At 70.5% G+C, this 56,079-nt stretch carries 50 protein-coding genes, 2 tRNA genes and 1 pseudogene (1 of these 53 only partly in view); 32 read left to right on the top strand and 21 right to left on the bottom strand.

Annotation, left to right across the window (positions count from 1 at the left end):
* Positions 1-95 precede the first annotated feature (95 nt).
* From clpS to rdgB, 7 genes are all read left to right on the top strand, one after another.
* The gene (clpS, locus tag AB0O44_RS04445) at positions 96-461 is read left to right on the top strand and encodes an ATP-dependent Clp protease adapter ClpS (protein WP_290257425.1); all 366 of its coding nucleotides are present in this window, start codon (positions 96-98) and stop codon (positions 459-461) included.
* Positions 454-1,014, top strand: coding sequence for a DUF2017 domain-containing protein (locus tag AB0O44_RS04450; RefSeq protein ID WP_364134780.1), 561 nt, complete (start codon positions 454-456; stop codon positions 1,012-1,014). Before clpS ends, AB0O44_RS04450 begins: the two co-directional genes overlap by 8 nt.
* A gap of 49 nt (positions 1,015-1,063) precedes the next feature.
* Complete coding sequence (locus AB0O44_RS04455; RefSeq protein WP_364134782.1) at positions 1,064-1,618, top strand: DUF2231 domain-containing protein; 555 nt, start codon at positions 1,064-1,066, stop codon at positions 1,616-1,618.
* A 71-nt stretch (positions 1,619-1,689) separates the two neighbouring features.
* Positions 1,690-2,679, top strand: coding sequence for a glutamate racemase (gene murI, locus AB0O44_RS04460; protein WP_364134785.1), 990 nt, complete (start codon positions 1,690-1,692; stop codon positions 2,677-2,679).
* On the top strand, positions 2,676-3,473 hold the full coding sequence (locus AB0O44_RS04465) for an MBL fold metallo-hydrolase (RefSeq protein WP_364134788.1): 798 nt from the start codon (positions 2,676-2,678) through the stop codon (positions 3,471-3,473). Before murI ends, AB0O44_RS04465 begins: the two co-directional genes overlap by 4 nt.
* Positions 3,474-3,506: 33 nt before the next feature.
* Complete coding sequence (gene rph, locus AB0O44_RS04470; RefSeq protein WP_290257430.1) at positions 3,507-4,265, top strand: ribonuclease PH; 759 nt, start codon at positions 3,507-3,509, stop codon at positions 4,263-4,265.
* A complete protein-coding gene (gene rdgB / locus AB0O44_RS04475) occupies positions 4,262-4,912 on the top strand; it encodes an RdgB/HAM1 family non-canonical purine NTP pyrophosphatase (RefSeq protein ID WP_364134790.1) in 651 nt (216 codons plus the stop codon). The genes rph and rdgB overlap by 4 nt, the downstream gene beginning before the upstream one ends.
* 89 nt (positions 4,913-5,001) lie before the next feature.
* Here the strand turns inward: rdgB and AB0O44_RS04480 are convergent, their stop codons facing one another.
* Complete coding sequence (locus tag AB0O44_RS04480) at positions 5,002-5,769, bottom strand: VTT domain-containing protein (protein ID WP_290257868.1); 768 nt, start codon at positions 5,767-5,769, stop codon at positions 5,002-5,004.
* 68 nt (positions 5,770-5,837) lie between these two features.
* Here AB0O44_RS04480 and AB0O44_RS04485 point away from each other — a divergent pair, with 68 nt between their 5' ends.
* Together AB0O44_RS04485 and AB0O44_RS04490 are read left to right on the top strand one after the other, a co-directional pair.
* The gene (locus AB0O44_RS04485; RefSeq protein WP_364134793.1) at positions 5,838-6,857 is read left to right on the top strand and encodes an exonuclease domain-containing protein; all 1,020 of its coding nucleotides are present in this window, start codon (positions 5,838-5,840) and stop codon (positions 6,855-6,857) included.
* Between the two features lie 76 nt (positions 6,858-6,933).
* Positions 6,934-7,524, top strand: coding sequence for a DUF4395 domain-containing protein (locus tag AB0O44_RS04490; protein WP_364134796.1), 591 nt, complete (start codon positions 6,934-6,936; stop codon positions 7,522-7,524).
* Here the strand turns inward: AB0O44_RS04490 and AB0O44_RS04495 are convergent.
* Positions 7,511-8,551 (bottom strand): ADP-ribosylglycohydrolase family protein, encoded by a 1,041-nt coding sequence (locus tag AB0O44_RS04495; protein ID WP_364134799.1) that lies wholly within the window; start codon positions 8,549-8,551, stop codon positions 7,511-7,513. The two genes, AB0O44_RS04490 and AB0O44_RS04495, sit on opposite strands and share 14 nt — an antisense overlap.
* A 162-nt stretch (positions 8,552-8,713) precedes the next feature.
* Here AB0O44_RS04495 and AB0O44_RS04500 point away from each other — a divergent pair, with 162 nt between their 5' ends.
* From AB0O44_RS04500 to AB0O44_RS04515, 4 genes are all read left to right on the top strand, one after another.
* A complete protein-coding gene (locus AB0O44_RS04500) occupies positions 8,714-9,721 on the top strand; it encodes an aquaporin (protein ID WP_364134802.1) in 1,008 nt (335 codons plus the stop codon).
* 77 nt (positions 9,722-9,798) lie between these two features.
* Positions 9,799-10,971 (top strand): exonuclease SbcCD subunit D, encoded by a 1,173-nt coding sequence (locus AB0O44_RS04505; RefSeq protein ID WP_364134805.1) that lies wholly within the window; start codon positions 9,799-9,801, stop codon positions 10,969-10,971.
* Positions 10,968-14,027 carry an SMC family ATPase gene (locus AB0O44_RS04510; RefSeq protein ID WP_364134808.1) on the top strand — a complete coding sequence of 1,020 codons (3,060 nt, stop codon included), beginning with the start codon at positions 10,968-10,970 and terminating at the stop codon, positions 14,025-14,027. Before AB0O44_RS04505 ends, AB0O44_RS04510 begins: the two co-directional genes overlap by 4 nt.
* A 136-nt stretch (positions 14,028-14,163) precedes the next feature.
* Positions 14,164-15,471, top strand: a complete 1,308-nt coding sequence (locus AB0O44_RS04515; RefSeq protein ID WP_364134811.1) for an MFS transporter — start codon at positions 14,164-14,166, stop codon at positions 15,469-15,471.
* 4 nt (positions 15,472-15,475) lie between these two features.
* Here AB0O44_RS04515 and AB0O44_RS04520 read toward each other — a convergent pair whose 3' ends face one another.
* Positions 15,476-16,189 (bottom strand): helix-turn-helix domain-containing protein, encoded by a 714-nt coding sequence (locus AB0O44_RS04520; RefSeq protein WP_364134813.1) that lies wholly within the window; start codon positions 16,187-16,189, stop codon positions 15,476-15,478.
* 340 nt (positions 16,190-16,529) lie between these two features.
* On the opposite strand from AB0O44_RS04520, the pseudogene AB0O44_RS04525 reads away from it, so the two are divergent.
* From AB0O44_RS04525 to AB0O44_RS04535, 3 genes and pseudogenes are all read left to right on the top strand, one after another.
* Positions 16,530-17,863: pseudogene (locus AB0O44_RS04525) on the top strand (MFS transporter).
* Between the two features lie 269 nt (positions 17,864-18,132).
* Positions 18,133-19,449 carry a WXG100 family type VII secretion target gene (locus AB0O44_RS04530; RefSeq protein ID WP_364134816.1) on the top strand — a complete coding sequence of 439 codons (1,317 nt, stop codon included), beginning with the start codon at positions 18,133-18,135 and terminating at the stop codon, positions 19,447-19,449.
* Positions 19,446-19,961: a hypothetical protein gene (locus AB0O44_RS04535; RefSeq protein ID WP_364134819.1), complete on the top strand. Its 516-nt coding sequence runs from the start codon at positions 19,446-19,448 to the stop codon at positions 19,959-19,961. Before AB0O44_RS04530 ends, AB0O44_RS04535 begins: the two co-directional genes overlap by 4 nt.
* A 13-nt stretch (positions 19,962-19,974) precedes the next feature.
* Here AB0O44_RS04535 and AB0O44_RS04540 read toward each other — a convergent pair whose 3' ends face one another.
* The 5 genes from AB0O44_RS04540 to AB0O44_RS04560 all read right to left on the bottom strand — a co-directional run bounded on the left by AB0O44_RS04540 (position 19,975) and on the right by AB0O44_RS04560 (position 24,693).
* Positions 19,975-20,802, bottom strand: coding sequence for an alpha/beta fold hydrolase (locus AB0O44_RS04540; RefSeq protein ID WP_364134822.1), 828 nt, complete (start codon positions 20,800-20,802; stop codon positions 19,975-19,977).
* A 4-nt stretch (positions 20,803-20,806) separates the two neighbouring features.
* On the bottom strand, positions 20,807-21,136 hold the full coding sequence (locus tag AB0O44_RS04545; protein ID WP_290257447.1) for a biotin/lipoyl-containing protein: 330 nt from the start codon (positions 21,134-21,136) through the stop codon (positions 20,807-20,809).
* Positions 21,129-22,157, bottom strand: a complete 1,029-nt coding sequence (locus AB0O44_RS04550) for an alpha-ketoacid dehydrogenase subunit beta (protein WP_364134825.1) — start codon at positions 22,155-22,157, stop codon at positions 21,129-21,131. Before AB0O44_RS04550 ends, AB0O44_RS04545 begins: the two co-directional genes overlap by 8 nt.
* Complete coding sequence (locus AB0O44_RS04555) at positions 22,150-23,187, bottom strand: thiamine pyrophosphate-dependent enzyme (protein ID WP_364134828.1); 1,038 nt, start codon at positions 23,185-23,187, stop codon at positions 22,150-22,152. Before AB0O44_RS04555 ends, AB0O44_RS04550 begins: the two co-directional genes overlap by 8 nt.
* A 126-nt stretch (positions 23,188-23,313) precedes the next feature.
* A complete protein-coding gene (locus AB0O44_RS04560; protein WP_364134830.1) occupies positions 23,314-24,693 on the bottom strand; it encodes an amino acid permease in 1,380 nt (459 codons plus the stop codon).
* A 172-nt stretch (positions 24,694-24,865) separates the two neighbouring features.
* Between AB0O44_RS04560 and AB0O44_RS04565 the strand changes: the two genes are divergently transcribed.
* The 6 genes from AB0O44_RS04565 to AB0O44_RS04590 all read left to right on the top strand — a co-directional run bounded on the left by AB0O44_RS04565 (position 24,866) and on the right by AB0O44_RS04590 (position 31,485).
* Positions 24,866-25,339 (top strand): Lrp/AsnC family transcriptional regulator, encoded by a 474-nt coding sequence (locus AB0O44_RS04565; RefSeq protein WP_364134833.1) that lies wholly within the window; start codon positions 24,866-24,868, stop codon positions 25,337-25,339.
* Positions 25,340-25,486: 147 nt separating this feature from the next.
* Positions 25,487-26,197 (top strand): NUDIX domain-containing protein, encoded by a 711-nt coding sequence (locus AB0O44_RS04570; protein ID WP_364134836.1) that lies wholly within the window; start codon positions 25,487-25,489, stop codon positions 26,195-26,197.
* Positions 26,194-27,495, top strand: a complete 1,302-nt coding sequence (gene nadA / locus AB0O44_RS04575) for a quinolinate synthase NadA (RefSeq protein ID WP_364134838.1) — start codon at positions 26,194-26,196, stop codon at positions 27,493-27,495. The genes AB0O44_RS04570 and nadA overlap by 4 nt, the downstream gene beginning before the upstream one ends.
* Positions 27,492-29,312: an FAD-binding protein gene (locus AB0O44_RS04580; RefSeq protein WP_364134841.1), complete on the top strand. Its 1,821-nt coding sequence runs from the start codon at positions 27,492-27,494 to the stop codon at positions 29,310-29,312. The genes nadA and AB0O44_RS04580 overlap by 4 nt, the downstream gene beginning before the upstream one ends.
* Positions 29,309-30,334: a carboxylating nicotinate-nucleotide diphosphorylase gene (gene nadC, locus AB0O44_RS04585; RefSeq protein WP_364134844.1), complete on the top strand. Its 1,026-nt coding sequence runs from the start codon at positions 29,309-29,311 to the stop codon at positions 30,332-30,334. Before AB0O44_RS04580 ends, nadC begins: the two co-directional genes overlap by 4 nt.
* Entirely contained in the window at positions 30,331-31,485 is a 1,155-nt protein-coding gene (locus AB0O44_RS04590; protein ID WP_364134846.1) for a cysteine desulfurase family protein, read from the top strand. The genes nadC and AB0O44_RS04590 overlap by 4 nt, the downstream gene beginning before the upstream one ends.
* A gap of 25 nt (positions 31,486-31,510) precedes the next feature.
* On the opposite strand, the gene AB0O44_RS04595 is transcribed toward AB0O44_RS04590, so the two are convergent.
* Both AB0O44_RS04595 and AB0O44_RS04600 read right to left on the bottom strand, forming a co-directional pair.
* Positions 31,511-31,996, bottom strand: coding sequence for a GtrA family protein (locus AB0O44_RS04595; protein ID WP_290257458.1), 486 nt, complete (start codon positions 31,994-31,996; stop codon positions 31,511-31,513).
* 4 nt (positions 31,997-32,000) lie between these two features.
* A complete protein-coding gene (locus tag AB0O44_RS04600) occupies positions 32,001-32,618 on the bottom strand; it encodes a DUF1684 domain-containing protein (protein WP_290257869.1) in 618 nt (205 codons plus the stop codon).
* A gap of 182 nt (positions 32,619-32,800) precedes the next feature.
* Here AB0O44_RS04600 and AB0O44_RS04605 point away from each other — a divergent pair, with 182 nt between their 5' ends.
* The 3 genes from AB0O44_RS04605 (at position 32,801) to AB0O44_RS04615 (ending at position 35,933) form a co-directional block, all read left to right on the top strand.
* The gene (locus tag AB0O44_RS04605; protein ID WP_364134848.1) at positions 32,801-34,189 is read left to right on the top strand and encodes a M20/M25/M40 family metallo-hydrolase; all 1,389 of its coding nucleotides are present in this window, start codon (positions 32,801-32,803) and stop codon (positions 34,187-34,189) included.
* Positions 34,190-34,219: 30 nt separating this feature from the next.
* Positions 34,220-35,047, top strand: coding sequence for a hypothetical protein (locus AB0O44_RS04610; RefSeq protein WP_364134851.1), 828 nt, complete (start codon positions 34,220-34,222; stop codon positions 35,045-35,047).
* Between the two features lie 79 nt (positions 35,048-35,126).
* Entirely contained in the window at positions 35,127-35,933 is an 807-nt protein-coding gene (locus AB0O44_RS04615) for a transglutaminase family protein (RefSeq protein ID WP_364134853.1), read from the top strand.
* Here the strand turns inward: AB0O44_RS04615 and AB0O44_RS04620 are convergent.
* Together AB0O44_RS04620 and AB0O44_RS04625 are read right to left on the bottom strand one after the other, a co-directional pair.
* Positions 35,930-36,436, bottom strand: coding sequence for a MarR family winged helix-turn-helix transcriptional regulator (locus AB0O44_RS04620; protein WP_364135773.1), 507 nt, complete (start codon positions 36,434-36,436; stop codon positions 35,930-35,932). The two genes, AB0O44_RS04615 and AB0O44_RS04620, sit on opposite strands and share 4 nt — an antisense overlap.
* Positions 36,436-37,539, bottom strand: coding sequence for an LLM class flavin-dependent oxidoreductase (locus AB0O44_RS04625; protein WP_364134855.1), 1,104 nt, complete (start codon positions 37,537-37,539; stop codon positions 36,436-36,438). Before AB0O44_RS04625 ends, AB0O44_RS04620 begins: the two co-directional genes overlap by 1 nt.
* Positions 37,540-37,736: 197 nt before the next feature.
* On the opposite strand from AB0O44_RS04625, the gene AB0O44_RS04630 reads away from it, so the two are divergent.
* Entirely contained in the window at positions 37,737-39,194 is a 1,458-nt protein-coding gene (locus AB0O44_RS04630) for an MFS transporter (protein WP_364134858.1), read from the top strand.
* Positions 39,195-39,287: 93 nt separating this feature from the next.
* Here AB0O44_RS04630 and AB0O44_RS04635 read toward each other — a convergent pair whose 3' ends face one another.
* The 7 genes from AB0O44_RS04635 to bcp all read right to left on the bottom strand — a co-directional run bounded on the left by AB0O44_RS04635 (position 39,288) and on the right by bcp (position 48,689).
* Entirely contained in the window at positions 39,288-40,226 is a 939-nt protein-coding gene (locus AB0O44_RS04635) for a hypothetical protein (RefSeq protein ID WP_364134861.1), read from the bottom strand.
* 148 nt (positions 40,227-40,374) lie between these two features.
* On the bottom strand, positions 40,375-43,611 hold the full coding sequence (locus tag AB0O44_RS04640) for an efflux RND transporter permease subunit (RefSeq protein ID WP_364134863.1): 3,237 nt from the start codon (positions 43,609-43,611) through the stop codon (positions 40,375-40,377).
* 80 nt (positions 43,612-43,691) lie between these two features.
* On the bottom strand, positions 43,692-45,194 hold the full coding sequence (locus tag AB0O44_RS04645) for a malate:quinone oxidoreductase (protein WP_364134866.1): 1,503 nt from the start codon (positions 45,192-45,194) through the stop codon (positions 43,692-43,694).
* Positions 45,195-45,272: 78 nt separating this feature from the next.
* Positions 45,273-46,919 (bottom strand): ABC transporter substrate-binding protein, encoded by a 1,647-nt coding sequence (locus AB0O44_RS04650; protein WP_364134869.1) that lies wholly within the window; start codon positions 46,917-46,919, stop codon positions 45,273-45,275.
* A gap of 264 nt (positions 46,920-47,183) precedes the next feature.
* Entirely contained in the window at positions 47,184-47,879 is a 696-nt protein-coding gene (locus AB0O44_RS04655; protein ID WP_364134872.1) for a fasciclin domain-containing protein, read from the bottom strand.
* 198 nt (positions 47,880-48,077) lie between these two features.
* Positions 48,078-48,159 (bottom strand) — tRNA-Leu (locus AB0O44_RS04660).
* Between the two features lie 56 nt (positions 48,160-48,215).
* On the bottom strand, positions 48,216-48,689 hold the full coding sequence (gene bcp / locus AB0O44_RS04665; protein ID WP_290257469.1) for a thioredoxin-dependent thiol peroxidase: 474 nt from the start codon (positions 48,687-48,689) through the stop codon (positions 48,216-48,218).
* A 109-nt stretch (positions 48,690-48,798) separates the two neighbouring features.
* Here bcp and AB0O44_RS04670 point away from each other — a divergent pair, with 109 nt between their 5' ends.
* From AB0O44_RS04670 to AB0O44_RS04680, 3 genes are all read left to right on the top strand, one after another.
* A complete protein-coding gene (locus AB0O44_RS04670; protein ID WP_290257470.1) occupies positions 48,799-49,293 on the top strand; it encodes a MarR family transcriptional regulator in 495 nt (164 codons plus the stop codon).
* Positions 49,294-49,406: 113 nt separating this feature from the next.
* Entirely contained in the window at positions 49,407-49,541 is a 135-nt protein-coding gene (locus tag AB0O44_RS04675) for a hypothetical protein (protein ID WP_364134875.1), read from the top strand.
* Positions 49,542-49,559: 18 nt separating this feature from the next.
* On the top strand, positions 49,560-50,129 hold the full coding sequence (locus AB0O44_RS04680) for a hypothetical protein (RefSeq protein ID WP_364134878.1): 570 nt from the start codon (positions 49,560-49,562) through the stop codon (positions 50,127-50,129).
* A 125-nt stretch (positions 50,130-50,254) separates the two neighbouring features.
* Here the strand turns inward: AB0O44_RS04680 and AB0O44_RS04685 are convergent.
* Positions 50,255-50,330, bottom strand: a tRNA-Lys gene (locus AB0O44_RS04685).
* Between the two features lie 259 nt (positions 50,331-50,589).
* Positions 50,590-51,423: a hypothetical protein gene (locus tag AB0O44_RS04690; RefSeq protein WP_364134880.1), complete on the bottom strand. Its 834-nt coding sequence runs from the start codon at positions 51,421-51,423 to the stop codon at positions 50,590-50,592.
* Between the two features lie 105 nt (positions 51,424-51,528).
* Here AB0O44_RS04690 and AB0O44_RS04695 point away from each other — a divergent pair, with 105 nt between their 5' ends.
* From AB0O44_RS04695 to AB0O44_RS04705, 3 genes are all read left to right on the top strand, one after another.
* Positions 51,529-52,497 carry a LysR family transcriptional regulator gene (locus AB0O44_RS04695; RefSeq protein ID WP_364134882.1) on the top strand — a complete coding sequence of 323 codons (969 nt, stop codon included), beginning with the start codon at positions 51,529-51,531 and terminating at the stop codon, positions 52,495-52,497.
* A gap of 99 nt (positions 52,498-52,596) precedes the next feature.
* A complete protein-coding gene (ilvD, locus tag AB0O44_RS04700; RefSeq protein WP_364134884.1) occupies positions 52,597-54,318 on the top strand; it encodes a dihydroxy-acid dehydratase in 1,722 nt (573 codons plus the stop codon).
* Positions 54,319-54,730: 412 nt separating this feature from the next.
* Positions 54,731-56,079, top strand: partial view of an acetolactate synthase large subunit gene (locus AB0O44_RS04705; protein ID WP_364134887.1) — the 5' portion only. The gene runs 553 nt beyond the window's last position; only the first 1,349 of its 1,902 coding nucleotides appear in the window; it begins with the start codon at positions 54,731-54,733; its stop codon lies off the right edge, out of view.

The raw sequence follows: 56,079 nt of genomic DNA on the forward strand, positions 1-56,079 counted from the left end.
CCCTCGCCGTCGGGGGCCCACCCACCGGCTCCCTCGTCGCGCTCCGCGGACTCGACCCGGGGCGGAGGCCATCTTCATCGCCATAGAATGGACCAATGACCCTCAGCGTTGCGCTTGGCCCCGATACCGAGGCCGGCACCCACACCGGAACGGCGACGTCCACCGACGTCCTGACGGCCCCGGACATCCCCTGGAACCTCGTGATCTGGAACGATCCCGTGAACCTGATGAGCTACGTCAGCTACGTTTTCCGCAGCTACTTCGGCTACTCCGAGGCCAAGGCGACCAAGCTCATGCTGGAGGTCCACAAGAAGGGCCGCTCCATCGTGGCGCACGGCAGCAAGGAACAGGTCGAACAGCACGCGGTGGCCATGCACGGCTACGGCCTCTGGGCCACCGTGGAGAAGGCCAGCGGCGGCCCCGGCAACGGATCGGGCAAGGGCAAGGGAAAACGTGGCTAAGGCATTCAAATACGGCCTCAAGGGCATCACCGGCTACCTCGAACCGGCCGAGCGCGACCTGCTGCGCAGCCTCTTCGACGACGTCATCTCCATGCTGGAGCCGCACGAACGCGCCAATGAGGATCCACTCGCGGCCCTCGTGGGGTTGGACACGGAGGCGCGTGAACCCTCCGACCGCGCCCTGCGCCGGCTGCTGCCCAACGTCTCCAAGAACGACGCCGAGGCCTCCCTGGAGTTCCGCCGGTACACGGAGCGCTCGCTGCGGGAGAGCAAGATCGGCGCCCTGAAGGCCGCCTCGCTGGGCCTCGACAAGGAGGAACTGGTGCTGACCCCCGCCGACGCCCGGCACTGGTCCACCGCGCTCAACGACGTCCGCCTGGTCCTCGCCGAGCGCCTCGACATCCGCGACGACGCCGACGCCGAACACGTGCACCGGATGCAGGACTGGTCCCAGGCCGAAGACGTCGAAAGCTATCTGGCCCTGGTCTACAACTTCACCACCTGGCTGCAGGAATCCCTCATCCAGGCGATGCTGGCGTCCCTCGAGGCCTAGGCCGCCCGGCCCTGTACACCCCCCAGCCAGCGGCGTAGCGTGATCCGCCGTGGACGGACTTTCCCGCGACGAGTTTTCCCTCCCGGAGCGCCTCACCGGGGCCCTGGGCCGCAGTGCCGCTGCCGGCCGGATCGGCGCCGCGCAGGAGGCGATCTACGGGCCGGTCATCGACTGGGCGCGGCGCACCCCGCTGCACAGCGGAACCCTCGGCCACTCGGTCCACCCGATGCTCACCGACGTCACCCTGGGTTGCTGGCTCAGCGCCGCGATCCTGGATATAACCGGCGGTCCTGCCTCCCGGCCTGCGGCCACGGTGCTGACCGCTGCGGGCCTCGCGGCGGCGGTTCCGACGGCGTTTGCCGGTGCCGCGGACTGGTCCGAGACGGAGGGGGAGGAGCACCGGATCGGCGCCGTCCACGCCCTCGGCACCGACGCCGCAACCTTTCTCTTCCTGGGCTCGCTGATCGCCCGGCTGCGCGGCCGGCACGCGGCCGGGGTCCGGCTGGGCCTGGCCGGTAATGCGGTGGCCGCGGCCGCGGGATTCCTCGGCGGCCACCTGGCGTTGAACCGCGGCACCGCCCGCCGTTCCGCCGCCGCCGTGTGATCCATTGCACACGAGTTGCTCGACACAATGTCATGGTCCCGCCCGGGGCGAAGCCCTATTCTCGTAGAACCATGACTTCAGCATCGAGCACGGACCCCGAGACCTCGGCACTGGCCGAACGCCCCATCGGCGTTTTCGACTCCGGCGTCGGCGGCCTCACGGTGGCACGCTCCATCATCGACCAGCTGCCCAACGAGTCCATCCTGTACGTCGGCGACACCGCGCACGGCCCCTACGGCCCGTTGCCGATCGCCGAGGTCCGCGCCAACGCCCTTGGCGTCATGGACGAACTGGTCGACTCCGGGGTCAAGCTCCTGACCATCGCCTGCAACTCCGCCTCCGCCGCCGTGCTCCGCGACGCCCGCGAACGCTACACCGCCCGCTACGGCATCCCCGTCATCGAGGTCATCCAGCCCGCGGTCCGCCGGGCCGTCTCCGCCACCCGCACCGGCCGCGTCGGCGTCATCGGCACCTCCGCTACGGTCGGCTCCCGCGCCTACGAGGACACCTTCGCCGCGGCGCCGGACCTGCAGATCACCTCCGCGGCGTGCCCGGCCTTCGTGCCCTACGTCGAGGCCGGCATCACCACCGGCCCCGAGCTGCTGGCCGTGGCCCGCGAATACCTCGCCCCGCTGATCGCCGCCAAGGTGGACACCGTGGTGCTCGGCTGTACGCACTACCCGCTGCTGACCGGCGTGATCTCCTTCGTCATGGGCGAGGACGTCACGCTCGTCTCCAGCGCCGAGGAAACCGCCAAGGACGTCTACCGGGCCCTGGCCTCCCGCGGGCTGGAACGCGCCGGCAGCACCGCCCCGGAACACAACTTCATCGCCACCGGGGACGCCGCGCAGTTCGAACACCTGGCGCGCCGCTTCCTGGGCCCGGAGGTGCTCAGCGTCCGGCACGTGGACCACGTCGCGGCGCAGTACCCCACCGGCAGCCTGGCCCGCATCACCCCGGAGATGATCGCCGCCGCCCAGGCCGCCGTCGGCCGGCCCCGGATCTCCAACTTCGTCTCCTCCGCCGCGCAGATCTCCCCGCCGCGGACCAGCGGCCTGTGAAGCTCACCATCGTCGGGTGCACCGGCTCGTTCCCCGGCCCCGGCTCGCCGGCGTCGTGCTACCTGCTGACCGCCGACGACGGCGAGCGGCGCTGGAAGGTGGTGCTGGACCTCGGCAGCGGGGCGCTCGGAGCGATCCAGCGTTACACCGACCTCGAGGACATCGACGGCATCTTCCTCACCCACCTCCACCCGGACCACTGCATGGACCTCTGCGGCCTGCACGTGGCGGTGCGCTGGAAGCCGGGCGGTTGGGGCCGCGGGCGGATCCCCGTCTGGGGGCCGGCCGCGACGGCGGACCGGATGGCCACGGCCTACGGGCTGGACCTCGACCCGGGGATGCACGAGGAATTCGACTTCAGCAACTGGGCCGAACGGAGCCCGGTGACGATGGGGCCCTTTACCATCACCCCGTACGCGGTTAACCACCCCGTCGAGGAGGCCTACGCCCTGCGTGTGGAGGTCACCGAGCCGGACAAGGACGGCAACCCGGTGACCCGGGTGCTCAGCTACTCCGGTGACACCGACTCCTGCACCGGGCTTGAGGATGCCGCACGGGACGCGGACCTGTTCCTCTGCGAGGCGGCCTTCGAGGAGGGCCGCGACGACGGCATCAAGGACGTGCACCTGACCGGCAGGCGCGCCGGCGAGGCCGCCGTCGCCGCCGGCGCCCGCCGGCTGCTGCTCACGCACATCCCGGTCTGGACCTCGCACACGACCGTGATGGCGGAGGCGAAGGAGGTCTTCGGACCGCACGTCGCCGTCGCCGTCGCCGGGGTGCACTACACCGTCTGACCGGGCCGCCCGGCTGTCGATAAGCTAGGGGGCATGACTTCCGAAGCTCCCACTGCCCCCGTTCTCCGCGCCGACGGCCGGACCCCGGACCAGCTCCGCCCCATCAGCATCACCCGCGGCTGGTCCAACCAGGCCGAAGGCTCCGCGCTGATCGAATTCGGCAACACCCGGGTGCTGTGCACCGCCTCGCTGACCGAGGGCGTGCCCCGCTGGCTCAAAGGCGAGGGCCGCGGCTGGGTCACCGCCGAGTACGCCATGCTGCCCCGGGCCACGAACACCCGCTCCGCCCGCGAATCCGTCAAGGGCAAGATCGGCGGCCGCACCCACGAGATCTCCCGCCTGATCGGCCGCTCCCTCCGCTCCATCATCGACACCAAGGCCCTGGGCGAGAACACCATCGTGCTGGACTGCGACGTGCTCCAGGCCGACGGCGGTACCCGCACCGCGGCGATCACCGGCGCCTACGTCGCCCTCGCCGAGGCGATCCGCTACGCCCGGGAGAACAAGCTGATCGCCCGCAACGCCGAGCCGCTGACTGACACCATCGCCGCCGTCTCGGTGGGCATCATCGACGGCATTCCGATGCTGGATCTGCCCTACGTCGAGGACGTCCGCGCCGAGACCGACATGAACGTGGTGGTGACCGGCTCCGGCAAGTTCGTCGAGGTCCAGGGCACCGCCGAGGGCGCCCCGTTCGACCGGGACGAGCTGAACAAGCTGCTGGACCTGGCCCTGCTGGGCACCGAACAGCTCGCCGCGATCCAGCGCGAGACCCTGGCCGAGGCCCCGTGAGCGGCGAGGCAGCCGCACCTGTCCTCGTTCTCGCCACCCACAACCAGGGTAAGCTCCGGGAGCTCCGGGAGCTGCTCCGGGGGCAGATCCCGGGCCTGGACGTGGACACGCAGGTGGTGGACGCCGGCGCCGTGGGGGCTCCCGACGTCGTCGAATCCGGCGTGACTTTCGCCGAGAACTCGCTGCTGAAGGCCCGCGCCGTGGCGGAGGCCACCGGGCTGGTGTCGATTGCGGACGACTCCGGCCTGGCCGTGGACGTGCTCGGCGGGGCGCCGGGGATCTTCTCCGCCCGCTGGGCCGGCCGGCACGGCGACGACGCCGCGAACCTCGAACTGCTGCTGAACCAGCTCTCCGACGTCCCGGACGGCTTCCGCGGCGCCGCGTTCGTCTGCGCCGCCGCGCTGGCCGTTCCCGCGTCGGCGGCGGGGGAGGGACGTGAGGTAGTGGAGTACGGCCAGCTGGAGGGCACCCTGCTGCGCGAGCCGCGCGGCGCCGGCGGCTTCGGCTACGATCCGGTGCTGCAGCCGAGCGGGCTGGACCGCAGCTGCGCCGAGCTCAGCCCGGAGGAGAAGAACGCCATCAGCCACCGCGGGCACGCCTTCCGCGCGCTGCTGCCGGCGATCGTGGAGGCACTGGCCGGACGGTAACCGCGTTTAGCACTGCAAAAAAGGATGGCGCCCCACCTCGGTGGGACGCCATCCTTTGTGCGTTGTGACGGTTCAGGCCGCGGCGGGGGTCAGGGCGTCTTGCGCTCTTCTTCGGGCTCGTGTTCCTCGATGAATTCATCGACGACGTCGGTGCCGTACTTCGCGGCCTGGCGCTTGGCGATCATGCCGCGGATGACCTCAATGGCGATCGGCACCACGGAGACCAGGACGATCACGATGAAGATGATGTCCAGGTTGTCGCGGACCCACGGCACGGTGTCGCCCAGCAGGTAGCCCAGCAGCGTCACGCCGCCGCCCCACAGCGCCGCGCCGATGACGTTGTAGAGGAAGAACTTGCGCTTGCTCATCTGCGCGACGCCTACGATCACCGGCACGAAGGTGCGGATAATCGGGACGAAGCGGGCCAGGATCAGGGCTTTGCCGCCGTGCTTCTCGAAGAACGCGTGGGCGCTCTCGACGTTCTCGCGCTTGAAGAGCTTGGAGTCGGGCTTGTTGAAGATCGCGGGGCCGGCCTTGGAGCCGATCAGGTAGCCGGCCTGGTTGCCGATGATCGCGGAGACCACGATCAGGGCGGCGAACGCCCAGATGTTGAACTGGATGGTGCCCGTGGCGACCAGCAGGCCCGCGGTGAACAGCATGGAATCACCCGGCAGGAAGAAACCGACCAGCAGGCCGGTCTCGGCGAAGATGATGCCGCAGACCAGCAGGACGACCCAGGGGGCCAGGGCGGGATCGGCCAGGAAGACTTGGGGGTTGAGCCAATCGGGCAGGAACGAGGCCATGTGCGGCTGGACCGGGCCGGCGCCGCCGAGGGTGGACACGGCGAGGTCGTGCAGGGTATTTGGGTTCACCCTCCAAGCGTACTGGAGAAGGGCCTGCCGGTTCCGGCGGTAAAGTATGGGGCGTGGCTTTGGACTTTACGGCGATCGACTTCGAGACGGCGAACGGGTTCCGGGGCTCCGCATGCTCGGTCGGCCTGAGCAAGGTCCGCAACGGCGTCGTGGTGGAGGAGGCGTCCTGGCTGATGCGTCCTCCCGCCGGCCACGACATCTTCGACCACCACAACGTGCGCATCCACGGCATCCGGCCCGAGCACGTCGCCGGCCGGCCCCGCTTCGGTGAGCTCTTCCCGGAGATCGGCGCATTCATCGGCGAGGACATCCTGGCCGCCCACAACGCGGCCTTCGACCTGGGCGTCATCCGGTCCGGCCTCGAGGTCTCCGGCCTGCCGGGGCCGGCCTACGACTACGTCTGCACCGTGATGCTCTCCCGCCGCTGCTATTCGCTGGTCTCCAACTCCCTGCCCTACGCGGCGGAAGAGGCGGGCGTGCCGCTGGTCAACCACCACGACGCAGCCGAGGATGCCCGTGCCTGCGCCGGGATCCTGATCGATATCGCGGCCCGCAACGGCGCCGCCAGCATCGCCGAACTCTACCTGTCACTGGGGATCACCGTGTCCCGTCAGCCGGCCTTCGACCCGCGGCGCGACCCGCTGTCCAAGGCCAGCCAGTCGGCGCTGGAGGCGCTCGCCGCCGGACAGGGCCCGGCGGTGATCCGCCCGTACCGCGCCGGTTGGCCGGAGGAGGGTGAAAACCCGCCGCCCAACCCGCTGGCCGAACCGGGGCACCCGCTCTTCGGCCAGACGGTGGTCTTCACCGGCGAACTGGCCATCCCTAGGCAGGAGGCCAAGGTGCGCTCGGCCGAGCTGGGCGCAGCGCCGGAGAGCCGGGTGACCGGGCGGACCACGGTCCTGGTGGTGGGCGACGGCTTCGTCGCGGCGGACCTGCGTTCCGGCCGGCTGACGGGCAAGGCCCGGCGCGTGCTGGAGCTGCATCAGCGCGGGCAGCGCATCGAGGTCCTGTCAGAGGGTGAATTCCTGCAGATGGTGGGCGGCCACTCCGCCCCCGCGGCCCGGGCGGTCTGAGGCCGACGGTTTCGGCCGGCTTCACATGACGCAACATTCATTTCGGCCCCGCGCCCGGGGCTTTTAGCTTTAAATGATGAGCAAACTGATCTCTTCACCTGCCCGCCCGGCCTCCCGGGGCCCGGTCAGCTTCGACACTGCTCAGGCCAACCTCGTCACCGTGCCGCCCGCCCGCGGCGGAGTGGATTGGGGCAGGGTCTTCGCCTTCCCCAATCCGGTGAACGAATACTCCGCCCGCATCACGGCGGCGCTCGTGGTGCTGCTGTCCGTGGCGACCCTGCTCACGGGCTCCGGCTGGGGCCTGGCCGTCATCGCCGTCGGCTTCTGGCTGCGGGTGCTCTTCGGGCCGCGGATCTCGCCCTTCGGCATCCTCTCGGTCAAGGTGCTCACGCCGGCGCTTGGCCGGAAGCGGCTGGTCCCTGGGCCGCCCAAGCGCTTCGCCCAGGGCATCGGCGCCGCCCTCTCGACGACGGCGGCCATTCTCTTCGCCACGGGCGTGGCGCCCGCCGCCTGGGTCCTCCTGGGCCTGCTGATCGTGGCGGCCTCGCTCGAGGCGTTGGCCGGCTTCTGCCTGGGCTGCGCCATCTTCGGCCTGCTACAGCGCCGGGGACTCATCCCGGCCGACGTCTGCGAGGCCTGCAACAACGTCTCGTTCAGGCGCCGGTAACCGCCGCCAGCCGCTCGGCCATGCCCTTCACCAGTGCCACGGCCTCCGGTTCCGGGGCTTCCAGTTCCGCCAGCCAGTCCGCCGGGAGGGCCGCCGCTCCGTAGTGGGCGCCCAGGAGGTAACCGGCGAGGGCGGCCGCGCCGGCGGCATCGTCCGCCCGCTCAGCCGCCGCGGTGACGGCCGCCCGGAAGTGGGTCCGGCCCGTCTCCGGGTCGTTGCCGTCGTGCGTGGCGTCCGGCTCCGTCTTCAAAACCGCCGACAGTGCGACGGCGAGGAGGCCCGCGGCGTCCGCGCCGCCGGCGGAGGCGGCATAGATTTCCGGTGCCCGGAGTACCGCGGTGAGCGTTTCCAGCACGCCGGTGTCGGCGTCCTCGCCGCGGGGGAGCGGGGCCCCTGCCAGATGGGTGACCGCCTCGCCGGCGGCCTCCGCCAGGCCCGCGCCCAGGGCCAGGGCCCGGATGGTGAGGCTCAGGACCCCGGCGCTCTGCCGGGCGGAGGGGTGCCCGTGCGTGAGTGCCGCCGCGTCAGCGCTGAGCTTGTAGACGGCAGCGGCGTCCAGGTGGGGCACTAGGCCGAAAGGCGCCGAGCGGAGCAGGGCGCCGCCGCCGCGTGAGTCCGGGTTCAGCGGCCGCTGCACCGTCCCCATCTCGCCGGTGACCAGGGCGGCGACGGAATCCGGGTCGGGGGAGCGGGACTCCCGCGGCAGGCCGTGACCGTCAATCCAACGCGGCGGCTGGAACGGGGCCGCCTCCGGCAGCGACACCCCCTGGGTGCCCAGCCAGCGCAGGTAGGCCAACCAGAGGCAGGCGTTCGCGTCCGCTGCCATCCCCGAATTGGCCCACTCCAGTGCCTCCAGCAGGCCGTCCACCGTATAGAGGGTCATCCGGGTGCGGCCGGAGAGGACGCCGGTTCCGTCCGTTCCGGCGGCGCTGCCGCCGGAGGCGCCCAGCGCGTCACCGAGGGCACCGCCCAGCAGGCAGCCGTGGATGCGGGATTCGTGCGACGGGACCGGGGGCTGCTCGTTCATGGTTTCAAATTTACCGTCCCGGACCCACGGGCCTGACGCGGTTGCCGCGTTTGCCGTGGCCGTCGAACGAGGCCGGTCGTGCGGCCCGGATCCAGCGAACGTCCAGACTTCGCTGGAAGACTGCTGGCGGCACCCGACCCGAAGCGAAGGAAACCCCACGAGATGACACACCCCGCGCCCGATGCCCGGCCCGCCGCCGTTCCGCCCTCCGACCAGGCACCGGCTGCTGTTCAGCCCGCCGTCGGACGGCCCGGGCTGCTGGCCCGGTTGTCCGCCGAGGGCCTGGGGACGCTGCTGGCGGTCGTGATCGGACTCGGCGTCCCGATGTTCGCGGTGCCGCAGTACAACCCGCTTCCGGCCCCGCTGGCCGCCGGCCTGGGCCTTACCGCCGCCATGCTTGCCTTCGGGTACCTCAGTGGCGGCCACTTCAACCCCGCCGTCACGGTGGGCCACATAATTGCCGGCCGGACCCGGCTGGTTGAGGGTGCCGCGTACGTGGCGGCGCAGTTGGTGGGTGCCCTGCTCGGTGCCCTGGCCCTCTTCGGCGTGCTGCGCACGTTGCCCAAGCTCAACGGCACCCAAAGCGCCTTCGACACGGTTGCCGCCGGCTTCGACTCACGCTCGATCATCCAGGCCCCGATGCCCGGCGTCCTCCTGGTGGAGGTGCTCGGCGCGGCCCTGCTGGTGGCGGTCTTCCTCGGCACCAGCGCCGGCCGCAACCCCGCCCGCACCGCTGCGCCCTACGCCGTGGGCTTGAGCTACGCCGGCCTGCTGCAGCTGGGACAAAGCATCGGCAACACCCCCTTCAACCCGGCCCGTGCCACCGCCTCCGCGATCTTTAGCAGCCCGGATGCCCTGGGCCAGCTCTGGCTCTTCTGGGTGGCCCCGCTGGTGGGCGCGGCCGTTGCCGGCCTGGTCTTCCGCGGATTCTCCCAGGCTGCCGTCGTCGCCCCCGACGCCGTGGCCGCCGATTCCACTGCCGTGGCCGGGGACCCAAACATCGTGGACCCGGAGGTTGAGGATCGGCAGGTAGCGGGCGTGGATGCCGCCGATCCGGAAGCCGAGGGTAGCGACGTCGACGTCGTGGAGACCGCACCCACAGCCCCGGCGAAGGCTGCCCCTGCCCTCGCCGACGAGGCCCGCGACTTCTTCGACAAGCGCACCCCGTAAGCGTTCTCACACACCGATACATGGCCTCGACGCCGGGCCTGCGCTTGAGTGTCAGTGCCAGCCGTTAGCGTAGTTATATGCGGTTATTGCACACCTCGGACTGGCATCTGGGCCGGTCGTTCCACGGCGTCGGAATGCTTGAAGCGCAGCGGTCCTTTGTCGACCAGCTGGTCGCCTTCGTCCGCGACGAAAAGGTCGACGTCGTCCTCATCGCGGGCGACGTATACGACCGTGCGCTGCCCGGCGTCGACGTCGTCGGTCTCCTGGACGACGCCCTGGTGCGGCTGACCGACGCCGGCGCCGCGGTGGTGCTGACCAGCGGCAACCACGACTCCGCCATCCGGCTCGGCTTCGCTTCCCGGCTGCTGGAACGCGGCGGCGTGCACCTGCGGACCAGGCTCGACGACCTCGCCACGCCCCTGCTGCTGCCCCTCAACGGCGACGACGCCGGCCCGCAGCTTGCGATCTACGGCATCCCCTGGCTGGAACCCCGGCTGGTCGCCGGCGCCCTCGGCGTGGACACGGCCAGCCACTTCGAGGTCACCCGTGCCGCCACGACCCTGGTCCGCGCCGACCTCGCCGCCCGGTCCGCCGGGCGCACGGTCCACTCCGTTGTGCTGGCCCACACCTTCGCCAGCGGCGGGATCAGCTCCGACAGTGAGCGCGACCTGAGCATCGGCGGCGTCGGTGCGGTGCCGCTGGATCTGTTCGACGGGTTCTCCTACGTGGCACTCGGCCACCTGCACGGCCGGCAGGAACTGTCCCCGGCGGTCCGCTACTCCGGATCGCCCCTGGCCTACTCCTTCTCCGAGGCCCGTCACCGCAAGGGCGGCTGGCTGGTGGACATCACGGCCGATGGTGTGGACAGCGTCACGGAGGTGCACTGGGAAGCCCCGCGAGAACTGGCGGTGCTCCGCGGGACGCTCGAGGAGCTGCTCGCCGACGACGGGCTGGTGTGGGCCGAGGCGGCGTACTGCCAGGTGACGCTGACGGACGCCCAACGCCCCGCCCAGGCCATGGAACGGCTGCGCGCCCGCTTCCCGGATACCCTCGTGCTCGGCTTCGACCCCGAGGGTGCCAAGGACGCGCCCAAGACCAGCTACAGCAGCCGGCTCGCCTCCGCCGTCGACGACCTCTCCGTCTGCTGCGGCTTCCTGGAACACGTCCGCGGCCGGAGCGCGGCCGAGGCCGAGGCGGCCGTCCTTGCCGAGGCACTCGAAGCGGTCCGGCTGGAAGGGGTATCCCGATGAGGATCCACCGCCTGGAAATCTCCGCGTTCGGCCCCTTCGCCGGCACGGAAGAAATCGACTTCGACCGGCTCAGCGCCCATGGTCTGTTCCTGCTCAACGGTGCCACCGGTGCCGGTAAAACCAGCGTCCTCGACGCCATCTGCTTCGCCCTCTACGGCTCCGTTCCCGGGGCCCGGCAGGAGGGCAAGCGGCTCCGAAGCGACCACGCCGAGGCGGGAGCCGAACCGCGGGTCACCTGCGAATTCTCGGCCAAGGGGCGGCACTTCGAGGTCTCCCGCACCCCGGCCTGGAACAAGCCCAGCGCCCGGGGCAAGAACGGCTTCACCGAGCAAAAGGCGAACACCCTGCTCCGGGAGCGGGTGGACGGCACCTGGGTGGAAAAGTCGGGCCGCAACGACGAGGCCGGGGCCGAGATCACGGCCCTCTTGGGCATGGACCGGGACCAGTTCACCCGGGTGGTCATGCTTCCGCAGGGGGACTTCGCCGCGTTCCTGCGGTCCAAGGCCGCGGACCGCCTGGCCCTCCTGCAGAGCCTGTTCGGGACCCAGCGGTTTGAGGCCGTCGAACAGGAGCTCGGCCGGAAGGCGGCAGCCGCCCGGGCCGAGGTAGAGACCCTCAACGGCGAGCTGGCGCTGCTCGTCGCCCGGGCCGGCACCGAAGCCGCCGGGCTGGGGATCGACCCCGACGGCGGTTCGGAAGACGTTTCGCAGGACGACCCCGCCGCGCTGCTGGACTGGTACGGCCGCGAGGCGGAAGCGGCCGGCGCTGCCCGCCGCGCCGCCGCCCGGGACGCCGACGCCGCCGCCGCCGACCTGTCCGCCCGTGCGGAATCTCTCGCGGCCCGGGCCGCCCGCCAGGCCCGCCTCACGGCCGCCCGGCAGCGGCGGGAGCTGGCCGAGGCGGCTGCCCCGGACTTGCGCACCGCCGAAGAGCGGCTTGCCCGGCACCGTAAGGCGGAAGTCCTGGGCGGACACCTCGACACCCTCGACGGCGCCACCGCCGCCGAGGACCGTGCCGGGGAAGCTGCCCAGGCTGCGGCCACCGTCCTGCACGCCGCAGCTGCCACCGATCCCGAACTGGCGGCGCTGCCCGACCTGGCCCCGCACCAGGGCGGGCCCGACCCCGCCGCGCTCCGCTCCGGCGTCACCCGACTGCGCAGCCTCCGGGCCGTCCTGGCCGAACGGATGCCGGACGAAGAACGGCTCGCCGCCCTGCGCACGCGCTCCGCGGGCCTGCACCGGGACGTCGAACGGCTCACCGACACCGGCACGGCCACCGCGGCGCGGCTGGAAGCGCTCCGGGCGGACGCCCTCGGGCTCCGGCATGCCCTGGCCCCGCTCGAAGAGGCGGCGGCCGACCTCCAGCTTCGGGTCAAGGAAGCCGACGCGGCCGACGAACTCGTGGCCGTCGTGAAGCGGCACGCCGCGGCCGCGGAGGACTGCGACAGGCTGGCCGAGCGGCGCCGCGTGGCCCGCGACACCCACCAGGACCGCCGCCAGGCCTGGCTGGACCTCCGCGAGGAGCGCCTGGCCAACGCCGCCGCCGAACTGGCCGCACAGCTGCACCCGGGGGAGCCCTGCGCTGTCTGCGGCAGCCCCGACCACCCCGCGCCGGCACCGCTGGCGGCCTCCGCGCTGACCATAGCCGACGCCGAGCAGGCAGCCCAGGCCGCCGCCGAGGCGGCCGAAGCGGTGCTCGAGGACCTCGACCGCGAACTCGCCGACGCCCGCCAACACCTGGCCGTCCTCGCCGCCCAGGGCGGGGACGCGGCCCTCGAGGACGCGCTGAGCGATGCCGGGCGCGCCCGGGAACGGGCCGCGGAGGCCACGAAGGCTGCCGCAGACCTCGAAGCCGCCCGGAACCGCTGCGAGGGGCTGGACGAGGAGATCTCCGCCCTCGAGGACGCGGGGGAGGATTCCGCCGCCGAGCTGGCCCGGACCCGTGCCGCCGTGGTCGAGGTGGACACCCAGGCCGCCGAGCTCGACGCCACCCTGCTGGGCCTCCGAAGCGGGCACCCCGGACTGGCCGGCCGCATCGCCGCCGTGGACTCGGCCGTTGCCCTCCTCGAAGACGCCGACGCGGCCGCCGTCAGCCTGGCGCAGGCACAAGCCCGGACAGCGGAGGCCCGGGAGCGGCTGGAGCAGGCCCTGCCCGCCGCCGGCTTCGACTCCGCCAACGCCGCACGGGAGATGCTGCTGTCCGCCCGCGAAGCCGCCAACCTGGAAGCCGCGGTCCGTGCCGGACGGGACGAAACCGCGCGCCTCGAGGAACTGTTCGCGGGGGAGGACCTGGTCCTGGCCGCCGCGGAACTCGCCGACCAGGGACCGGTCCCCGCCGGTGCCCTCGAACAGCTCAGGTCCGAGTCCGTCGCGGCGCTGGACGCGGCCCGGGAAGCCGGGGTGTCCGCCGGCCTGGCCGCCTCCTCGGCACGGACCCTGGCCGGTCTCCGTTCCCGCTACAGCGAACTGGCCGAAGCCGGCCGGGAACCGCGGGAGCGGGCGGCGCTGCTGACCGCTGTGGCCGAGGCTGCCCGAGGCGGCGGCGACAACAGCTACCGCATGAGCCTGAACAGCTACGTTCTGGCCGCCCGGCTGGAGCAGGTGGCCGACGCGGCCTCCGAGCGGCTGATCGGCATGAGCGACGGCCGGTACACGCTCCAGCACACCGACGCGAAGGCCTCCCGCGGGCAGAAGTCCGGCCTCGGTCTGGAAGTCGTGGACCTCTGGACTGGCCAGCGGCGGGATACCGCCACCCTCTCCGGCGGCGAATCCTTCATGGCGTCGCTGTCGCTCGCCCTCGGACTGGCCGACGTGGTGCAGATGGAATCCGGCGGCGTGGACATCGAGACGCTCTTCGTGGACGAGGGCTTCGGCAGCCTGGACGAGCAGTCCCTGGAACAGGTCATGGATGCCCTCGAGGGTCTCCGGGACGGCGGCCGGGTGGTGGGCCTTGTCAGCCACGTCGCCGAGATGAAGCAGCGGATCACCACCCAGCTGCAGGTTGTGAAGGGCCGGAACGGATCGACCCTGCACATCTCCGACGAGGTGCCCGCCTAGGTCCGGCCGGGAGTTGCCCTTCGAACGCCGTCCCGGGGGAGGCCACGGCACGTGCCGCCCGATATACTGGGACGGTCACCGGGTCGCGCGCATCGGGAGGGGGGACGATGCGCACCTCTTAGCGAACCCGGAAACCATGAACCCCTCAGCCTCATCGACGCCTCACGCGTCCCCGGATGTCTCCGCCCCGGCCCAGAAGCAGGAGCGAGGCGGCCGGTTCGCCCGGCTCCCCGTTCTCGCCGGGCGCGGCTTCATCCCCCTGGGTCTTGCCGCCCGCCTGCCCCTGGCGATGCTCACCGTCGGGGCGCTCACCCTCGTCACCGCGGTCACCGGCTCTTACGCCGTCGGCGGTGCCGCGGCAGGCGCCGTCGGGATCGGGTCCGCGGCCGGCGCCCCCGTCTTCGGCGCGCTCGCGGACCGTCTTGGCCAGCGGCGCGTCCTGATCGTCGCCGCCCTGCTGAACGCCGCCGCCGTGACCGCCCTGATCCTCGCCGCCTACCTGGTGCCCGACGCCCGTGACCTCGCCGCCGCCGCGCCGGTCCTGGCCGCCGCCCTGATCGCCGGCGCCAGCTGCCCGCAGGTGGGACCGCTCGCCCGGGTCCGCTGGATGGCCCTGACCTCCGGCCGGCCCGGGGACCTCGACACGGCACTGTCCTACGAGAGCACCGCCGACGAGATCACCTTCGTGCTTGGCCCCGCGCTCGTGGGCCTCATCGCCAGCCTGCTCAGCCCGTGGCTGCCCCTGGCCATCGCCGCGGTCCTGACCCTGGCCCTGGTGCCCGCCTTCGCCGTCCACCCCACGCACCTCGCCGTGCCCCGCACCCGCCGGACGCAGGAGCCCGGGATCCCCGCCGCCGCGGCGCCGTCCTCCACCGCCGCCCGGCTCCGGGCCGCCGTCGCGATTGCAGTGCCCGTTCTGGCCATGGTCTGCATGGGGACCTTCTTCGGCGCCACCCAGACGTCGCTGAGTTCGTTCTCCGCCGGGTTCGCCGGCTCCGAACTGGCCGGCCTGCTCTACGCGGTGATGGGCCTGAGCTCCGCCGCGGCCGCCCTGTCCGTGGCGTACTGGCCGCGGCGGATCGGGCTCCGCGCCCGGTGGCTTGCCTGCGCGGGCCTGATGACGGCCCTCGCGCCGCTGCTCTTGCTGCCCGATTCCTTGCCGCCGATGATCGCGGTGCTGCTGGTCCTCGGCCTGCCGGTGGGACCGCTGATGGTCACAGTCTTCGGCATCGGCGGCCTGGTGGCGCCGGCGGGACGGCTTGGGACCGTCATGACCGCGCTGGCCAGCGGGATTGTCGCCGGCACGGCCATCGGCTCCTCCGTGGCCGGCCAGCTGGCGCAGACCGCCGGCTACTCCACGGCGTTCATCGTGCCTGTCTGCGCGGCCGGTGCCCTGTTCCTGCTGGGAGCAGCCGCCGCCGTCGTCCTTCGCCGGCGGCCCTAGGGGCTCAGCCCAGCTGGGCCTCGATCCGGGCGGCGCCGGCGGCGAGGGCCGCGGCCACCTCGGCGGGATCCTGGGCGGCCCTGAGGTACACCACGGCCAGGGCCGCCGGCCGCCCGCCGGGCACGCGCACCGGGACGGCCAGGGACGAGACGCCCGGGATGACCTCGTCGTGGCTGGCGGCGTAGCCAAGCCGGCGGGCCGTGGCGGCCTCGGCCCGGTACGGCACTGCCGGTGCCAGGGCACGCCATTCGTCCTCCGTGTAGGCGGACTGGATGGCGATCCCGGGGGCGCCGGCGTTGATCGGGTGCCGCGATCCCGGGTGCTGGACGACGGCGGGGCCGGCGTGGCGCGGATCGACGGTGACCAGCGTGACGCAGTCATCCCGGTCCCAGACCGCCAGGAAGGCACTCATGGCCAGGGAGTTGGCCAGCTGGGTCAGTTCCGGCAGGGCCGCCGTCTGCAGGTTGCGGGACACCCCGCGCGCCAGGACGGCCAGCCCCGGCCCGGGCTGGACCCGTCCGGCGTCGTCGCGGACCAGCAGGGAGTGGTCCTCAAGGGTCCGCAGGATCCGGTAGGCCACCGAGCGGTGGACTCCCATGGCAACGGCCAGTTCCGCGATGGTCATGGGTTCCGGGGCGTCCGCGAGGATCTCCAGCGCGCGGATGCCGCGGGAGAGGGTCTGGGACGGGGGCGCCTGGACGCCGGCGTTGGGGGTCATGTGCCCATCCTAAATTTGCACGGCTCCTAAGTTCGCACGGCCCGCTCCTGCGACGCGACGGCGGCAGGGGACCGTAACGGCGTGCCGGGACGGGCGCCCCTTGTGCGCGGGGTCACAGTGCAGTAGCGTGTCACAGCAGTGTTCCATATATGAACAGCAAGTTCAAATATAGAACAGCACACCGAACCGACATCGGCTCGTCATCAACCGAAAATGTGTGCCTTATCACAACTTTTGTAGTAGGCTCACGATACTAACTGACCGTTCGATCAGTAAATCGGTAGGCACAGCAACACTTAGCACCCACTGGCAGTACCTCTGCCCCAGCAACGGAGTTCCAATGACCGCAACTTCAACCGTCGATTCAGCGGCGGGCCCCAGCACTAAACATGAGGAACGCAAGGTCCTCGCCGGGACGCTGGTCGGTACCACCATCGAGTGGTACGACTTCTTCATCTTCGCCCAACTCACAGCAACGCTGCTGTCCCCGCTCTTCCTCGCCCCGCTCAACGCCTCCAACCCGGGCCTGGCCCAGATCCTCTCGTTCGCGTTGATCGGCATCAGCTTCCTGTTCCGTCCCCTCGGCGCGATCATCGCCGGCCACCTCGGCGACCGTCTCGGCCGCAAGGCCATGCTCGTCTTCACCCTGGTGATGATGGGCGCAGCCACCGCCCTGATCGGCGTGCTGCCCACCTACGCACAGATCGGTTTCTGGGCCCCGGTCCTGCTGATCCTGCTGCGCGTCATCCAGGGCTTCTCCGCCGGCGGCGAATGGGGCGGCGCGGCCCTGATGGCCGTCGAGCACGCCCCGGCCGGCCGTCGCGGACTCTTCGGCGCCTACCCGCAGATCGGTGTCCCGGTCGGCATGATCCTCGCCACCGGCCTGCTCTACTTCCTCAACACCGGCATGTCCAAGGAAGACTTCGCCAGCTGGGGCTGGCGGGTGCCGTTCCTGCTCTCCATCGTGCTGATCGTCGTCGGCTACCTGATCCGCCGTGCCGTGGCCGAAAGCCCGGTCTTCAAGGAGATGCAGGAGCGCAAGGAGGAAAGCAAGGCGCCGCTGGGCGAGCTGGTCCGCAAGCACAAGAAGGCCGTCCTCTACTCGACGCTGATCTTCATCGGCAACAACGCCGCCGGCTACCTGCTGATCGCCTTCTTCATCTCCTACGCCACCAAGACACTGAAGATGCCCACCCCGCAGATCCTGCTGGCCACCACGCTGGCGTCCTTCGGCTGGCTATCTTCACCCTGGTCGGCGGCTGGCTCTCGGACAAGATCGGCCGGGTCAAGACCTTCCTGATCGGCTACGCGATCGTGTTCGCCTGGATGATCCCGATGTTCGCGCTGATCGACACCAAGGACATCATGCTTTACGGCATCGCCCTGTTCGTCCTCACCGTGGGCCTGGGCCTGTCCTACGGTCCGATGTCCGCGATGTACGCCGAAATGTTCCCGGCCAACGTCCGCTACTCGGGCATCTCCATCGGCTACGCCTTCGGCGCGATCCTGGGCGGCGCCTTTGCGGCCACCATCGCCGAGGCACTGCTGCAGGGCACCAAGTGGACCGGCTCGATCGGTATCTACATCATGATCCTCTGCGTCATCTCCGCCGTCGGCGTCGTGCTGGCCAAGGAAACCAAGGGACGCCCGCTGGGCGTCAGCAGCCACCACTAGGCGCGGCTGCCGGCAGGCAGCACACCGTGCGGGGTCACGTGCGCTCATCCGGTACCACCGGAGGGGTAGCGCGTGGCCCCGCGCCGCTGTTCCCGGCCCCCGGGCGCACGACGGCGGCTGCCGCGCCGGATCGATGGGGAGCACTATCCATCCATCAAATGGAAAAATCCCGGTAGGCTGACGCGGTGGGCTGCCGGACGCGGCCCGACGCGTATGCAATGTGTGGACTAATGGGGGATTGAGTGGCCGGGACCCTTTATGGCGCGGACGTGGCACAGCTGCGCAGCCTGGCCGCGCGCGCAGGCAGCGGGGCGGGCAGCCTGGGTGCCCTGCAGCGCCGCCTTGGCGCGGAGATCGCCGGGTCCGCCTACTGGCAGGGGCACGACGCCGGGGCCTTCCGGTCGGAATGGGACCGCGTCCACGCGCAGTCCCTGGCCCGGGCGGTGGCGGGGCTGGAGCAGATGCAGCGCGAACTCACCGCCCACGCCGACCAGCAGGAGAGCGCCAGTGCCGCAGCCGGGGCCCCGGCTCCCTCCGGCGGGGCCGCCCCTTCGGCCGGCCCGCCGTCAACCGCCCCGGCCGGCGCGCCGCCGTCGGTGCTGCTCACGCCCGCTGCGCTCTCCGCACTCACGCCGCACCAGGTCGGAAGGTGGTGGGCCGGCCTGGACGCGGCCGGCCGGGCCGACTTCCTCCGGCTCTACCCCTACGCGGCCGGCAACACGGACGGCCTGCCGGTCGACACCAGGATCGAGGCGAACCGCGTCGCCGCCGGCACGCGCCTGGCGGAGCTGGAGCGGGAGGGAAGGGGTTCGACGGAGGAGGCTCAATACCTGAGGAACACGGTCAAGGGGAACATCCGCCTGGCGGCGTACGACCCGGCGAAAGGTAACCTCATTCAGATGATCGGCGACTATGACAGCAGCACCACAACGGTCCTGACCTATGTGCCCGGCACGTTCGCGACGGCTGGCGACTTCTACGCCGGCAGCGCCCAGAAGATGGCCGCGTACCTGCAGCAGTCCGATCCCACCGGCCGGACGGCGGCCTTCGTCTACAAGAACAGCGAGTTCCCGCAGGACGGGACCTTCCGGCAGTCGGCGGACAAGGCCTTCGGCGAGGCGGCCGGACGGAAACTGGCCGCCTTTGAGTCGGGCCTGGCGGACCAGAACCCCTCCGGCGCCCGCACCGTCGCGGTGTCCCACAGCTGGGGCGAGGCCGCCGTGGCATCCTCCGAAATGTACGGTACCCACTACGACCGGCAGATTTCGTTGTCCGGAGCCTGGATGCCGGAGGGATGGAAGGCCGATCCCGGCACCGCCTATGATCACTTCGCCTACGATTTCGACGCGCTGGCCACCGCCCAGGGCCTCGGCCTGGTGGGGGATAAGTACCCGCTGGCCGATCCGGCCTTCACCAAGCACATCTACGATGACCCGGCGCGGAACATCGTCCTCGGCCCGGTGAAGATCACCACGGATCCGATGGCCAAGATCGACAACCACAGCCTGATTGCCAACGCCCAGGACGCGCGGAACCGGGCGGCCCGCGAGGACGTCGCCAAACTCATTTTCGGCGGCCGGCGATGAGCCCCGCCATGGTCGCCCGCCGGCTGTCCACCGCCGTGACCCTTACCTGCCTGGCTGCCATCCTGGCCGCCTGTGCACCCGCCGCCGATCCAGGGAGCCCCAGCATGGACCTCACCACCGCGAAGCAGTCAACCCGCAGCCAGCAGCAGGAACTGATGGCGGTCGTCCCCCCCGCGGAGATCGCGACGACGACCCAGACGGAGACCTCCCGCGCCCTTTTCGAATGTGACGCCAACAGCTACTACTGGCCGGGAACGATGGATCTGGTCCTCACCCCGGAGGCGGACGGCGCCGGGCTGCTGCAGCAGATCAAGGCCGCGTGGTCCGGCAAGGAAGGCTGGACAGTGGAGGAAAAGACCAGCGTCAACGGGATCCCCGAACTCGTGATCGTCAGCCGGGAGGGGTTCCGGCATTCGATCGAGTTCAACCCGCAGCGGAACGCGCTCTACACACTCTCCTCGTCGGCGTGCTTCCAGATGGAGGGCAAGCCCGACCCCGGGACCGACTACTGAGCGGGGCCAGGTCCTAGACGCCGAGGAACTCGATGGCCCCCTGCTTGAAGGCCCGGCTGGTCACGGCGTTGGTGTGGTTGCGGCCCGGCAGGACCAGCTGCTCCACCAGGGCCCCGGCCTTGCTGCCCAGCGCGGCCAGTTCGGGCATGGATGCCGCCCGCTCGTCCTTCTCACCGGCCACCAGCAGCATCGGCATCGGCGGGACCGCCTCGGCCGGATCGAAGGGTTCGTCCTTGATCGCCTCGATCAGGGACAGCAGCGCGAAGATGTTGTTGCTCGGCAGCAGCTGGGCCATCTTCAGCAGCCCCGCGGTGGAGTCGTCGGCGATCGGGGTTCCGTCCGCCAGGTAACGCTGCGCGGCGGGCAGGTCGAACGCGGCCAGGGGGTCCGCCACGTTGGGGCCGCCCAGGACCAGGCGGTGCACCAGCTCGTGCTGGGTGGCGCCGAATTCCCAGGCCAGCCGGGACCCCAGCGAGTAGCCGATCACGTCCAGGCCGGACGCCGGGTCGCCGTCGCGCAGGGGCCGCGCGCCGGCGTCGAACGCGATCTGGAGCAGGTCGGCGCGGATCCGGCTGGGGGAGTAGGAATCCCGGTCCTCCGGTGCGCCGCTGCGGCCGTGGCCGGGAAGGTCGACGGCGATCACGCGGCGGCCGGCCTGCGTGAGGGCGGTGATCCAGCCCGTGTCCTCCCAGTTCAGCTTGGAGGAGGAGGAGAAGCCGTGCAGCAGCAGCACAGGGCGGAGGCCGGCGTCGTCCTGCGGGTCGACCACGTTGACGTACAGCTGGGGGTCGGTGCCCTCGACCGTGTGCTGGTGCTGTTCCCCGGTGTGCCTGCCGCTCATGGCCTCAGTCCTCATCAAGTACGGCGCTCAGGCGGACCCGGCGCTTCGGTGCCTCTTCCTTCGGGACCGTGCCCACGATGCCGGCGGTGTCATCCGGCACCTCGAACACGATCAGCGGCTCGCCAACGTTGATCTTCTCACCCGGTCCGCCGTGAATACGCACTACCTTACCCGCCTGGGGGCTGGGCAATTCGACCGCGGACTTGGTGGTTTCAACCTCCACCAGGGGCTGGTTGCGTTCCACCTGGTCGCCGGGGGCGACGAGCCATTCCAGCACCGTCGCCTCGATCAGGCCCTCGCCCAGGTCCGGCAGGGGGAAGGAAAGTTCAGCCACGTTTGTACTCCAATACTCGCTGGATGCCGAAGAGGATCCGGTCAATGTTCGGGATGTATTCGTCCTCCAGGTCCCCGGACGGGTAGGGGACGTCGAAGCCGGTGACGCGCTCCACCGGCGCCTTGAGGGTGTCGAAGCAGGCCTGCGTGATCAGCTGGGCCACCTCGGCGCCCAGGCCGGAGGTCAGCGGCGCCTCGTGCACCACGACGGCGCGGCGCGTCTTGCCCACCGAGGCGGCCAGCGCGGCGGCGTCGATCGGCTTGAGCCAGCGCAGGTCCAGGACCTCGATCTCGATCCCGTCCTCGGCGGCGAGCTCGGCCACCTGCAGGCAGCGGGCCACCATCGCGCCCCAGGCCACCAGGGTCAGGTGCCGGCCCTCGCGCATCACCTTGGCGCCCTCCGGCGAGCCGGGATTGGCGGTATCCACCTCGCCCTTCTGCCAGTAGCGGGACTTCGGTTCCATGAAGATCACCGGGTCGGGCCGGGTGGCGGCGTGCTTGAGCAGGTGGTAGGCCTCGTGGGGGTTCGACGGCGAGACCACCTTGAGCCCGGGCACGTGGGCGAAAAGCGCCTCCAGGCTCTCGCCGTGGTGTTCGGGTGCGCGGATGCCGCCGAAGCTGGGCACGCGGAGGGTGATCGGCATCGGCAGCGTGCCGCGGCTGCGGTAGTTCATCCGGGCGATCTGGCAGACGATCTGGTTGATTGCCGGGTAGGCGAAGCCGTCGAACTGGACCTCGGGGATGGGGTGGAAGCCGGCCATGGCCAGGCCCACCGACATCCCGAGGATGCCCGACTCGGCCAAAGGGGTGTCGAAGACCCGCTGCGCGCCGTGCCTGGCCTGCAGCCCGTCGGTGATCCGGAAGACCCCGCCCAGCCGGCCGCAGTCCTCGCCGAAGATCACCGCCTTCGGGTTCTCGGCCAGCACCTCGTCCAGCGCCCGGTTCAGGGCCTGCTGCATGGACATCGTGACCGTGGCGGCCGCGGTGGTGGCGGTGCCGCTTTCCAAGGTCGGGCTAGACATGTTCGGACTCCTCGCGCCAGTTGGCCGCCTGCGCCTGCAGGGCCGGGGTGGGTTCCTGGAAGACCAGGTCAAACATTTCCGCACCGGGCCGGGACCCGAGCGCCTGGATGCCGGTGCGGATGGCTTCCTCCTCGGCCCTGGCGGCGGCGAGGGCCTCCGCGAAGAACGCCTCGTCGGCGATCCCCTCGGCCAGCAACCGCTGCTTCAGTCGCTCCAGCGGGTCCGCGCCGGCGCCGTCGCGCTCCTCATCGAGCGAGCGGTAGCGTCCCGGATCGTCCGAGGTCGAGTGCGGTCCGCGCCGGTAGGTCATGGCTTCGATCAGCACCGGGCCGTGCCCGGCGCGGGCGTGGGCGAAGGCGCGGCGGGTCGCCTCAGCGACGGCGACGACGTCGTTACCGTCCACCTGCAGCGCCGGCATGCCGTAGCCGGCCGCCCGGGCGGCGACGGAGCCGCCGGCAACCTGGCGTTCGGTGGGCACGGAGATGGCCCAGCCGTTGTTCTGCACGAAGAAGACCACGGGAGACTTCATGACGGCGGCGAAGTTCAGCGCCTCGTGCACGTCGCCCTGGGAGGAGGCGCCGTCGCCGAAGTAGGTCATGGCCACGCCGTCGGCTTTCTCCAGCGTCTGACCGTGGGCCCAGCCGACGGCGTGCAGCACAGAGCCGGCCACGACGGCCTGGATCGGGGCTAGCCGGGATTCCAGCGGGTTGTAGAGGCCGCCGTGCCAGGTGGCCTTGTGGGTGGACATGTAGCCCACCATGTCCACGCCCATGGTCCGGGCAACGCCCATCTCACGGTAGGTGGGGAAGACGAAGTCGCGGCTGGTGTCCACGGCGTAGGCGCTGCCCACCTGGGCCGCCTCCTGCCCAAGTTCGGGCGCGTAGCCGGGAATGATGCCCTGGCGCTGCCATGCGATGGCGGAGGTGTCCAGGTGCCGGACGGCCGCCATCAGCGTGTACAGCTCGCGCAGCTGGTCGGGGGTGAGCGGCGCGGCGTCGTCGCCGGACACCGCAAGCGGGAGTGTATCCATAGCTGTGACCCTAGTCACGGGCCAGGCGTTGAGCAATCAGCCCATAACACGCTGGCCAATCTGCCAAAAGCTGCTGGCATCTACGTCTCCATGGGTAGCAGCTTGTATAGCTGCGCCCCGGTCAGGTCAGCCGTCTGTCCGGCGGGTCCTTCCGAACCGGGCCCCGGCCCAGCAGGCCGCGGCGATGGCGGCCACCAGGATCAACGTGCTGACCAGCTGCTTGCTGCTCTCCGGGCTGCTGAAGCCGACGGCGAAGATCAGCGCCAGCAGCACCAGGCCGACGATGGTCAGCGCCGGGAACCCCTTCATCCGCAGCGGCAGCACCGTCCCGGCCCGGTCGGCCCGCCGGCGCAGCACCAGCTGGGAGACCAGGGCCGAGCCCCAGACCACCAGGCAGGTCGATCCCACCAGCTGGAACAGTGCCGGCAGGATCCGGTCCGGGAAGAGCAGCTCCAGAACGGCGGCGATGAAGCCGAAGGCCACCGAGACCGCCACCGCCACCACCGGGACGCGGGCGGCGTTCAGCCGGGACAGCACCCGCGGCGCCTCCCCGCGCTGGGAGAGCGAGAAGGCCATCCGGGACGCGCCGTAGAGGTTTGCGTTCAGCGCCGACAGGAGGGCGACGACGGCCACCAGGGTGATCGCGGCGCCCGCCCCGGGAATCCGGGCGGCGTCCAGGACCCCGGCGAAGGGGGACTTCAGCGCCTCCGACGTCGAGGGCAGGACCGCGGCGATCACGAAGACCGAGCCGATGTAAAAGACCAGAATGCGCCAGACCACGGTCCGGATCGCGTGGCGCACGCTGCGCTCCGGATCCTTGGTCTCGGCGGCGGCGACGCTGACGATCTCGGTGCCGCCGAAGGCAAAGATCACCACGAACAGGGCCGTGGCGATGCCGCCCAGGCCCGCGGGCGCGAAGTCGGCGGTGATAACCGACAGCCCAGGCCCCGGCACGTCCGGCAGCAACCCGAGGATCAGGGCGGCACCGATGATCAGGAAGATGACGATCGCGGCGACCTTGAGGATGGCGAACCAGAACTCGAACTCGCCGAAGTTCTTCACGCCGGCGAGGTTGATGGCGGTGAACACCGCCATGAAGATCAGCGACAGGGCCCAGACAGGCAGCACCGGCCAGACGGTGAAGAGCAGGCCCGCCGCGCCGAGGGCCTCCGCGGCAATCACCACCACCAGCTGCAGCCACCAGAGCCAGCCGACGGTGGCGCCGGCGGTGTTGCCGAGGGCGCGCTGGGCGTAGACGGAGAACGCCCCGCTGACGGGGTTTGCCGCGGCCATCTCGCCAAGGGCCCACATCACGATGATGATCAGCGTCCCGGCGACCAGGTAGGAGAGCAGGACGGCGGGGCCGGCGGCCTGGACGCCCGCCCCGGAGCCCAGGAACAGGCCGGCGCCGATCGCGCTGCCGAGGCCCATCATGGTCAGCTGCCGGGGCAGCATGGTGTGGCCGAGCTCGCGGCCGGGTTCCGTCGCGGCGGACTTCGTTGTCATCTGGCGGACCTTCTCTGCGTGGTGGGATGTCCTTTTGGGACCATTTGAATTTACCGCCCGGCCGCGGCGCCGAAGAACCACTGGCGTGAGATTATGGTGGCAGTTTGCTTTCAAAACCGGCCGTTATTCTGCTGTTTGTACTTCTGCTTCGCCCGAAATCGAGGAATCCGCCATGACCGTCGACGCGCTCGATGCCAAAATTGTTCGATTCTTCACCGATTCCCCGCGCTCCTCGGTGCTGGAGGCCTCCCGCGTGCTGAAGGTCGCCCGGGCGACCGTGCAGTCCCGGCTGGATCGCATGCAGGAGTCCGGCGTGATCGGCTCCTGGGTGCCGCAGCCGGACCCCGCCCGGTTCGGCTACCCCGTGGTGGCGTTCTGTTCGCTGACCATCAACCAGGACCTGGGCCACGACGCCGTCGTGGAGGCGCTGGCGCAGATCCCGGAACTGATCGAGATCCACACCGTCTCCGGCAGTTCGGACCTGATGGCCCGGATCGCCGCCCGCTCCAACCCGGACCTGCAGCGGGTCCTGGATGCCATGATCGCCACGCGGACCGTGCTGCGCTCCTCGTCGGTGATCGTGCTCAACACCCACTTCGAGGGCAGGACGCTGCCGCTGCTGGAGTCCGCGGCCCGCCCGCAGTAGCGCCCCGTCACCATTTGGTGCCCCGCCGGCGTCGGCGTAGAATCAGTTCTAGTCAATCTGACTATAACTACTCCGGCAGTCGGGCCGGAGCCGTCCGGCCGGCGCCCGCCACCGGCCCCGGACCCCGAACCGCGGGGGCAGAGCACCATGTACACCTCACCGGCAAATGTCAGCGAGCGCCGCCTCGCGCCGCCGTCATTGGCCATTTCCACGGTGATCTTCGCCCTCCGGCCAAGCGAGTCCTCGGGCCGGCCCACCCTCTGGATCCCGCTGGTGCGGCGGATCCGCGAACCGTACAAGGGCCTGTGGGCGCTCCCGGGCGGCCCGCTCAGCCACGACGAATCCCTGCAGGACGCCGCGTCCCGGAACTTGCGCGAGACCACCGGTCTGGCGCCCAGCTACCTCGAACAGCTCTACGCCTTCGGCGGCCTGCACCGCTCACCCACCCAGCGCGTGGTCTCTATCGTCTACTGGGCGCTGGTGCGCCCCACCGAGGCGGCGCTCGCCGACGAGTCGGAGAACGTCCGCTGGGTACGGGCGGACCGGCCCGGCCAGCTGGCCTTCGACCACAACGCGATCGTCGACTACGCACTGTGGCGGCTGCGCAACAAGCTCGAATACGGCCCCATCGCCTACCACTTCCTGGGCGAGTACTTCACCCTCGCCCAGTTGCGCGAGGTCTACGAGGCCGTCCTGGACCGCGAACTGGACCCCGCGAATTTCCGCCGCCAGATCAAGGCGGCCCCGGAAATCGAAGAAACCGACGAATACCTCCAGGGCGGCAAACACCGCCCGCCCCGCCTCTACCGTTACACCGGCCGCCCCGGCCTCGATCCCGACCACAGGAGCACACCATGAGCAGCGTCAACACGGCAATCCAGCTGATCACCCGGGAACAGGCAACATCTAGTGCGGCCGCGGGGTCCACCTGCAGTCCGGCGCTGGCCAGCGGTCCCTGGGACTTCGACCTGGCCGAGGCGCTGGCCGGCGTCCCGGCGTACGGTCCGGGCGCCTCGGCAGCCGATGTGGCCCCGCCGTCGACCCCGCGGCAGGGGCAGCTGCCGGAGGAGTACAAGCGGGCCACCGACGCCGAACTCGACGCCCGGATCCGCGCCGCCAAGGCCACGCTGGGGGACCGGGCCGTGATCCTGGGCCACTTCTACCAGCGTGACGAGGTGGTCGAATACGCCGATTTCGTGGGCGACTCCTTCCAGCTGGCCAACGCGGCGCTGACCCGGCCCGAGGCGGAGGCAATCGTCTTCTGCGGCGTGCACTTCATGGCCGAAACCGCGGACATCCTCTCCGCCCCGGACCAGGCCGTGATCCTGCCCAATCTCGCCGCGGGCTGCTCGATGGCGGACATGGCGGACATCGACTCGGTCACCGAGTGCTGGGAGCAGCTGGAGGAACTCTTCGGCACTGAACCGGACGCCGGCGGCCGGGTCCCCGTCATCCCGGTCACCTACATGAACTCCTCGGCCGCACTCAAGGGCTTCTGCGGCGAGCACGGCGGCATCGTCTGCACCTCCTCGAACGCCGCCACGGTACTGGAATGGGCGTTCGAGCGCGGCCAGCGGGTGCTGTTCTTCCCCGACCAGCACCTGGGCCGCAACACCGCCAAGGCCATGGGCGTGCCGCTGGAGCAGATGCCGATGTGGAATCCGCGCAAGGACCTCGGCGGCAACGACGAGCAGACGCTGCAGGACTCCCGCGTGATCCTCTGGCACGGCTTCTGTTCCGTGCACAAGCGCTTCACCGTCGCGCAGATCGAGAAGGCGCGGGCCGAGTACCCGAACGTTCAGGTGATCGTGCACCCGGAGTGCCCGATGCCGGTGGTCGACGCCGCGGATGCCGCCGGCTCCACCGACTTCATCCGCAAGGCCATCGCGGCCGCCATCGAGCCCACGGTCTTCGCCGTCGGCACCGAGATTAACCTGGTCAACCGGCTGGCCGCGGAGTACCCGCAGCACACGATCTTCTGCCTGGACCCGGTGATCTGCCCCTGCTCCACGATGTACCGCATCCACCCCGGATACCTGGCCTGGGTGCTCGAGGCCCTGGTCCGCGGCGAGGTGGTCAACCGCATCACCGTGGACGATGATGTCGCGGCCCCGGCCCGGGTGGCACTGGAACGCATGCTGGGGGCGCGGCCGTGACCAGGCGCCTGGTCATTATCGGCAGCGGCATCGCCGGGCTGTACGCCGCGCTGCTCGCGGCCGAGGCACCCGGCGTCGAGGCGGTGCTGCTGACCAAGGGGACGCTCGGGGACGGCAATACCGGCTACGCCCAGGGCGGGATCTCCGCCGTCCTGGGCCCCGGGGAAGCGTCCACCGGGGACTCGGTCTCCGCCCACATCGCCGACACCCTCGCCGCCGGTGCCGGACTGAGCGACCCCGAGGCCGTCCGGGTGCTTTGCACCGAGGCGGTCCGGGACATCGCGGGGCTGCGCCGCTTCGGCGTGGAATTCGACGCCGCGGCCACCGGCGGCCCCGCGCTGGGCCTCGAGGCGGCCCACTCCGCCGCCCGGATCCTGCACGCCGGCGGTGACGCCACGGGCGCCCGGATCTCCAGCGCCCTCGGTGCCGCCGTGCTGGAACAGGCAGCCCGTGGCCGGCTGCGGGTCCTCACCGGGGCCTTCGCCACCGCGCTGCTCAACGGCCCTGATGCCGGCGGCCAGGACGCCGGGGCGGTGACCGGCGTCGCCTACCTCGCCGGCGGGCGGCGGCACCGCCTGGACGCCGACGCCGTGCTCCTGGCCACCGGCGGGGCGGGCCGGATGTTCTCCCGCACCACCAACCCGCGGGTCGCCACCGCCGACGGGCTGGCCCTGGCCTGGCGCGCCGGTGCCGCCGTGCGGGACCTGGAGTTCTACCAGTTCCACCCCACCACCCTGGCCACCGCCGACACCCCCGACGGACCGCCCGCCCTGCTGGTCTCCGAGGCCGTACGCGGCGAGGGCGCCGTGCTCCGCGACGCCGCCGGCCGCCGCTTCCTGCCGGACTACCACCCCGACGCCGAACTGGCACCGCGCGACGTCGTCTCCCGCAGCATCGCCCTGCACCTCGCCGCCACCGGCGCCGACGCCGGAACCGCCGTCCACCTCGACGCGCGCGGGATCGAGGCCGCCCGCGGCGCCGGCTACCTGGCACGAAGGTTCCCCACCATCAGTGCGGGCACGCGCGCTGCCGGCTACGACTGGACGGAAGAGACCGTGCCCGTCTCGCCGGCGGCGCACTACTGGATGGGCGGCGTCGCCACCAACCTCGCCGGGCGCACCACCGTCCCCGGGCTCTACGCCGCCGGGGAGGTCGCCTGCACCGGGGTGCACGGGGCCAACCGCCTGGCCAGCAACTCCCTGCTGGAGGGGCTGGTGTTCGGGCGCCGGGCCGTGGAGGACTTCCTCGGAGCTGAGCAGTCGCACCACAGCACTGCTCCGCGTGCTCCCCACGATCGCCCTAACCTCGCAAGCTCGGTCAGGGAACCCGGATCGTGTGGGCCCACGGCCGCGGGCGGCCTCGCCTTGACGCACGCTTCCGCAGCGCTGTCGCGCGACGCGGAATCGGGAGGCACCACACCGGCTTTTCCCGAGGGTTGTATAGAGACTTGGCCCGGGGCGTTTTCCCGGGGTGCCCTGGGCCGGCTCATGACCCGGGCCGCCGGGGTCTCGCGTACGGGCGCCGGGCTGGACGCCGCGGCGGCCCGGCTCACCGCCTGGGCGTCCGACCTCCGCCCGGAGACCGTGTCGGAGAGCGCGGACCGGGCCGGCCACGAGGACCGCAACCTGCTGCTGGCCGCCACCCTCCTCGTCGAGGCGGCCCGGCGCCGCACCGGCTCGGTGGGCGCACACTTCCGGGCGGACCCGGAGGCCGCGGCGGCCGTCCCGCGCACCCCGGAGCCCCGGTCCCTCCACCTCCCGCAGCCCGCCCACGGCCCGCGGCACGCCACCCGTTCCAAGCAAAGGATCACGTCATGACAGCACCCGCCCCGGCCGCCCGCAGCACCCGCCCGGCCGCGAGCCCCGCCGTCGCTCCCGCAGCCGTGGCCGGGACCCTGCCGGCCGCCGCCGTCGACGCCGTCCTGTGCGCCGCGCTCGCGGAGGACGCCCCTTACGGGGACATCACCTCCCAGACGCTCATCCCCGCCGGGACCCGCGCGACGGCGGTGCTGGCCGCCCGCGTGCCCGGGGTCTTCAGCGGCGGCCAGGTCTTCGCGGCGGCCATGAAACTCGCCGACGCGGACGCCGTCGTGAGCCTGCTGCTGGCGGACGGGGAGCGCTTCGACGCGGGCACGCCCCTGGCCAGGGTCACCGGTGACGCCCGCGGCGTGCTGCTGGCCGAACGGGTGGCCCTGAACCTGGTGCAGCGGATGAGTGCGATTGCCACCAAAACCGCCGAGTACGTCGCCCTCGTGGCCGGCACCCGGGCCCGCATCACCGACACCCGCAAGACCACGCCGGGACTGCGCGTCCTGGAACGCTACGCCGTGCGGTGCGGGGGCGGCAGCAACCACCGGGCGGGACTCTCGGACGCCGTCCTGGCCAAGGACAACCACCTGGCCGTGCTCACCGGGGGAGACCCGGCCAGGCTGACCACCGTGCTGCGGGAGGCCAGGGCCCGGCTGGGCCACACCACCCACTTCGAGGTGGAGGTGGACACCATGGAGCAGATCGAGCCGGTACTCGCCGCCGGGGTGGATACCATCATGCTGGACAACTTCTCCCTGATGGAGCTGGCCGACGGCGTCGACCTGGTGGCCGGGCGCGCCCGGGTGGAGGCCAGCGGCAACGTCAATCTGGGCACCGTCGCCGCGATCGCCGCAACGGGCGTGGACGTGATCTCCATCGGTGCCCTCACCCACAGCGTCGCCGCCCTGGACCTGGGGCTGGATATTGAACTGGACTTTGAACCGGGCACCGATCCGAACACTGACCTGGACACCGACGCCGGCTCCGGCACCACTCCGCAGCCCGACCCGGGAGCCCAGGGGACGCCGTGATCTTCCTCGACGCGGCCGCCACGACCCCGGTCCGCCGGGAGGTGCTGGCGGCCATCTGGCCCCACCTGAGCGGGGAGTTCGGCAACCCCTCCAGCCACCACTCGCTGGGGGAGGCGGCCGCGGCGGCCCTCGCGGACGCCCGGGCGGCCGTGGCACGGGTCCTGGGCTGCCGCCCCGGGGAAATCGTGTTCACCTCGGGCGGCACGGAGGCGGACAACCTGGCGGTCAAGGGCATCGCGCTAACCCGCCGTGCTACGGATCCCCGGCTGGACAGGGTTGCCATCAGCGCCGTCGAACATCCCGCCGTGACCGAATCCGCCCGCTACCTCGAACGCGTGCACGGCTTCGCGGTGGACGTGATCCCGGTGGACCGCTACGGACAGGTCACGGAGGATGCCTTCGCCGCGGCGCTGCGCCCGGAGACCGCCGTCGCCAGCGTCATGTACGCCAACAACGAGGTGGGAACCGTCCAGCCCGTGGCCCGGCTGGCCGGCGTGGCCGCCGACGCGGGCGTCCCGCTGCACACCGACGCGGTGCAGGCCGCCGGCTGGCTGCCGCTCGACGCGGCGGCGCTGGGCGTGGCCGCGCTATCGGTGTCCGGGCACAAGCTCGGCGCGCCCAAGGGCTGCGGTGCCCTGGTGGTGCGCGGCCGGACCCGGCTGGAGCCGCTGGTCCACGGTGGCGGCCAGGAACGCGGCCGCCGCTCCGGGACCGGAAACGTGGCCGCCGCGGTGGCGCTGGCGACGGCGCTGACGCTCGCGGCCCAGGACCAGGCCGGGCGTGCCGCCCGGGTGGCGGCGCTGCGGGACGGGTTCATCGCCGCGGTCCTCGCCAACGTGCCGGGTGCGGTCTTGACCGGGCACCCGGCCGAACGGCTGCCCTCCGTGGCGTCGTTCTGCTTCCCCGGCACCAGCGGCGAGTCGGTGCTGCTGGAGCTGGAGCGCCGGGGCGTGGTGTGTTCCAGCGGCTCGGCCTGCGCCGCCGGGTCCGATGAGCCCTCCCCGGTGCTGGTGGCGATGGGGATCCCCGCAGCGGTGGCGCAGACGGCGGTCCGGTTCAGTTTCGACGCCGGCATCACCGCCGCCGAGCTAGACCAGGCGGCCGCCGCGGTCCGCGGGGCGGTCGGCAGCGTGCGGTCCCTCGGGGCGTAACGCCGGGCTATATTGGCGAAGGGCCTTAGCGGTGCCGGGCCCGCCGGAAGATCCAGTGCCGCAGCATGGTGAACCGCACGGCGGTGGCGAGGAAGCCGGAGAGCGTGGTGGTCCAGAGCTCCTCGGCCACGGTGGCGTCCGGCTTGACCCAGTGCAGGATGCCCAGGCTGCCGCCGGTGATGAGCAACGCCACCAGGATCACGATCAGGCCGTTGAGGTGGTCGCGGCGCATCCGGTGGGTGTCCGTGATCTTGAACGTCAGCCGCCGGTTCAGTGCCGTGTTCATCAGGGAGGTCAGGATCAGCGCCGCGGCGTTGGCCGGCTGCGGTCCGATCCACGGCCGCAGCAGCGCGAAGAGCGCCAGCGACGTCACCGTGCACACCACGCCGACGCCGGTGAACCGCAGCAGCTGCCGCACCACCGGGTACCGCAGCAGCCCGCGGCGCCGGGGCGCGCGGGTGACCGGGGGAGCGGGGGCCCCGGGCGGGTCGGCCTGGAGTTGGGGTTCCATCCGGCTAGTAGAGCTCCCCGGCGGGCAGTTCGACCGCCAGCCGGTTGGACGGGCCCGGCAGCGGGCAGGCCCAGGCCTCGTTGTAGGCGCAGGACGGGTTGTACGCGAAGTTGAAGTCCAGGACGAAGCTGGCGTCCGGACCGGATCCGGTCACCCCGTGGAACGCGCCCTTGATCGTGTCGATCAGGTAGCGTCCGGCCCCGTAGCTGCCCCCGGGCTGTCCCGCGGTGGCGTCGCGGAACGGCACGAAGATACCGCCGCCGTAGCCCTGGTGCTTCCAGACGGCCAGCTGGCCGATCTCGGGCAGGTCGAATGTGCCGAGGCGGACAAAGCGGACGACGCCGTCGGTGCCGGTCTCGACGTTCATCTCACGTCCCGCCCCTTCCGGGGTGATCGGGACGTGGAAGCGGTAGATCGGGTCGTAGTCGGCGGTCTTAAGGCCGGAGAATTCGGCCTTCGCGGCCCGGGTCAGGGGCGAGGCGGGGTGGGTAACGAACATCCGGTCGCGGGTGTGGCGCCAGTAGGCGTGCGCCTCGGCGGGGCTGTCCGCGGCGATTTTCCGGACGGTGGCGTAGAGGTCGAAGGTCCGGAGCCGCCAGTCGGCGATGTCGAGCGCGGACATCTGCAGGACGTCGTCCCCGGTGTCGGCCTCCGTCCCGGCAGCCGCATCCGACTGGACGTCCTTATCCGTACCCTCAAGATCCTGTTCCGACATCCCTCCAGCCTAACCCTGTTTGCGCCGCGGTCCCCCCGCGCGGTGACGCCTCCGGCCGTCCGGGGCCGGCCGTGCCTAGACTGGCGCGCATGCACAGCACCGACACAGCCGCCGTCGCGGATGCCCTCGCCACGCTGGTCAGCTACCGGACCGTCTCCTCCCGTAGCCCGGGCGGGACCGACGAGGCCGAATTCGAGGCGTTCCTGGCCGCGCTGCCCGGGCTGTTCCCGGGGGTGTACGCGGCCATGGACGTGGAACGGGTCAACGGCCGCGCCCTGCTGTTCCGCTGGGCCGGCGTCCCCCGCACCAGCAGCCCCACCGACAACACGGCCCCCGCCACAACCGGTACGGCCGGCGGACTGGAGGGGCCGGCGGTGCTGATGGCCCACTACGACGTCGTTCCCGCCGGGGACGAGGCGGCCTGGACCCACCCGCCGTTTTCCGGCCACAACGACGGCACGCATCTCTGGGGCCGCGGCACCCTGGACGACAAGGGGCAGCTGGCGGTGATCCTTTCCGCCGCGGAGGCGCTGCTGGCCGAGGGGTTCGCGCCCGCCCGGGACGTCTACTTCTCCTTCGGCGACAACGAGGAAACCGCCGGGGACAGCGCCGCCGCCGCCGCGGCGCTGCTGGCCGAACGGGGTGTCCGGCCCGCACTGGTGCTGGACGAGGGCGGCGCCGTCGCCGGTGGCGCCTTCCCGGGCGTTACCCGCCCGGCCGCCGTCGTCGGGGTGGCCGAAAAGGGGATCCTGGACGTCGAACTGCTCACCCGGGATCCCGGCGGCCACGCCTCCACGCCGCCCCGGATGGGCGCCACCGCCCGGCTGGCCCGGGCCATCACCCGGATCGAGAACCACCCGTTCCCGCAGCACCTGCCGGACGTCACCGCCGAGATGCTGCGCCGCTTCGGCCCGCACGCGCCCCTCCCGCTGCGGCTGGCGTTCGCCCACGTGGAGCGCCTGCGCACGCCCCTGACCTGGCTGTTCGGCCGGCTCGGCGGCGAGACCAACGCCATGACCCGGACCACCGTCGCCATCACCACGCTGCGCGGCAGCGCCGGCGCCAACGTCCTGGCCGCCACCGCCGCCGCCAACGCCAACATCCGCGTGGCCGTCGGCGAGACCGTGGCGGGCACGGTGGAGCGCCTCCGCCGGATCATCCGCGACCCGAAGGTGGAGCTGCGGGTGGTGGAGGGCAACGAACCCTCCCCGGTTTCCGCGACCCACGGCCCGGCGTGGGAGCTGCTGACGGAGTGCATCGGCACGGCCTACCCTGGGGCGATCGTCACCCCGTACATCATGATGGGCGGCACCGACTCCAGCCGCTTCACCGGCATCTGCGACGCGGTGTACCGGTTCGCGCCGTTCGCCATGGACCGGGCGGACCGGGCCTCCATCCACGCCGTCGACGAGAAGATCTCCCTCGAGGCCCTGGACCGCGGCGTCCGATTCTACGAAACGCTGCTCCGGAAGCTCTGAGCGGTGCCGGGACCGCACTACGCTGGCAGCATGATGCGGATGAGGCTGCGGACCGGTGGACAGGTTGGGCTGCCTGTGGGGCTAGTCGCGGCGCTGGTGCTGGGCACCGGCGCGCTCGCGGGGTGCTCCGCCGGCCCCTCGGCACCGCAGTGGACGGCCGACGCCGGCGGGACGGCGACGTCGCAACCCTCCGGCGGCGCAACGCCGTCGGGCTCCGGCTCGCCGGGACCCGCGTCACCGGGCTCAACGTCGACGGCCACGGCGTCTGCCGGCGCCACGGCGGCGGCCTGGAAGACCTACACCGATCCGGCCAAGTCGGTCAGCTTCGAGCTGCCGCAGGAGTGGATCGCCCAGTCGCAGACCCCGGCCCAGGGCAGCCTCCCCGGCGCGGTCAAGGTCGAGGTCAAGGACGCCGCCGGCCGCTACCTCGCCACCCTGCAGACGGGACTGCCGCCGCGGACGCCGGCCTCCTGCGCCCCCGACGCAGCCAAGTCCTACATCGTGGTCAGCAGCGTGCCGGTGGACCTGCCGCACTCTTCCGGCGGCGGGATGATCGATCCGCACGTGGTCTACCGCGTGATCCAGGGCTACAAGTATTTCGGCTCCTACGGCATCACCAACATCGTCGGCGGTACCGGGGGCAAGGCCTGCGCCCTGCAGAACGTGGTCCGAGGGCCCGAGGGCAAGGGCGACATCTCCTTCGGCGACCTGGGCGAGCTCACGGCCTTCGCCCCGGACCAGCGGGTGGCCCCGGCCAAAGCGTTCGACACGCTGGCCCAGGCCGACGCCTACGTCAACGAGGGGTCCGAGTTCGCCAATGTCCAGCGGATGCTAATGTCGCTGAGGATCACACAGTAGCCCTGCCGCGCCGGCCCCACGGCAGCCAGGGAACCCCCGGCGGCAGGCGCACGCGCCCCGCCCGCACCCCCGGAGAATTATGGAACGCATCGTGTCCGCCCGCATGGCCTTCAAGACCGTGGCCGGCACCAAGGTCGCCATGGCCGTGGCTGTGGCGCGCAACCCCGGCTATACCGGCTTTGACGAGGAACTCTCCGTTACCGCCGACGGCGTCGAGGTTCCCCTGACCGAGCTCGCCGACCACCACGGCGGGCGGCTCCACTACATGGAGTTCGCCGAGCCCACCGAGGTGCTGGTGGAGTACAACGCCACCGTCACCGGCGCCGCGGACCCCGAGGAGCCGGGGCTGATGGAACTGATCCGCTACGTGCGGCCCAGCCGCTACGCCGAATCGGACCGGCTGCTGCCGACGGCCTACGCCGAGTTCGGCGGCCTGCAGGGTCCGGAACTGCTGCACGCCGTCCGCGACTGGGTCTTCAACGAGCTGCGCTACGTCAGCGGCTCCTCGCGCGGCACCGACGGCGCCGTCGAGACCCTGCTGCACCGGCGCGGCGTCTGCCGCGACTTCGCCCACCTGGCCATTGCCCTGCTGCGCTCCAAGAACGTCCCGGCCCGGCTTGCGGCGGTCTACGCCCCCGGGCTGAGCCCCATGGACTTCCACGCCGTCGCGGAGGCCCACGTCGACGGCGCGTGGCACGTGATCGACCCGACCGGCCTGGCGCCGCGGGAGAGCATGCTGCGGATCACCGCCGGCCGGGACTCCTCGGACACGGCCTTCCTCTCCACCGTCGGCGGCAGCCTGTCCCTGAGGGAACTCAAGGTCACCGCCACGGTGGCCGGGGACCTGCCCGAGGAGGACCCGGCGGCGCTGGTGACCATCCGCTAGGTTCGGGCCTGCACCGAGGCCCGCAGCTTGTCCGTCAGCCGCAGCAGCTCCTGTTGCTCCTCGGCGGTCAGGGCCGGGCCCACCAGGGCGGCAATGTCCCGCACGTGCTCGCGGCCGATCTGCTTCTGCAGGTCCCGGCCGGCGTCGGTGAGCCGGACCAGGACGCCGCGGCCGTCGTCGGGGGCCGGCCGCCGTTCCACCAGCCCCCGCTTCTCCAGCCGCTCCACCAGGCGGCTCAGGCTGGACTGGCTCAGCAGCACGTGGTCGTTCAGTTCGTTCTGCCGCAGCCAGCCCGTGGGGCAGCCCGAGAGGGTGAACAGCACGTCGTACTCATTGACGGCCAGGTCGCGGAACGCCGGGCCGCCCTGCAGGCGCCGCATGACGGCTACCTGCGCCCGGAACAGCGACTCCCAGGCCTGGGCCGCCAGCCGGACTGTCGGCGCCGGGGAGGTGCCGGTAGCTGTGCCGGTGCCGGTCCCCGAGCCGGGCGCCCCCGCGGCCATCATGCCTCCTGCGGGGCGGCCTGGTGGGCCGCCAGCTGCGCGGCGACGCGGCCGGCGTGGGTGGGCGGCGCCGGGACGTGGGCCGGGGTCTTCTCTGCATATTCCTTGCGCAGCACCGGCAGCACCTCCTCACCGAACAGGTCCAGCTGCTCCAGGACGGTCTTCAGCGGCAGGCCGGCGTGGTCGATCAGGAAGAGCTGGCGCTGGTAGTCGCCGAAGTACTCGCGGAACGTCAGGGTCTTCTCGATGACTTCCTGCGGGCTGCCGACCGTCAGCGGGGTCTGCGAGGTGAAGTCCTCCAGCGAGGGGCCATGGCCGTAAACCGGGGCGTTGTCGAAGTAGGGGCGGAACTCCTTGACCGCGTCCTGGGAATTCTTCCGCATGAAGAACTGGCCGCCGAGGCCCACGATCGCTTGGTCCGCCGCGCCGTGGCCGTAGTGCTCGTAGCGTTCCCGGTACAGGCCGATCAGCTGCTGGTAGTGCTCCTTGGGCCAGAAGATGTTGTTGGCGAAGAAGCCGTCACCGTAGTACGCGGCGACCTCGGCGATCTGCGGGGTGCGGATGGAGCCGTGCCAGACGAAGGGGGCGACGCCGTCGAGCGGGCGCGGCGTGGAGGTGAAGTTCTGCAGCGGGGTGCGGTGCTTGCCGGACCAGTTGACCGTGTCCTCGTCCCAGAGCTTGCGCAGGAGGGAGTAGTTCTCGATCGCGAGTTCGATGCCGTCCTGGATGTTTTTGCCGAACCAGGGGTAGACCGGGGCCGTGTTGCCGCGGCCCAGCACCAGGTCCACGCGGCCGTCGGCCAGGTGCTGGAGCATCGCGAAGTCCTCGGCGATCTTCACCGGGTCGTTCGTGGTGATCAGGGTGGTGGCGGTGGAGAGGATGATCCGCTCCGTCTGAGCGGCGATGTAGGCCAGCGTGGTGGTGGGGGAGGAGGAGAAGAACGGCCGGTTGTGGTGCTCGCCGATGGCATAGACATCCATGCCGATCTCCTCGACCTTCTTGGCGATCGCCACCGAAGCCTTGATGCGCTCGTGCTCGGTGGGGGTCCGGCCCGTGGTGGGGTCGGTGGTGATGTCGCTGACGCTGAATACGCCGATCTGCATGATGATCCTTTCCGTTCCGGAGGCTTCCGGGGTCCTGCTCTCAGTGTAACCGATTTACATGCATTTGCATCTATCGACCGGTATAACAGCCGCCACGCGCAGGTATTCCCGGACCTTCGCCGCCGCCGGCCGTGCCTGCACCTAGGATGCAATCAATCCGCTGGCCGCCCCGGGTCCAGCCCGTACGGAAGGCCCGCATGCGCCGGATCATCGCGTTCCTCTGCCTGGTGGAACTCACCAGCGGCATCCTGCAGGGGTACTACACGCCCATCCTCACGGACATCGCCCGCCACCTGGGCATCCACGACGCGGACGTCAACTGGTTCGAGGCGGCGCAGCTGACCGTGAGCGCCCTCGCCGTCCCGGTGCTGGCGAAGCTGGGCGACCTCTACGGGCACCGGCGGATCCTGCTGGTTTCCACCGCGCTCACCGCCGCCGCGTCCTGGGCGGTGGCGTTCGCGCCGGACTTCTGGACCTTCCTCGCCGCCTGGTCTCTGCAGGGGTTCTATGTGGTCTGGCTGCCGCTGGAGATCGCCCTCGTCTTCAGCCTGGTGCACGGACGGCCCGACGGCGCCGCCCTCACCCGCCGGGCGGCCGGCGTCCTGGTGGGGGCGCTGGAGTTCGGCGTGATCGCCGGGGCCCTCGCCTCCGGGGCGCTCGCCGAGGCGTTGGCCGGTCAGCTGCCGCTGGTGCTGACCGTGCCGGCGCTCGCCGTCACCGCCTGCTGGTTCGTGATCCGCTTCGGGGTCCCGGAGTCCGCCGGGCGCGCCGCGGGCCGGGTGGACACCCAGGGCCTGGCGTTGCTCGCCGTCGGCCTGCTGCTCGTCACCTCCGGCCTGACCCTGATCCGGCTGAACGGTCCCGGTGCCTGGTGGGTGTGGGCGGTGCTGGCCGCCGGCGTCGCCGTGTTTGTCCCGTTCGTGCAGGTGGAGCTGCGCAAAGAGGACCCGCTGGTGGACATCCGGATGCTCCGATCCCCGGCGATGTGGCCAGTACAGCTCACGGCCGGACTCTTCGGCGTCTCGGTGCTCGGCGCCCAGGCCCCGCTGTCCACCTTCGCCCGAACCGATCCTGGCACCTACGGTTACGGGCTGGGGCTGCGCTCCGGCCAGGTCTCGATCATCATCGGGGTGTACGTGCTGGCGCTGCTCGCCGGGGCCCTGCTGTATCCGCTGGTGACCCGGCGGCTGACCCCGCGCCTAACCCTCGTGGGGGCCGCGGCGCTGGTGGGCATCGGCTACCTGCTGTTCCTGCCGCTGCACTCCAGCCTGGCCGAGACGCTCGTGAACATGGCCATCGCCGGCGTCGGCTCCGGCGCGCTGGTGGCCGCGCTGCCCTCGGCCGCGGCGGCTGCGGCCCCGTTGAACCGGACCGCCATGGCCACCGGGCTGACTAACACCACCAAGACCATCGGCGGAGCCTTCGCCTCGGCGGTGTTCGGCATCGCCCTGCTCAGCCACGCCGCGGCCGACGCCGGGGTCGGAGGTGCCGACGCGGGGCAGACCGCGGCCCCGTTGGCCGGCTACCTGCTGGTCTGGGCGATCTGCGGCGTCACCGGCCTGGCCGCGGCGGCAGCCCTGGCCCTGGTGCCCCGCCTGGCGTTCTCGGACCCGGCTCCGGAAGCAACCGTCGGCCCCGCCAACGCCCGCACCTGACTAGTTGCGGAACGCCCAACCCAAGTAACTCGCAGTTGTTGTCGTTTTGAGGCTCCAGAACGACAACAACTGCGAGTTAGTCCGTCTCAATGGTCAACGGCCGATCCAACCGCGGTCCCGGAGGGCGGCGCAGACCTTGGACACGGCGGAGCGGGCGTCGGTAGTCATATGGCGCTTGGAGAGGCGGACAAGAGACCAGCCTGCCCTCGTGAAGTCCTCCTCCCGGGCGATGTCCCGCACGATCTGCCCGGACTCGGAATGTCCGTCTCCTTCGTACTCCACGGCCACCCAAAATTCCGGATAGGCCAGGTCGGGTTGGCGGACGACGCCGGAACGGAGCGGCACACTCGGGTTCAGTTGCGGCTCGGGGAGACCGGCCCTCGTCAAGGCGAGGCGCAGCCGGGTCTCGGGTGCGGAGTCCGCGCCAATCCGTGCCTGCTGCAGTGCGATGCGGGCCTTGCGGATACCGGGGCTGCCTTTGTGCCTATCGAGCATGTCTGCCAACTGCTGGGGAGTGGCGTGCGGGGCGCTGCGTCCTTCAAGCTCCGCCCTTGGGATGCGGAGCAAATGATCAGCGACAACGGTGAGCTCATCGATGCCCATTAGCCGGGACACGTCCAGCCAGGTGCGGACCCGTGTGGTGAGGATCAGCCCGTCCAAGCTAGTGATCTCGTCCGGGAAGAACTGTCCTACGTGGCCGACGACGCCGGCGCGCCGGGGGATGGCCATCGTGTCGGGCCGCGACAGATGGATGCCCGGCCGGTCCGCACCGGGCAGGAACCCCGGCAAATCCCAGAGCCGAAAAGCCGTGGCATGCGATGCGGCTGTAAATTCGGTGATGAGGGTGTAGGGCCTGACCGTCCGCCCGAGTTCCCTCGCCCCTTCGTCGCCAGCGGGGATGCGGATTCCGCGGCCCGGCGAGGAGAGCCCCGGGTGTCGCAGCCGGCGGTAGCTGACGCCGGCGTCGAGAGCCTCGCGGAACGTAAAGGGTGCCCTGCCGATGGAATCCGGCAGCGGCCGCGGAATCTTCATCCCCCCATGCTGGCAACATCGGGCCGTGCGCCGGAGGTTATCCACAGCCCGATGTTCCCGTCACCCAACTAGCTCGCAGTTGTTGTCGTTTTGGGCGGTCAGAACGACAACAACTGCGAGCTAGTTGGGATACGGCGCCCGCACCTGACTAGTTGCGGAACGCCGGGGCCTCGTCCGGGTCATCGGCAGTCGCGGTTGCATCCTCTGCAACGTCCCCGTTCCGGCCAGCGGGATCCGCGGGCCGGGCGTGGCGTCCCCGCGCCGGGGCACCCCCGACGCGCTCCAGGGCCTTCCGCTCCCGCCGGCCCTCGACCAGCCGGTACAGCACGGGGACCAGGATCAGGGTCAGGGCGGTGGAGGAGATCAGGCCGCCGATCACGACGACGGCGAGCGGCTGGGAGATGAACCCGCCGCCGCCGGTCAGGCCGAGGGCCATCGGGGTCAGGGCGAAGACCGTGGCCAGGGCCGTCATCAGGATGGGGCGCAGACGCTGTCGGGCGCCGTGGGTGATGGCATCGGCGACGTTCATGCCGGGTTCGCCGTTGCGTGGCTGACGGTACTGGTTAATCAGGTCGATCAGCACGATCGCGTTGGTGACCACGATGCCCACCAGCATCAGCATGCCGATCAGTGACGGCAGGCCCAGCGGGACCTTGGTGATCAGCAGCAGGGCAATGGCACCGGTCGCCGCGAACGGGATCGACACCAGGAGGATCAGCGGCTGCACCAGCGACTTGAAGGTGGCCACCATGATCACGTACACGATCGCGATCGCCGCCAGCAGGGCCAGGCCCAGCTGTCCGAAGGACTCGGCCTGCTGGGTCGTGGCGCCGCCGATTTCCGCGGTGACGCCCGGCGGCAGCTGGACCGTCTTCAGCCGGGCCTGCACCTCGGTGCTGACGGCCCCGAGGTTCCCGCCGGAGGGGGTCACGGAGACGCGCGCGGTCCGCTGCCCGTTGCTGGCGGTGATGGAGACCGGCACGTCGGCCTGCTCCACGGAGGCGATGGAGGACAGCGGCACGGGTCCGCGCGCGGTCGGCAGCTGCAGGTCGCGGACCGCGCCGATGCTGCTGAACTTCGTTCCCTCGCCGATCCGGACCGGGTAGTCGTTGGTGCCGATCCGGACCGTGCCGGCCGGGATCGGGCTGATGGTGGAGGCGAGGACGGCGCCGACCTGCTGTTCGTTCAGGCCGGCCGCGGTGGCCTTGGCGCGGTCCACCTTGACCTGGACCACGGGCTGGCTGGCGGCGAGGTTGGTGCTGACCTCCGAGGAGCCGGGGACGCCGTCCATGGCCTTGACCATCGTGTCGCTGGCGGCCTGCAGGTCGGCCGAACCGGCGGCCTTGAGCGTGATGTCCACGGTCGACGTCGTCCCGAAGCCGCCCTGCTGGGAGCCGACGGTGATCTTGCCGGCGTCGGAAATTGCGGCCAGCCGGGTGCGAACGGTGTCCTGCAACTTCTTCTGGTCCGCCTTGTCGTCAGTGACCACGGTGAAGGTGGAGTTGGCGGCGCCGGTGGACTGCAGGGCGGAGAACCCGGTCTGGGCGTTGCCCGTGGTGACCTGGATGTTCTTGATCCCGTCGATGCCGCGGAGCACGTCCTCGACCTTGACGGCGGCCGCGTTGCCCTGCTCCAGGCTGGTGCCGGCGGGCAGCGCCTGGCGCACCGTCAGGCTGTTCTCGCCGGAGTTGCCCAGCAGGTCGGTGGCCAGCAGCGGGGTCATCGCAACGGTGCCGCCCAGGACCAGGACGGAGGCGATGAGCGTGATGACGGGGTGGCGCTGGGTCTTGGTGAGCACCGGCAGGTAGCCGCGCTGCAGCAGGCTGCGCCGCTCGGCGTCGTGCGCCTTCGCGGCCGCTTCGGCGGCGTCAGTGTCCCCGACGGCGTCGGAGGGTTCTGTTGTGTCCCTGGCTCGGGGGTTGCGCAGGAACCAGTAGGCCAGCACAGGCACGATCGTCAGGGAAACCAACAGCGAGGAGATCAGCGCAATCGTGACGGTCAGCGCGAAGGGCCGGAACAGCTCCCCGGCCAGGCCCGCCACGAACGCGATCGGCAGGAACACAGCCACAGTCGTCAGGGTCGAGGCCGTGATCGCACCGGCCACCTCGCGGATCGAGGTGAGGATCGCGGTGATCTTCGCCTCGCCGTAGCTGAGGTGCCGCTTGATGTTCTCGATCACCACGATCGAGTCGTCCACCACGCGGCCGATCGCGATGGTCAGCGCGCCCAGGGTCAGGATGTTCAGCGAGTAGCCGGTGGCCTTCAGCCCGATGAACGTGATCAGGAGCGAGAGCGGAATCGAGACGGCCGTGACCAGGGTGGAGCGGACCGAGAGCAGGAACAAGAGGATGATGCCGACGGCGAAGCCCAGGCCCAGCAGGCCCTCGGTGGTGAGGTCCTTGATGGACTTCTCGATGAACGGCGCCTGGTCGAAGACAGGGGTGAACTTTGCGTTGGACCCCAGTTCCGCCTCGAGCTGCGGGATGGCGTCCTTGACCGCGTGTGAGATGCCCACGGTGTCGCCTTCGGGCTTCTTGGTGACGGAGACCGCCAGGGTCTCCTTGCCGTTGGTGCGGGTGATGGAGGTGCGGGCGTCCTCGGTGATCGAGACGTCGGCGACGCTGCCGATCGTGGCGGCGTTGCGCGCCCCGCCCAGCGGCAGGGCCTTGATGGCGTCCACGGAGTCCACCGGGCTGCCAATCTGCAGGGAGAGGGTCTTGCCCTGGTCCTGGATGCTGCCGGCCGGGACCAGGCTGCCGTTGTTCTTCAGGGCGTCGCTGATCGCCTGGATGGAGGTGCCGGCGGCCGCCATCGCCTCGGGCTTGGGCTGGATCTGGATGTGCTCGGTGGCGCCGCCGGTGACCTCGGCGCCGCGGACGCCGTCGATCTTCTGCAGCCGGGGCACGCTTAGCCGGGCGAGGTCGGTGTTGAGCTCACTGAGCGGCTTGTCCGAGGAGACCGCCAGGTACACGATCGGGAAGTCACTGATGCTGCCGGCGATCGCCTGCGGCTGGACGTCCTTGGGCAGCGCCTGCTTGGCGTTGGAGATGGCACGGTCGATCTGGTTCCGGGCACGGTCCAGGTTGGAGCCGTAGGTGAACGCCAGGGTGATCTGCGAGACGCCGTTGCGCGAGGTGGACGACGTCGATTCCAGGCCCTCGACGCCGCGCAGGGCGGTCTCCAGCGGACCGCTCACCTGCTTGTCCACGACCTCGGGCGAGGCGCCCGGCATCGAGGTGATCACCGTGATCTGCGGGAACTCGATCGAGGGGATGAGCTCCTGCTTCAGCGAGGTCATGGTGATCACCCCAAAGACCGAGGCAAAGACGGTGATCAGCGCGATCAGCGCCCGGTTTCCGAGCGAGAGCCTGGCCAGCCGGAACATTCATGAACTCCTGGGGTCTACGGACGCCGTACCCGACGGAACGCCTCAAGGGACTAAACGTGCCGCAACCCGGCAGAGTTTCAGCGGGAGGCCGGGACCGTTTCCAGCTGCAGGACCTTGGCCGTGTCGGCCTCGAGCTGCGCGGCGAGCTCCGGGTTCTCGTTGAGCTTGACGCCGTAGCCCGGCATCATCTCCTTGAGCTTGCCCTGCCAGCCCTTGAAGTCCTTCGGGAAGGCCTTCTGCAGCAGTTCGATCATGATCGGCACGGCGGTGGAAGCACCCGGGGAGGCACCCAGCAGGGCGCCGATGCTGCCGTCGCGGCCCGCGATGACCTCGGTGCCGAACTGCAGCACGCCGCCCTTCTTCGGGTCCTTCTTGATGATCTGCACGCGCTGGCCGGCGGTGATGAGCTCCCAGTCGCCGTCCTTGGCCTCGGGGTAGTACTCGCGCAGGGCCTCAACCTTGGCGCCGTGGCGCTTGGCGACTTCCTTGACCAGGTAGGCCGTGAGGTCCATGTTGTCCTTGGCCACGGCCAGCATCGGGATGATGTTGGAGGGGCGGATGGACAGCGGCAGGTCCAGGTAGGAGCCGTTCTTCAGGAAGTTGGTGGAGAAGCCGGCATACGGGCCGAAGAGCAGGGAGCGCTTGCCGTTGACGTAGCGGGTGTCCAGGTGCGGCACGGACATCGGCGGGGCGCCCACGGAGGCCTGGCCGTAGACCTTGGCGCTGTGCTGGGCGGCCAGGGACTCGTCGGTGCAGCGGAAGAACTGTCCGGAGACGGGGAAACCGCCGTAGCCCTTGCTCTCCGGGATGCCGGAAGCCTGCAGCAGGTGCAGGGCGCCGCCGCCGGCGCCGACGAAGACGAACTTGGCGTGGATGGACCCGCGCTCACCGGAGCGTGGGTGCTTCAGGGACAGGTCCCAGCCGCCGTCGGCCGCGCGGCTGATGCCGGTGACGTCGTGGCCGTAGTTGATCTCCACGCCGTTGTTGCCCAGGTAGCCGGTGAGCTCGCGCGTCAGGGCGCCGAAGTCGACGTCGGTGCCTTCCGCGGCGCGGGTCGCGGCTACGCGCTGCTTGGGGTCGCGGCCCTTGATGATCAGCGGCGCCCACTTGGCGATCTGCGCCTGGTCCTCGGAGTACTCCATGGAGCGGAACAGCGGGTTCGGCTTGAGCGCCTCGTAACGGGTCCGCAGGAACTTGGTGTTCTCTTCGCCCACCACGAAGCTCATGTGCGGGACGGTGTTGATGAAGCCCTTGGGGGAGCCGATCAGGGAGTTGGTGACCAGGTGGGACCAGAACTGGCGGGAGAGCTGGAACTGCTCGTTGATGTGCAGCGCCTTGGACGGATCCACCGAGCCGTCTTTGGCCGCGGGGGAGTAGTTCAGTTCGCAGAGGGCGGCGTGGCCGGTACCGGCATTGTTCCAGGGATCGGAGCTTTCCAGGCCCGGGCGGTCCAGCCGCTCGAACAGCGAGATGGTCCAGTTCGGCTCGAGCTGCTTGAGGAAGGCACCGAGCGTGGCGCTCATGATGCCGCCGCCAATCAGGACGACGTCGGCGTGTTGGGTCTTGGAAATGAAAGTCACATCAGTCTCCGGTAGCAGCGGCTCTGGCTGTCACAGAATATCCCCGCACGGCCCACTAACTGAAATTGGCCCGGCACGTCAAGACTTGAGGACCACCTTCGTGAAAACTTCGTTGAGCACCGGCGACGCCGGGTACTTCACCACCCGGTCGGAGAGCGCCAGCGCCGAGATCGGGAAGGCGATCGGCACGGCAGGGACCGACGCGGCGATCTGCGCGTTGATGGTCTGGTACTGCTCGGTGCGGTCTTTGCCGTCCGGCAGGCCGCGGGCCCGGGCGATCTTCGAGAACACCTGCGGGTCCTGGTAGCCGAACTCGCCGTTCTTCTCGCCGAAGAGCGGGCCGACGAAGTTGTCCGGGTCCGCGTAGGAACCGTTCCAGCCGAGCAGGTGAAGGGCGTGGTCCCCGGGGGAGGTGACCTTTTGCAGGTAGCCGTCGGACCAGTCCACCGGGACGGGCTTGATATTCAGTCCGACGGCGATCAGTTCGCGGCTGATCTCGGCGTAGACCTTCTCTGGCGTCGGCAGGTACGGCCGGGTGACGTTCAGCGGGTAGTAGAACTTCAGCTCCTCGCCCTTGTACGTGGACTGGGCCAGCAGCTCCTTGGCCTTGGCCGGGTCGTGGCCCAGCGACGGGGCGTTGTTGTTGAAACCGCTCAGCTTCGGCGGCACGAACTGGGAGGCCGAGGACGTGTTGTCGATAAAGAACTTCCGGATCAGGGTGTCCTTGTCCAGGGCCATCTCGATCGCCTGGCGCACCTTGAGGTCCTGCAGGGCCGGGATGTCCTGGTTCATGCCCAGGTACATGACGGAGAACGGGTCGCGCTGGATGATCTGCTTGCCGCGCTTGACCAGCTGATCGAAGTTACCCACGGTGACGGAGTCGTAGGCGTCGATCTTGCCGTCCAGCAGTGCCTGCATCCGGGTCTGCGGGTGGTCGTAGGTGACGAAGTTGATCGTGGCGATCTGGCCCCTGTCACCCCAGTAGTTCTTGTTGCTGGAGAGCGTGACGGTGTCGTTGTCCCAGGACGTGAAGACGTACGGGCCGGTTCCCACCGGCTTGAGCGCGTAGGCGGAGACCGGCTGGCCGTCCCGGGTCTGGTTCAGCACGTCCGCGGACTGCGCCGCGAGGGCCTTCGGCGAGGACATGGCGAAGGCGGGCAGGGTCAGCGCCTGTAGGAAGCCGGTGAAGGGCTGGGTCAGGTCGATCTCGACGTTGCCGCCCGCGAGCGGGGTGCAGCCCTTGTAGATGGACAGCGAGGCCTGGTCCGCGTTGGCCTTGAAGACGCCTTTGAATGAGGTCCCCGGGGCCTGTTTCCGCAGCGCCTCGGAGAAGTTGAACCAGCGGTTGAAGTTCGTGCACACCGCGGGACCGTCGAAGGCGGTGCCGTCCTGGAAGGTCACGCCGTCGCGGAGCTTAAAGGTATAGGTGCGGCCGTCGTCGCTGGTCTTCCACTCGGTGGCCAGCAGCGGCGTGGGCTTGCCGCTGTTTTGGTCAACGCCCACCAGGCCCTCGAGGATCTGCCGGGTGATGCGGTAGGAGTCGACGTCGGAGACCAGCGCCGGGTCCAGCCCCAGCGGGCGGGACGCGGTGCCGAAGGTGAACGTTTCGGTGGGTCCGGTACCGGCGCCGACCGACGACGTCGGGACCGGCCCGGGCGCGCCGGTGCAGGCCGCAACGGGGGCCAGGAGCAGCAGCGCGCCCAGGCCTGCGATGAGGCGGCGCATCCTGCGCGGTCCTCTGATGGGCGCGGTCCTGCTGGGCACTGAAGAATCACCTCGGGAAACGATGGGGCCGCCGGCTGCGGAGTGAGCCCCATTCTAGTGGACGGTGCCGTGCCGCAAACTCCCGCGCAGACTCCGGCGCGGCCCCGGCCCGGGGTGATGGACGGCCCAGGCACGGCGAAGGCCCGCACCGATGGTGCGGGCCTCCGTTTTCTCCGGTCGGGTCCGGGGAGTCAAGCCGGACCCGGAAGGGGAGGTTGGTGGTGGTTACTTCGGCATCAGTACGGAGTCGACCATGTACACGGTGGCGTTGGCGGTCTTGACGCCACCGCAGACGACGTTGGCGCCGTCGACCATCAGGGAATCCTTGCTGCCGGTCACGGTGACCGAGCCGCCCTCAACCGTCTTGTGGGTGCCCACGATCTGGTCGGGGGAGATCTTGCCGGGAACAACGTGGTAGGTCAGGATCTTGCTCAGCAGGGCGTCGTCCGTCTTGAGCTTGTCGATCGTGGCAGCGTCGATCTTCTTGAAGGCGTCATCGGTCGGGGCGAAGACGGTGAACTCGCTGCCGTTCAGGGTGTCCACCAGGTTGACCTTGGGGTTGAGCTTGCCGGAGACGGCGGCGGTCAGCGTGGTGAGGATCGGGTTGTTGGAGGCTGCGGTGGCTACCGGGTCCAGGGCCATGCCGGACACGGAGCCCGCACCGCTGGGGACCTGGGCGGCGTAGGCCGCGCAGCCGGAGCCGACCAGGTCGGCGGCCGGGTCCATGGCGCCGGCGGAAGCGCTCATCGACGGCGATGCGCTCATGGAGGGGGAGGCTGCCATGCTCGACGCGGACGGGGCCGCAGCCGGGGCCGACGAACTGGAGGAGCCGGTGGTGGAGCCGCCGCAGGCGGTCAGGCTCAGCATGGCGACGGCGGCGATGCCGGAAACGGCGAGCGTGGTGCGCTTGATGGTCTGCATTGTGAATCTCCTTAGTTGTGCCGAGGTAATGCGTGCAACGGAGGGTTTTTCCGGTGCTGCTGTTGTTCGACTGGCGGGCACCGACCCTTGGTTGGTGTCTCACTGAAGATTCGGGCGATGGGGCCGGGGGGATGGGTGGGATTGCAGAAATTTTTTTAAAACAGGAAAACCCCGGCCAGAGACCGGGGTTTTCCGAGGTGCGCAAGGGGGGACTTGAACCCCCACGCCCGAAGGCACAGGAACCTAAATCCTGCGTGTCTGCCAATTTCACCACTCGCGCGCGGCGCCGTCGTCGGCGGATCCCGGGGGACCCGGCGTCGGACGCCAGGGACCATTCTACAGATCGAGCTTGAGGTCCCGCCGCAGTTTGGCCACGTGGCCCGTGGCGCGGACGTTGTACTGGGCCAGGGCCACCTTGCCGTCCGGTCCCACCACCACGGTGGAGCGGATCAGCCCGTCGTAGGTCTTGCCGTAGTTTTTCTTCTCGCCCCAGGCGGCGTACGCCTCCGCGACCTTGTGGTCCGGATCGGACAGCAGCGGAAAGGTCAGGCCCTCGTCCTCGGCGAACGTGGCGAGTTTGGCGACGGGGTCGGGGGAGATGCCGACGACCTCGTAGCCGGCGGCGGAGAGCGAGGCGAGGGAGTCCCTGAAATCGCAGGCCTGCTTGGTGCAGCCCGGGGTCGCGGCCGCCGGGTAGAAGTAGACAACGGTGCTGCGGCCCTTGAAGTCCTTGAGGCCCACGGTGCGGCCGGTGGAATCCTGGAGGCTGAAATCGGGCGCGGTGTCGCCGGGAACGAGTCGTTCTGCCACGGTGGGCTCCTGTTCTGGGACGCTCCGGGGAGCGGATGTGACGGACGGAACCCCAGCTTAGTGAGCGCCTGAACCGACGACGAATCAGGGATTCGGTATACTACTTACTATGCCCGATTTGGATCGCTGGCCCACTGGCCGCCTTTTGTCCACGGCAGCACGCCTGGTTGAACACTCCTGGAATGAAAAGCTGGGAGCAATCGGCCTTACCCACGCGGGGGTCATCGCGATGGAAGTGCTCTCCGTCCATGGCCCCATGACCCAGGCGCAGCTGGCGCAGCTGGTGCGTGTCCAGGCACAGACGATGGGCAAGACCCTCAGCCGCCTCGAGGCGCACGGCCACATCTCACGTGAGCGCAGCGTCTCCGACCGCCGCAGCCACGTGGTGACGCTGACCGACCGTGGCCGGGAGGCCGTCGTCGCCGCCGCGGACATGGAACGCTCCGTGCTCGCCGCCGCGTCCATCGACCCGGACACCCTTCGCCACGAGCTGCAGGCCGTGGTGCGTGAACTCGCAAACCGCATCTCCTCCACCGAGGACGCGAAGGACATTGTCGACGCTCCGGCACCCAAGGTGTCGGCGGACGCAGGCACCCTCTCCTAGCCGGTCCTTTCCGGCTGGCCGGCGTCGGACGGTTCCGTCCGGCCCCGGGAGCAAGGCGCGAACTGCGTGTCACGCCCCGAGACGCCGGCCCACCTCGCATAGGGTTGTGTGCCATGGACACGTCGCACCCGCCGGAGCTGGAAGGGCAGACCTCGATCAACGAGCTGCTCGACGAGCCCGTGGGCGCAGACCCCGTCCAGTTGGCCCTGCCCCTGCTTTTCCACCCGGCGATTCGCGTCCGCGGCTGAGTCCGCGCCGGAGCTCCCATGACCGATCACCGCTGTGTGCGCCGCCCCTCTCCGCGGGCAGTTGCCGCGACGCTGGCCGCCACGGTCCTGGCCCTCACGATCTCTGCGGCCCCGGCGGGGGCCGAAACCTGCGCGCCAGTGATCGTCCTGCCCCTCGGTCCCTGCCAGCCGACGGCGCCGTCCAGTCCGCGACCCACGGCCACCTCCAGCCCGGCGCCTGCCCCCACCGCTGCCCCCGTTGCACCGGCACCCGCCCCGGCCGTTCCCGCTCCGGTGGCCCCGGCACCGGTTTCCCCGGCGGACCGGCCCGCCCCGGCCGCCTCCAATGCGCCGGCGACAACCACGGCGCCGACCACACCCTCGGGCCCCGCGTCCCCGTCCCGGGCGCCCTCCGCTTCCGTTCCGCCGCAGCCCGCCGCCCCTACCCTCCCGGCGGCCGATCCGACGGCCGGAGGCGCCACGGACGCGCCGGAACCGGGGGAGCGGGGCACCATGGGGCTTGGGGCCGCTCTGCTGGCCGGCGGCGGCGTCCTGGTCTCGGCATCAGCAGCCCTGGGACTTCGCGCCCGCCGCCTCCGGCTGCGCTGACCGGAACCCCCTCGCCGCAGCGGCTCCCTGCCTTTGGGTAATCCACCTTGCCGCCCGAAACCCGCGCAGACACAAAAAAGCCGCTCCAACTCCGACTTTCATCGGTGTTGGAGCGGCTTCTTCTGTGGTGCACCCCCCGGGACTCGAACCCGGAACCCATTGATTAAGAGTCAATTGCTCTGCCAGTTGAGCTAGAGGTGCAGCTGTTGTTTTCGTTCCCCCCCCGGGCTGTTTATTTCCCGCGGTGTTCTCCGCAACGACATGAAACTCTACACGAGATTTGCCGGAGTGCGAAATCGGGGGCAAGAAGGTGGTCCGGGCGGCCGGGAGGACGGGCGGCAACCCCGCAATTCCGCGGATTTTCGGGCCTCCGGGGCCCGCCTGCCCGCCCTTGAAAGGATGCCGGGAGGGGCGGCGGGCCCGCATTACGGAGTGTGAAGTGAGCCACACTGCGGGAGGGTCAGAGCCTGACGCGGCGGGGCGGGCGGAACCCGGCGGCCTCGGCGTGCGCGGCCGACTCAAACCACACCCCGGCCCGGGTCTCCTCGTAGCCCTGGCTGGTCTCCTCGTAGTACGTCATGGTTTCCGCGTCACCCTTGACGGTGAAGTCGGCAGGGCCGCTGCCGTCGGCCGCAGGTGCGGCCGAGCCGACGCCGTAGGGCTGCTCGGCGGCGAGGTGACCGGCGGGCTCCGGTTCCGGCATCGGCTCGTGGCTGGGAGCAGGCGCCGGTTCGTGAGCGGGTTCGGTCGCCGATTCGTGCACCTGCTCCTGGGCCGGGGGAGCGGAGTGGCTGGCCGAGCCCTCGACCGCGGCGGAGGATGCCGCCGCCTGCAAGGTCTCAGCCTCTGCGGCCTCGGCCGCCGCGGACTCCGCCCCCGGGAGAGTGGGCGCGTGCGGTCCGGTGTACTCCGGGTGGTGCACCGGCGCGGCCTGGGCTTCCGCGGGGGTAGCCTCAGCAGGGGCTGTCTGGGTAGCGGGCTCAGGTGCGGCGGTGGGTTCCGAGGCGGCGGCCGGTGCGGCGGCCGGTGCGGCGGACGGTGCGGGCTCGGCGGCCGGCGCAGGCTCGGGGGCCGGTGCGGGTACGGGGACAGGCGCCGCGGCTGCCGGAGCAACGGGCTCCCGCTCGGCGGACCGCGGTGTGCTGCCGGTGGCCGGTGTTCCGGAGGCCTGGGTGCCGGAAGCCTGGGTGCCGGAAGCCTGGGTGCCGCCGGTCCGTCGGCTGTTGCGGTTCAGGAGCGTCCACACCACCGCGACGATCAGCACGATGACAATGAGCCAGATAATCCAATCCATGGCCGGATCCTTCGGGTCGGGCGGCAGGGTTGCCGTGTGCTTGACGTTACGTCCGGCCCTCGCGGGTGTCCAGCAACGCCCGGACGGCCCGTGTAGCCTCGGCTCATGGACTTCAAGAGGCTGCGGATCCTCCGCGAACTGGCGGACCGCGGCACCGTCGGGGCCACCGCGGAGGCCATGCAGGTCACCCCGTCTGCCGTCTCCCAGCAGCTGAAAACGCTGCAGGAGGAACTCGGGGTGGTGCTGGTCGAGAAGTCCGGGCGGGGCGTCCGCCTGACCGAGGCCGGCCTGGCGATGGCCGGCGCCGCGGCCGAAGTGTCTACCGCCATGGCCCGGGCCGAGGCCACCATCGACACCTACCGCCGCGGCTGGCAGACACGGGTGAGCGCGGCGTTCTTCCCCAGCGCCGCGGAAATGTTCCTGCCCGGCCTGCTGCATCGGGTCCGCGAGATCGACGGGCTGCGCTTCGAGGCCCATTTCGAGGACCCCGGCGTCGCCGGCTTCGCCGCCCTGGCCGCCGACTACGACGTCGTCCTCGCGCACAGCGTGGACGGCCCCGAGGTCTTCGCCCGGCAGGGCCTGGAGGTGGTCCCGCTCCTCGACGAGCCGCTGGACGTTGCGGTTCCCGCGGGGCATCCGCTCGCGGCCAAGGCCAGCCTCAGTGCCCAGGACGTCATCGGCTGCCCGTGGATGGGCGTGCCGGACGGCTTCCCCTTCGATACCGTGCTGCGCCAGATCGAGATGCAGGCAGACTCCCCGGCGCTGCGGGCCCAGCTCTACCCGGATTTGCGCGTCCTCGAGGCCCTGGTCAGTGCCGGGCACGGGCTCAGCCTGCTGCCGCGCTACACGGCCCTGAAGAACCAGGGCCGCGGCTTCGTGCTGCGCCCCCTCCGGGGCGTGAAGGCGAGCCGCAGCATCGTGGTGCTGGCCCGCCCCGAGGCCGCGGCACGCACCACCATCCAGGAAGTGATCGCCCTGTTGCAGGCCGAGGCGCGGGCGGTGGCGTTGGCGCCGGAACTGCGTGGCGGAGATCACGGAAAACCCGCGGGCCACGCGGCGGCTTCCGTAGTCTAGGACGCGAGTCCGCTGTGTGGGCGGAAATATTCCGGAATTGCCGCTTAATCCGGCCGGGCGGCTCGTTGGCATCCTCGCCGGACCCATAGACTTTGAGCCATGAGCCAGGACACCGAAGCAGCAGCAGTTGCCACCCCGGACATCAAGCCCCGCAGCCGCGTCGTCACCGATGGCATCCACGCAGCCCCCGCCCGCGGCATGTTCCGCGCCGTCGGCATGGGCGACGACGACTTCGCCAAGCCGCAGGTGGGCGTCGCCAGCTCGTGGAACGAAATCACCCCCTGCAACCTCTCCCTGAACCGGCTGGCCCAGGGCGCCAAGGAAGGCGTCCACGCCGGCGGCGGCTTCCCGATGCAGTTTGGCACCATTTCCGTCTCGGACGGCATCTCCATGGGCCACGAGGGCATGCACTTCTCCCTGGTCTCCCGCGAAGTCATCGCCGACTCCGTCGAGACCGTCATGCAGGCCGAGCGGATCGACGGCTCCGTACTGCTGGCCGGTTGCGACAAGTCCCTCCCCGGCATGCTGATGGCGGCGGCCCGCCTGGACCTCGCCAGCGTCTTCCTCTACGCCGGCTCGATCATGCCCGGCTGGGTCAAGCTCGAGGACGGCTCGGAAAAGGAAGTCACCCTCATCGATGCCTTCGAAGCCGTGGGCGCCTGCGCCGCCGGCAAGATGAGCATGGAGGACCTGACGCGCATCGAAAAGGCCATCTGCCCGGGCGAAGGTGCCTGCGGCGGCATGTACACCGCCAACACCATGGCCTGCATCGGCGAGGCCCTGGGCATGTCCCTCCCCGGTTCCGCCGCCCCGCCCTCGGCCGACCGCCGCCGCGACGACTTCGCGCGCAAGTCCGGCGAGGCCGTGGTGAACCTGCTCCGCCTCGGCATCACGGCCCGCGACATCATGACCAAGAAGGCCTTCGAGAACGCCATCGCCGTCACCATGGCCTTCGGCGGTTCCACCAACGCGGTCCTGCACCTGCTCGCGATCGCCCGCGAGGCCGAGGTCGAGCTGACCCTGGACGACTTCAACCGCATCGGCGACAAGATCCCCCACCTGGGCGACCTCAAGCCCTTCGGCCGCTACGTCATGACCGACGTCGACAGGATCGGCGGCGTGCCCGTGATCATGAAGGCGCTGCTCGACGCCGGCCTCCTGCACGGGGACTGCCTCACCGTGACCGGCAAGACCGTCGCGGAGAACCTGGACGCTATCAACCCGCCGGACGTCGACGGCAAGATCCTCCGCGCCCTGGACAACCCGATCCACAAGACCGGCGGCATCACCATCCTGCACGGCTCGATGGCCCCGGAAGGCGCCGTCGTCAAGAGCGCCGGCTTCGACGCCGACGTCTTCGAGGGCACCGCCCGCGTCTTCGAACGCGAGCAGGGCGCCCTGGACGCGCTGGACAAGGGTGAGATCAAGGCCGGCGACGTCGTCGTCATCCGCTACGAGGGCCCCAAGGGCGGCCCGGGCATGCGCGAGATGCTCGCCATCACCGGCGCCATCAAGGGCGCCGGCCTCGGCAAGGACGTCCTGCTGCTGACCGACGGACGCTTCTCCGGCGGCACCACCGGCCTCTGTATCGGCCACGTGGCGCCCGAAGCGGTCGACGGCGGCCCGATCGCCTTCGTCAAGGACGGCGACCGGATCCGCGTCGACATCGCCGCCCGCTCCTTCGACCTGCTGGTCGACCCCGCCGAGCTGGAAGCCCGCAAGGAAGGCTGGCAGCCGCTCCCGGCCCGCTACACCAAGGGCGTGCTCGCCAAGTACGCCAAGCTCGTCCACAGCGCCTCCACCGGCGCCTACTGCGGGTGATTCCTACCTTGGGGTTCCGGCGCTGGGCGCCGGAACCCCAGGGGCCCTCGGAATCCCCCTTATTAAGCCCTTCCGCCTATCGCGATCGGGTCGCGGAGGGGGAGTAGCACGTTCAGCAGGTGGACAATGGTGTCCAAATAGTGAGACAGGCGGCGGCCTCGTTGACACCCGTCTCGCTCAGAGGGAAAACTGAACGCATGACCGCAATCGTTACCGCCGGCATTGCTGCAGGTGTATCCGTCGTCCTTACCAAGCGCGTGGCCTCATAGCCTCCACTGGTAACGAACCGTCACGCGCAAACCCCTCGAAGAGCCGGCAGGCTGAGGGGTTTTTTTATTTCCGCTCCACCCGTACCGCCAGCACCACACGATCACTGTAGATCCACCCGAAGATCCACCTAAGGAAGAGTCCGATGAGCAAAGGATCGCCGATCAGCCCCTCGCTGATGGCTACGAAGTCCGCTGGAGCGCACAAAGCTCCGGAACGCGTCGAACGACCGGCCGACACCGCCGTCGTCGAGCATGCTGCTGCCTCTCCCGTCCTTGGGCCGAACAACGTCGTACCCCCGACGGTGATGACCGGCTCGCAAGCAATCGTCCGCGCACTCGAAGAACTCGGCGTCGAGGACATTTTCGGTTTGCCCGGTGGCGCGATCCTGCCCACCTATGACCCCTTGATGGCCTCCAGGATGAATCACGTCCTGGTCCGTCACGAACAGGGAGCCGGCCACGCCGCGCAAGGCTATGCCATGGTTACCGGACGGGTGGGCGTCTGCATCGCCACCTCCGGCCCCGGTGCCACCAACCTCGTTACCGCCATCATGGATGCCCACATGGACTCCGTGCCGATGGTGGCCATCACCGGCCAGGTCTCCAGCGGAGTCATCGGCACCGATGCCTTCCAGGAAGCCGACATTGTCGGCATCACCATGCCGATCACCAAGCACTCGTTCCTGGTCACCGACGCCAACGACATCCCGCACGTGATGGCGGAGGCGTTCCACCTCGCCTCGACCGGCCGCCCCGGCCCGGTCCTGGTGGACGTGGCCAAGGACGCCCAGCAGTCCGAGATGACCTTCTCCTGGCCGCCGAAGATCGACCTGCCCGGCTACCGCCCGGTGCTCCGCGGCCACAGTAAGCAGGTCCGGGAGGCGGCGCGCCTGATCGCGGCCGCCAAGAAGCCGGTCCTGTACGTCGGCGGCGGTGTGGTCAAGGCCCACGCCTCCGCGGAGCTGCGGGAATTGGCCGAGCTCTCCGGCGCCCCCGTGGTCACCACCCTGATGGCCCGCGGCGTTTTCCCCGACTCCCACCCGCAGCACGTCGGCATGCCCGGCATGCACGGCACGGTCTCGGCCGTTACCGCCCTGCAGCAGTCGGACCTGCTGATCACCCTCGGCGCCCGGTTCGATGACCGGGTCACCGGCATCCTCTCCTCGTTCGCTCCCAACGCGAAGGTGATCCACGCGGACATCGACCCCGCTGAAATCTCCAAGAACCGCACCGCGGACGTGCCGATCGTAGGTTCGGTCAAGGAGATCATCCCCGAACTGAGCGAAGCCCTGCGTCTGCAGTTCGAGGCCTCCGGCACCCCGGACCTGGCCAACTGGTGGGCCTTCCTGAACAACCTCAAGGAGACCTACCCGCTCGGCTGGACCGAACCCGAGGACGGCCTGACCGCTCCGCAGCGGGTCATCGAGCGGATCGGTGCCCTGACCGGCCCCGAAGGCGTCTACGTGGCCGGCGTGGGCCAGCACCAGATGTG

The organism is Arthrobacter sp. NPDC080082 (assembly GCF_040686595.1).
Lineage (GTDB): Bacteria > Actinomycetota > Actinomycetes > Actinomycetales > Micrococcaceae > Arthrobacter.

Bases quoted from the DNA above. Each gene is read 5' to 3' on its own strand.
- clpS (WP_290257425.1), top strand. From the start codon at position 96: ATGACCCTCAGCGTTGCGCTTGGCCCCGATACCGAGGCCGGCACCCAC.
- murI (WP_364134785.1), top strand. From the start codon at position 1,690: ATGACTTCAGCATCGAGCACGGACCCCGAGACCTCGGCACTGGCCGAA.
- rph (WP_290257430.1), top strand. From the start codon at position 3,507: ATGACTTCCGAAGCTCCCACTGCCCCCGTTCTCCGCGCCGACGGCCGG.
- AB0O44_RS04490 (WP_364134796.1), top strand. From the start codon at position 6,934: ATGAGCAAACTGATCTCTTCACCTGCCCGCCCGGCCTCCCGGGGCCCG.
- AB0O44_RS04495 (WP_364134799.1), bottom strand. From the start codon at position 8,551: ATGAACGAGCAGCCCCCGGTCCCGTCGCACGAATCCCGCATCCACGGC.
- AB0O44_RS04500 (WP_364134802.1), top strand. From the start codon at position 8,714: ATGACACACCCCGCGCCCGATGCCCGGCCCGCCGCCGTTCCGCCCTCC.
- AB0O44_RS04505 (WP_364134805.1), top strand. From the start codon at position 9,799: ATGCGGTTATTGCACACCTCGGACTGGCATCTGGGCCGGTCGTTCCAC.
- AB0O44_RS04510 (WP_364134808.1), top strand. From the start codon at position 10,968: ATGAGGATCCACCGCCTGGAAATCTCCGCGTTCGGCCCCTTCGCCGGC.
- AB0O44_RS04515 (WP_364134811.1), top strand. From the start codon at position 14,164: ATGAACCCCTCAGCCTCATCGACGCCTCACGCGTCCCCGGATGTCTCC.
- AB0O44_RS04520 (WP_364134813.1), bottom strand. From the start codon at position 16,189: ATGACCCCCAACGCCGGCGTCCAGGCGCCCCCGTCCCAGACCCTCTCC.
- AB0O44_RS04535 (WP_364134819.1), top strand. From the start codon at position 19,446: ATGAGCCCCGCCATGGTCGCCCGCCGGCTGTCCACCGCCGTGACCCTT.
- AB0O44_RS04540 (WP_364134822.1), bottom strand. From the start codon at position 20,802: ATGAGCGGCAGGCACACCGGGGAACAGCACCAGCACACGGTCGAGGGC.
- AB0O44_RS04550 (WP_364134825.1), bottom strand. From the start codon at position 22,157: ATGTCTAGCCCGACCTTGGAAAGCGGCACCGCCACCACCGCGGCCGCC.
- AB0O44_RS04555 (WP_364134828.1), bottom strand. From the start codon at position 23,187: ATGGATACACTCCCGCTTGCGGTGTCCGGCGACGACGCCGCGCCGCTC.
- AB0O44_RS04560 (WP_364134830.1), bottom strand. From the start codon at position 24,693: ATGACAACGAAGTCCGCCGCGACGGAACCCGGCCGCGAGCTCGGCCAC.
- AB0O44_RS04565 (WP_364134833.1), top strand. From the start codon at position 24,866: ATGACCGTCGACGCGCTCGATGCCAAAATTGTTCGATTCTTCACCGAT.
- AB0O44_RS04570 (WP_364134836.1), top strand. From the start codon at position 25,487: ATGTACACCTCACCGGCAAATGTCAGCGAGCGCCGCCTCGCGCCGCCG.
- nadA (WP_364134838.1), top strand. From the start codon at position 26,194: ATGAGCAGCGTCAACACGGCAATCCAGCTGATCACCCGGGAACAGGCA.
- nadC (WP_364134844.1), top strand. From the start codon at position 29,309: ATGACAGCACCCGCCCCGGCCGCCCGCAGCACCCGCCCGGCCGCGAGC.
- AB0O44_RS04595 (WP_290257458.1), bottom strand. From the start codon at position 31,996: ATGGAACCCCAACTCCAGGCCGACCCGCCCGGGGCCCCCGCTCCCCCG.
- AB0O44_RS04600 (WP_290257869.1), bottom strand. From the start codon at position 32,618: ATGTCCGCGCTCGACATCGCCGACTGGCGGCTCCGGACCTTCGACCTC.
- AB0O44_RS04605 (WP_364134848.1), top strand. From the start codon at position 32,801: ATGCACAGCACCGACACAGCCGCCGTCGCGGATGCCCTCGCCACGCTG.
- AB0O44_RS04610 (WP_364134851.1), top strand. From the start codon at position 34,220: ATGATGCGGATGAGGCTGCGGACCGGTGGACAGGTTGGGCTGCCTGTG.
- AB0O44_RS04615 (WP_364134853.1), top strand. From the start codon at position 35,127: ATGGAACGCATCGTGTCCGCCCGCATGGCCTTCAAGACCGTGGCCGGC.
- AB0O44_RS04620 (WP_364135773.1), bottom strand. From the start codon at position 36,436: ATGGCCGCGGGGGCGCCCGGCTCGGGGACCGGCACCGGCACAGCTACC.
- AB0O44_RS04625 (WP_364134855.1), bottom strand. From the start codon at position 37,539: ATGCAGATCGGCGTATTCAGCGTCAGCGACATCACCACCGACCCCACC.
- AB0O44_RS04630 (WP_364134858.1), top strand. From the start codon at position 37,737: ATGCGCCGGATCATCGCGTTCCTCTGCCTGGTGGAACTCACCAGCGGC.
- AB0O44_RS04635 (WP_364134861.1), bottom strand. From the start codon at position 40,226: ATGAAGATTCCGCGGCCGCTGCCGGATTCCATCGGCAGGGCACCCTTT.
- AB0O44_RS04640 (WP_364134863.1), bottom strand. From the start codon at position 43,611: ATGTTCCGGCTGGCCAGGCTCTCGCTCGGAAACCGGGCGCTGATCGCG.
- AB0O44_RS04650 (WP_364134869.1), bottom strand. From the start codon at position 46,919: ATGCGCCGCCTCATCGCAGGCCTGGGCGCGCTGCTGCTCCTGGCCCCC.
- AB0O44_RS04655 (WP_364134872.1), bottom strand. From the start codon at position 47,879: ATGCAGACCATCAAGCGCACCACGCTCGCCGTTTCCGGCATCGCCGCC.
- AB0O44_RS04670 (WP_290257470.1), top strand. From the start codon at position 48,799: ATGCCCGATTTGGATCGCTGGCCCACTGGCCGCCTTTTGTCCACGGCA.
- AB0O44_RS04675 (WP_364134875.1), top strand. From the start codon at position 49,407: ATGGACACGTCGCACCCGCCGGAGCTGGAAGGGCAGACCTCGATCAAC.
- AB0O44_RS04680 (WP_364134878.1), top strand. From the start codon at position 49,560: ATGACCGATCACCGCTGTGTGCGCCGCCCCTCTCCGCGGGCAGTTGCC.
- AB0O44_RS04690 (WP_364134880.1), bottom strand. From the start codon at position 51,423: ATGGATTGGATTATCTGGCTCATTGTCATCGTGCTGATCGTCGCGGTG.
- AB0O44_RS04695 (WP_364134882.1), top strand. From the start codon at position 51,529: ATGGACTTCAAGAGGCTGCGGATCCTCCGCGAACTGGCGGACCGCGGC.
- ilvD (WP_364134884.1), top strand. From the start codon at position 52,597: ATGAGCCAGGACACCGAAGCAGCAGCAGTTGCCACCCCGGACATCAAG.